Annotated in this window: 53 protein-coding genes, 1 tRNA gene, 1 other RNA gene and 7 pseudogenes; 33 read left to right on the top strand and 29 right to left on the bottom strand. The window is 70.9% G+C overall.

The window, feature by feature from the left end; translation table 11 throughout:
- Positions 1–98 precede the first annotated feature (98 nt).
- Complete coding sequence (locus AC3ET4_RS18210; RefSeq protein WP_431950565.1) at positions 99–2,120, top strand: hypothetical protein; 2,022 nt, start codon at positions 99–101, stop codon at positions 2,118–2,120.
- Positions 2,121–2,248: 128 nt separating this feature from the next.
- Here the strand turns inward: AC3ET4_RS18210 and AC3ET4_RS18205 are convergent, their stop codons facing one another.
- Both AC3ET4_RS18205 and AC3ET4_RS18200 read right to left on the bottom strand, forming a co-directional pair.
- A complete protein-coding gene (locus AC3ET4_RS18205; RefSeq protein WP_431950563.1) occupies positions 2,249–3,823 on the bottom strand; it encodes an alpha/beta hydrolase in 1,575 nt (524 codons plus the stop codon).
- Positions 3,824–4,028: 205 nt separating this feature from the next.
- Entirely contained in the window at positions 4,029–4,493 is a 465-nt protein-coding gene (locus AC3ET4_RS18200) for a GNAT family N-acetyltransferase (RefSeq protein ID WP_431950561.1), read from the bottom strand.
- A gap of 379 nt (positions 4,494–4,872) precedes the next feature.
- Here AC3ET4_RS18200 and AC3ET4_RS18195 point away from each other — a divergent pair, with 379 nt between their 5' ends.
- On the top strand, positions 4,873–6,663 hold the full coding sequence (locus AC3ET4_RS18195) for a S9 family peptidase (protein WP_431950559.1): 1,791 nt from the start codon (positions 4,873–4,875) through the stop codon (positions 6,661–6,663).
- Here AC3ET4_RS18195 and AC3ET4_RS18190 read toward each other — a convergent pair.
- The 9 genes from AC3ET4_RS18190 to ffs form a co-directional block, all read right to left on the bottom strand.
- Positions 6,619–7,473 (bottom strand): SURF1 family protein, encoded by an 855-nt coding sequence (locus AC3ET4_RS18190; protein ID WP_431950557.1) that lies wholly within the window; start codon positions 7,471–7,473, stop codon positions 6,619–6,621. The two genes, AC3ET4_RS18195 and AC3ET4_RS18190, sit on opposite strands and share 45 nt — an antisense overlap.
- A 48-nt stretch (positions 7,474–7,521) precedes the next feature.
- Complete coding sequence (locus AC3ET4_RS18185) at positions 7,522–8,544, bottom strand: hypothetical protein (RefSeq protein WP_431950555.1); 1,023 nt, start codon at positions 8,542–8,544, stop codon at positions 7,522–7,524.
- Positions 8,541–9,203, bottom strand: a complete 663-nt coding sequence (locus AC3ET4_RS18180) for a SigE family RNA polymerase sigma factor (protein ID WP_431950553.1) — start codon at positions 9,201–9,203, stop codon at positions 8,541–8,543. The genes AC3ET4_RS18185 and AC3ET4_RS18180 overlap by 4 nt, the downstream gene beginning before the upstream one ends.
- Positions 9,204–9,494: 291 nt before the next feature.
- Complete coding sequence (locus tag AC3ET4_RS18175; RefSeq protein ID WP_431950551.1) at positions 9,495–10,769, bottom strand: aspartate kinase; 1,275 nt, start codon at positions 10,767–10,769, stop codon at positions 9,495–9,497.
- A gap of 259 nt (positions 10,770–11,028) precedes the next feature.
- The gene (locus AC3ET4_RS18170; RefSeq protein WP_431950549.1) at positions 11,029–11,676 is read right to left on the bottom strand and encodes a DUF5063 domain-containing protein; all 648 of its coding nucleotides are present in this window, start codon (positions 11,674–11,676) and stop codon (positions 11,029–11,031) included.
- Entirely contained in the window at positions 11,669–12,268 is a 600-nt protein-coding gene (gene recR, locus AC3ET4_RS18165) for a recombination mediator RecR (RefSeq protein WP_431950547.1), read from the bottom strand. Before recR ends, AC3ET4_RS18170 begins: the two co-directional genes overlap by 8 nt.
- Before the next feature lie 27 nt (positions 12,269–12,295).
- The gene (locus tag AC3ET4_RS18160) at positions 12,296–12,628 is read right to left on the bottom strand and encodes a YbaB/EbfC family nucleoid-associated protein (RefSeq protein WP_431950545.1); all 333 of its coding nucleotides are present in this window, start codon (positions 12,626–12,628) and stop codon (positions 12,296–12,298) included.
- A gap of 156 nt (positions 12,629–12,784) precedes the next feature.
- Positions 12,785–14,995: a DNA polymerase III subunit gamma and tau gene (locus AC3ET4_RS18155; protein WP_431950543.1), complete on the bottom strand. Its 2,211-nt coding sequence runs from the start codon at positions 14,993–14,995 to the stop codon at positions 12,785–12,787.
- Positions 14,996–15,117: 122 nt separating this feature from the next.
- An RNA gene (gene ffs / locus AC3ET4_RS18150) (signal recognition particle sRNA small type) lies at positions 15,118–15,214 on the bottom strand.
- Between the two features lie 73 nt (positions 15,215–15,287).
- Between ffs and AC3ET4_RS18145 the strand changes: the two genes are divergently transcribed.
- Positions 15,288–15,375, top strand: a tRNA-Ser gene (locus AC3ET4_RS18145).
- A 232-nt stretch (positions 15,376–15,607) separates the two neighbouring features.
- Here AC3ET4_RS18145 and AC3ET4_RS18140 read toward each other — a convergent pair.
- Together AC3ET4_RS18140 and AC3ET4_RS18135 are read right to left on the bottom strand one after the other, a co-directional pair.
- Complete coding sequence (locus tag AC3ET4_RS18140; RefSeq protein WP_431950541.1) at positions 15,608–16,939, bottom strand: helicase-associated domain-containing protein; 1,332 nt, start codon at positions 16,937–16,939, stop codon at positions 15,608–15,610.
- 38 nt (positions 16,940–16,977) lie between these two features.
- The gene (locus tag AC3ET4_RS18135; RefSeq protein ID WP_431950539.1) at positions 16,978–17,700 is read right to left on the bottom strand and encodes a hypothetical protein; all 723 of its coding nucleotides are present in this window, start codon (positions 17,698–17,700) and stop codon (positions 16,978–16,980) included.
- Between the two features lie 113 nt (positions 17,701–17,813).
- Between AC3ET4_RS18135 and AC3ET4_RS18130 the strand changes: the two genes are divergently transcribed.
- Positions 17,814–18,092, top strand: coding sequence for a hypothetical protein (locus AC3ET4_RS18130; protein ID WP_431950537.1), 279 nt, complete (start codon positions 17,814–17,816; stop codon positions 18,090–18,092).
- A 327-nt stretch (positions 18,093–18,419) separates the two neighbouring features.
- A complete protein-coding gene (locus tag AC3ET4_RS18125) occupies positions 18,420–18,824 on the top strand; it encodes a plasmid pRiA4b ORF-3 family protein (protein ID WP_431950567.1) in 405 nt (134 codons plus the stop codon).
- Positions 18,825–18,963: 139 nt separating this feature from the next.
- Here the strand turns inward: AC3ET4_RS18125 and AC3ET4_RS18120 are convergent, their stop codons facing one another.
- The 3 genes and pseudogenes from AC3ET4_RS18120 to AC3ET4_RS18110 form a co-directional block, all read right to left on the bottom strand.
- On the bottom strand, positions 18,964–19,377 hold the full coding sequence (locus tag AC3ET4_RS18120) for a DNA-binding protein (protein ID WP_431950535.1): 414 nt from the start codon (positions 19,375–19,377) through the stop codon (positions 18,964–18,966).
- Positions 19,359–19,643 (bottom strand): hypothetical protein, encoded by a 285-nt coding sequence (locus AC3ET4_RS18115; protein ID WP_030973973.1) that lies wholly within the window; start codon positions 19,641–19,643, stop codon positions 19,359–19,361. The genes AC3ET4_RS18120 and AC3ET4_RS18115 overlap by 19 nt, the downstream gene beginning before the upstream one ends.
- A gap of 334 nt (positions 19,644–19,977) precedes the next feature.
- Positions 19,978–20,198: pseudogene (locus tag AC3ET4_RS18110) on the bottom strand (site-specific integrase); the annotation flags it as partial.
- Positions 20,199–20,297: 99 nt separating this feature from the next.
- Here AC3ET4_RS18110 and AC3ET4_RS18105 point away from each other — a divergent pair.
- Positions 20,298–20,870 carry a GNAT family N-acetyltransferase gene (locus tag AC3ET4_RS18105; RefSeq protein ID WP_431950532.1) on the top strand — a complete coding sequence of 191 codons (573 nt, stop codon included), beginning with the start codon at positions 20,298–20,300 and terminating at the stop codon, positions 20,868–20,870.
- Positions 20,871–21,193: 323 nt separating this feature from the next.
- On the opposite strand, the gene AC3ET4_RS18100 is transcribed toward AC3ET4_RS18105, so the two are convergent.
- On the bottom strand, positions 21,194–21,838 hold the full coding sequence (locus AC3ET4_RS18100; RefSeq protein WP_431950530.1) for a peroxiredoxin-like family protein: 645 nt from the start codon (positions 21,836–21,838) through the stop codon (positions 21,194–21,196).
- 68 nt (positions 21,839–21,906) lie between these two features.
- Between AC3ET4_RS18100 and AC3ET4_RS18095 the strand changes: the two genes are divergently transcribed.
- From AC3ET4_RS18095 to AC3ET4_RS18085, 3 genes and pseudogenes are all read left to right on the top strand, one after another.
- Entirely contained in the window at positions 21,907–22,536 is a 630-nt protein-coding gene (locus AC3ET4_RS18095; protein WP_431950528.1) for a TetR/AcrR family transcriptional regulator, read from the top strand.
- A 134-nt stretch (positions 22,537–22,670) separates the two neighbouring features.
- A pseudogene (locus AC3ET4_RS18090) lies at positions 22,671–22,853 on the top strand (PIN domain-containing protein); the annotation flags it as partial.
- Positions 22,854–22,888: 35 nt separating this feature from the next.
- Positions 22,889–23,332 (top strand): cytidine deaminase, encoded by a 444-nt coding sequence (locus tag AC3ET4_RS18085; protein WP_431950526.1) that lies wholly within the window; start codon positions 22,889–22,891, stop codon positions 23,330–23,332.
- Positions 23,333–23,362: 30 nt separating this feature from the next.
- On the opposite strand, the pseudogene AC3ET4_RS18080 reads toward AC3ET4_RS18085, so the two are convergent.
- Both AC3ET4_RS18080 and AC3ET4_RS18075 read right to left on the bottom strand, forming a co-directional pair.
- Positions 23,363–23,684, bottom strand: a pseudogene (locus AC3ET4_RS18080) (DNA-binding protein); the annotation flags it as partial.
- The gene (locus AC3ET4_RS18075) at positions 23,666–23,950 is read right to left on the bottom strand and encodes a hypothetical protein (protein ID WP_431950524.1); all 285 of its coding nucleotides are present in this window, start codon (positions 23,948–23,950) and stop codon (positions 23,666–23,668) included. The pseudogene AC3ET4_RS18080 and the gene AC3ET4_RS18075, both read right to left, overlap by 19 nt.
- A gap of 70 nt (positions 23,951–24,020) precedes the next feature.
- On the opposite strand from AC3ET4_RS18075, the gene AC3ET4_RS18070 reads away from it, so the two are divergent.
- Together AC3ET4_RS18070 and AC3ET4_RS18065 are read left to right on the top strand one after the other, a co-directional pair.
- Positions 24,021–24,554 (top strand): SigE family RNA polymerase sigma factor, encoded by a 534-nt coding sequence (locus AC3ET4_RS18070; protein WP_431950523.1) that lies wholly within the window; start codon positions 24,021–24,023, stop codon positions 24,552–24,554.
- A gap of 21 nt (positions 24,555–24,575) precedes the next feature.
- The gene (locus AC3ET4_RS18065; protein WP_431950521.1) at positions 24,576–25,442 is read left to right on the top strand and encodes a hypothetical protein; all 867 of its coding nucleotides are present in this window, start codon (positions 24,576–24,578) and stop codon (positions 25,440–25,442) included.
- 86 nt (positions 25,443–25,528) lie between these two features.
- Here the strand turns inward: AC3ET4_RS18065 and AC3ET4_RS18060 are convergent.
- Positions 25,529–26,378: pseudogene (locus AC3ET4_RS18060) on the bottom strand (alpha/beta fold hydrolase).
- A 197-nt stretch (positions 26,379–26,575) separates the two neighbouring features.
- Here AC3ET4_RS18060 and AC3ET4_RS18055 point away from each other — a divergent pair.
- The 4 genes from AC3ET4_RS18055 to AC3ET4_RS18040 all read left to right on the top strand — a co-directional run bounded on the left by AC3ET4_RS18055 (position 26,576) and on the right by AC3ET4_RS18040 (position 29,097).
- A complete protein-coding gene (locus tag AC3ET4_RS18055) occupies positions 26,576–27,076 on the top strand; it encodes a MarR family winged helix-turn-helix transcriptional regulator (RefSeq protein WP_431950519.1) in 501 nt (166 codons plus the stop codon).
- Between the two features lie 137 nt (positions 27,077–27,213).
- Positions 27,214–27,765, top strand: coding sequence for a SigE family RNA polymerase sigma factor (locus AC3ET4_RS18050; RefSeq protein WP_431950517.1), 552 nt, complete (start codon positions 27,214–27,216; stop codon positions 27,763–27,765).
- A complete protein-coding gene (locus AC3ET4_RS18045; protein WP_431950515.1) occupies positions 27,758–28,351 on the top strand; it encodes a hypothetical protein in 594 nt (197 codons plus the stop codon). Before AC3ET4_RS18050 ends, AC3ET4_RS18045 begins: the two co-directional genes overlap by 8 nt.
- A 74-nt stretch (positions 28,352–28,425) precedes the next feature.
- Positions 28,426–29,097: a hypothetical protein gene (locus AC3ET4_RS18040; protein WP_431950513.1), complete on the top strand. Its 672-nt coding sequence runs from the start codon at positions 28,426–28,428 to the stop codon at positions 29,095–29,097.
- Between the two features lie 82 nt (positions 29,098–29,179).
- Here AC3ET4_RS18040 and fmdA read toward each other — a convergent pair whose 3' ends face one another.
- The 3 genes from fmdA to AC3ET4_RS18025 all read right to left on the bottom strand — a co-directional run bounded on the left by fmdA (position 29,180) and on the right by AC3ET4_RS18025 (position 31,577).
- Positions 29,180–30,427, bottom strand: coding sequence for a formamidase (fmdA, locus tag AC3ET4_RS18035; protein WP_431950511.1), 1,248 nt, complete (start codon positions 30,425–30,427; stop codon positions 29,180–29,182).
- A gap of 79 nt (positions 30,428–30,506) precedes the next feature.
- On the bottom strand, positions 30,507–31,148 hold the full coding sequence (locus AC3ET4_RS18030; protein WP_431950509.1) for an AmiS/UreI family transporter: 642 nt from the start codon (positions 31,146–31,148) through the stop codon (positions 30,507–30,509).
- Between the two features lie 132 nt (positions 31,149–31,280).
- A complete protein-coding gene (locus AC3ET4_RS18025; RefSeq protein WP_431950507.1) occupies positions 31,281–31,577 on the bottom strand; it encodes an FmdB family zinc ribbon protein in 297 nt (98 codons plus the stop codon).
- Positions 31,578–32,280: 703 nt separating this feature from the next.
- Here AC3ET4_RS18025 and AC3ET4_RS18020 point away from each other — a divergent pair.
- Together AC3ET4_RS18020 and AC3ET4_RS18015 are read left to right on the top strand one after the other, a co-directional pair.
- Positions 32,281–32,712 carry a hypothetical protein gene (locus AC3ET4_RS18020; RefSeq protein WP_431950505.1) on the top strand — a complete coding sequence of 144 codons (432 nt, stop codon included), beginning with the start codon at positions 32,281–32,283 and terminating at the stop codon, positions 32,710–32,712.
- Between the two features lie 233 nt (positions 32,713–32,945).
- A pseudogene (locus AC3ET4_RS18015) lies at positions 32,946–33,152 on the top strand (hypothetical protein); the annotation flags it as partial.
- A gap of 398 nt (positions 33,153–33,550) precedes the next feature.
- On the opposite strand, the gene AC3ET4_RS18010 reads toward AC3ET4_RS18015, so the two are convergent.
- Complete coding sequence (locus AC3ET4_RS18010) at positions 33,551–34,846, bottom strand: ferritin-like domain-containing protein (protein WP_431950503.1); 1,296 nt, start codon at positions 34,844–34,846, stop codon at positions 33,551–33,553.
- Positions 34,847–35,148: 302 nt separating this feature from the next.
- Here AC3ET4_RS18010 and AC3ET4_RS18005 point away from each other — a divergent pair, with 302 nt between their 5' ends.
- Both AC3ET4_RS18005 and AC3ET4_RS18000 read left to right on the top strand, forming a co-directional pair.
- Positions 35,149–35,706: a cysteine hydrolase family protein gene (locus AC3ET4_RS18005; protein ID WP_431950501.1), complete on the top strand. Its 558-nt coding sequence runs from the start codon at positions 35,149–35,151 to the stop codon at positions 35,704–35,706.
- A gap of 98 nt (positions 35,707–35,804) precedes the next feature.
- The gene (locus AC3ET4_RS18000) at positions 35,805–37,256 is read left to right on the top strand and encodes an amidase (RefSeq protein WP_431950499.1); all 1,452 of its coding nucleotides are present in this window, start codon (positions 35,805–35,807) and stop codon (positions 37,254–37,256) included.
- 54 nt (positions 37,257–37,310) lie between these two features.
- Here the strand turns inward: AC3ET4_RS18000 and AC3ET4_RS17995 are convergent, their stop codons facing one another.
- The 3 genes from AC3ET4_RS17995 to AC3ET4_RS17985 all read right to left on the bottom strand — a co-directional run bounded on the left by AC3ET4_RS17995 (position 37,311) and on the right by AC3ET4_RS17985 (position 41,949).
- Positions 37,311–38,558: a serine hydrolase domain-containing protein gene (locus tag AC3ET4_RS17995; protein WP_431950497.1), complete on the bottom strand. Its 1,248-nt coding sequence runs from the start codon at positions 38,556–38,558 to the stop codon at positions 37,311–37,313.
- Between the two features lie 612 nt (positions 38,559–39,170).
- Positions 39,171–41,393 (bottom strand): family 2 encapsulin nanocompartment cargo protein terpene cyclase, encoded by a 2,223-nt coding sequence (locus tag AC3ET4_RS17990; RefSeq protein WP_431950495.1) that lies wholly within the window; start codon positions 41,391–41,393, stop codon positions 39,171–39,173.
- Positions 41,394–41,523: 130 nt separating this feature from the next.
- The gene (locus AC3ET4_RS17985) at positions 41,524–41,949 is read right to left on the bottom strand and encodes a DUF7144 family membrane protein (protein ID WP_431950493.1); all 426 of its coding nucleotides are present in this window, start codon (positions 41,947–41,949) and stop codon (positions 41,524–41,526) included.
- A gap of 140 nt (positions 41,950–42,089) precedes the next feature.
- Between AC3ET4_RS17985 and AC3ET4_RS17980 the strand changes: the two are divergent.
- The 9 genes and pseudogenes from AC3ET4_RS17980 to AC3ET4_RS17940 form a co-directional block, all read left to right on the top strand.
- Positions 42,090–42,218: pseudogene (locus AC3ET4_RS17980) on the top strand (HhH-GPD-type base excision DNA repair protein); the annotation flags it as partial.
- Positions 42,219–42,310: 92 nt separating this feature from the next.
- Complete coding sequence (locus AC3ET4_RS17975) at positions 42,311–43,831, top strand: recombinase family protein (protein ID WP_431950491.1); 1,521 nt, start codon at positions 42,311–42,313, stop codon at positions 43,829–43,831.
- A gap of 78 nt (positions 43,832–43,909) precedes the next feature.
- Complete coding sequence (locus AC3ET4_RS17970) at positions 43,910–44,425, top strand: hypothetical protein (RefSeq protein ID WP_431950489.1); 516 nt, start codon at positions 43,910–43,912, stop codon at positions 44,423–44,425.
- 529 nt (positions 44,426–44,954) lie between these two features.
- Complete coding sequence (locus AC3ET4_RS17965; protein ID WP_431950487.1) at positions 44,955–45,530, top strand: hypothetical protein; 576 nt, start codon at positions 44,955–44,957, stop codon at positions 45,528–45,530.
- Positions 45,531–45,659: 129 nt separating this feature from the next.
- Positions 45,660–45,878: a hypothetical protein gene (locus tag AC3ET4_RS17960; protein WP_431950485.1), complete on the top strand. Its 219-nt coding sequence runs from the start codon at positions 45,660–45,662 to the stop codon at positions 45,876–45,878.
- On the top strand, positions 45,875–46,309 hold the full coding sequence (locus AC3ET4_RS17955) for a hypothetical protein (RefSeq protein ID WP_431950483.1): 435 nt from the start codon (positions 45,875–45,877) through the stop codon (positions 46,307–46,309). The genes AC3ET4_RS17960 and AC3ET4_RS17955 overlap by 4 nt, the downstream gene beginning before the upstream one ends.
- Before the next feature lie 33 nt (positions 46,310–46,342).
- Complete coding sequence (locus AC3ET4_RS17950) at positions 46,343–47,185, top strand: phage major capsid protein (RefSeq protein ID WP_431950481.1); 843 nt, start codon at positions 46,343–46,345, stop codon at positions 47,183–47,185.
- 65 nt (positions 47,186–47,250) lie between these two features.
- Entirely contained in the window at positions 47,251–47,823 is a 573-nt protein-coding gene (locus tag AC3ET4_RS17945) for a hypothetical protein (protein WP_431950479.1), read from the top strand.
- Complete coding sequence (locus AC3ET4_RS17940) at positions 47,820–48,152, top strand: phage head closure protein (protein WP_431950477.1); 333 nt, start codon at positions 47,820–47,822, stop codon at positions 48,150–48,152. The genes AC3ET4_RS17945 and AC3ET4_RS17940 overlap by 4 nt, the downstream gene beginning before the upstream one ends.
- Before the next feature lie 498 nt (positions 48,153–48,650).
- Here AC3ET4_RS17940 and AC3ET4_RS17935 read toward each other — a convergent pair whose 3' ends face one another.
- A complete protein-coding gene (locus AC3ET4_RS17935) occupies positions 48,651–49,211 on the bottom strand; it encodes a hypothetical protein (protein ID WP_431950475.1) in 561 nt (186 codons plus the stop codon).
- A 149-nt stretch (positions 49,212–49,360) separates the two neighbouring features.
- On the opposite strand from AC3ET4_RS17935, the gene AC3ET4_RS17930 reads away from it, so the two are divergent.
- Positions 49,361–49,738 (top strand): hypothetical protein, encoded by a 378-nt coding sequence (locus AC3ET4_RS17930; protein WP_431950473.1) that lies wholly within the window; start codon positions 49,361–49,363, stop codon positions 49,736–49,738.
- 312 nt (positions 49,739–50,050) lie between these two features.
- Here AC3ET4_RS17930 and AC3ET4_RS17925 read toward each other — a convergent pair whose 3' ends face one another.
- A complete protein-coding gene (locus AC3ET4_RS17925) occupies positions 50,051–50,503 on the bottom strand; it encodes a hypothetical protein (RefSeq protein WP_431950471.1) in 453 nt (150 codons plus the stop codon).
- A gap of 442 nt (positions 50,504–50,945) precedes the next feature.
- On the opposite strand from AC3ET4_RS17925, the gene AC3ET4_RS17920 reads away from it, so the two are divergent.
- From AC3ET4_RS17920 to AC3ET4_RS17905, 4 genes and pseudogenes are all read left to right on the top strand, one after another.
- Positions 50,946–51,203 (top strand): GntR family transcriptional regulator, encoded by a 258-nt coding sequence (locus AC3ET4_RS17920; protein ID WP_431950469.1) that lies wholly within the window; start codon positions 50,946–50,948, stop codon positions 51,201–51,203.
- 39 nt (positions 51,204–51,242) lie between these two features.
- Positions 51,243–51,728 (top strand): annotated as a pseudogene (locus AC3ET4_RS17915) (HhH-GPD-type base excision DNA repair protein); the annotation flags it as partial.
- A gap of 82 nt (positions 51,729–51,810) precedes the next feature.
- Positions 51,811–52,068: a hypothetical protein gene (locus AC3ET4_RS17910; RefSeq protein WP_431950467.1), complete on the top strand. Its 258-nt coding sequence runs from the start codon at positions 51,811–51,813 to the stop codon at positions 52,066–52,068.
- A 26-nt stretch (positions 52,069–52,094) separates the two neighbouring features.
- Positions 52,095–52,712 carry a YceI family protein gene (locus tag AC3ET4_RS17905; protein WP_431950465.1) on the top strand — a complete coding sequence of 206 codons (618 nt, stop codon included), beginning with the start codon at positions 52,095–52,097 and terminating at the stop codon, positions 52,710–52,712.
- The last annotated feature ends 55 nt before the right edge of the window (positions 52,713–52,767 follow it).

Here is a 52,767-nt window from a genome sequence, read left to right as displayed (position 1 = left end):
CTAGGATGCGCGCGGCCGTTGAGCAGGACACGGGTGGGACCGATCGGTCGGATGGCTCGACGGCGCCTATGGTTCACGAATCCTTGGGGGGTTCCCACGTGAGACCTTCGACGCGCCGCAGCTTCGCGGCACTCACCTCGGCCGCCTCGGTCGCGGTCGGCGCACTCGTCGCCGCCACGCCGTCGGCACAGGCCATGCCCGTCAGCGCCAAGGGGGGTCAGATCGCGCTGTACGACGGCAGGAGCGGGGTCGTGACGGTCAACCCCGACGGCACCGGGCGGCGTTCGGTGCCCGGCATCACGAACAACGGGGTCACGCCCAACTGGGCACCCGACGGCAGCCGGGTGGTGGCCGGATCGGCCGGCAGTGTCATCAGCGGCCGTGTCACCGGCCCCACCTCCCCGATCGTCATGGGGCCCGGGAACAACCTCGCCTCGGTCTTCTCGGCAGACGGCGGCTCCATCATCACCAGCACGTACACGACCGACGGACTCTACGTCGGTCCGTCGGACGGCTCCTACTCTCCTGAGCCCCTGTTCAGCGGTGACCTGAAGGGTGCCGGGGACTGCGACGGCAGCCCGACAGTCAGTCCCTACGGCCCGATCGCGTTCATCCGGACCTCGTCGTGCGGCAACTCGGCCGGCCCGGACGTCTGGACGTACGACCCGGTCGCCCACAAGGTCGCGAAAACGATCAAGTCCGCCTCCTACCCGGCGTTCTCCGCCGACGGCAGCCGGCTGGCCTTCTCCCGCGTTGTCAACGGGTTCCGGCAGCTGTTCGTCGCCGCGGCCGACGGCACCGGCGCCCAGCAGGTCACCACCGACGAGGCCGACCACCGAGGCGCGTCGTGGGACCCGGAAGGCGGGCGGATCGCGTACGACTCGGTGGACCCGTCCACCGGTGTCACGACGGCGCGGATCCTGACCCTCTCCGACGGGAGCATCGCCACCATCCCCGGGGGCGGCATCCACCCCGCGTGGCAGCCGCTGCGCACCAACAGCATCGACCGGGTCTACGCGGACGGCGCGGTCGGCGACGATGGCGCCGCTTCCCGCTGGACGTTCGACGCCATCGGGAAGCCCCACGTGAACGGCCTGCTCGCGCAGCGGTCCGCGGTGCTGGTCAACAAGAACGTCTCCACCTACGCCGCCCCCGCGGTCTCGCTCGCCGCCAACAAACAGGGCGCGGTCCTGATGACGTCACCCGGTTCGCTCGACGCGGCGGCGGCCACCGAGCTGAAGCGCTCCCTGTACAAGGGCGGCACCGTCTACCTGGAGGGCGGCACCAACCTGATCTCCGACAAGGTGGCCCAGCAGGTGACCAAGCTCGGCTTCAAGGTGCTCAGGCTCGGCGGGAACGACCTCGCCTCGGTCACCGCACGGGTCGCCGGCCAGATCACCACGAAGCCGACGTGGGTGTTCGTCGCCGACGGCAACCAGTACCGGGACCCGATCGCCGCCTCGACGGCCGCGGGTTCGCTGGGCTACCACGGCCTCGGTGTGGTGCTGGTGACCAAGGGGACCACGGTCCCCGCCGCCACCCTGAAGTACCTCGACGCCCTGGACCCGAACAGGACCAATCTGGTCTCGGTCGGGACCAACGCGAGGAAGGCGCTGGAGAACGCGCCGCTGAAGAAGATCTGGAGCTTCTGGGACGTCAGCGGTTCCACCAACGAGGCCACCGCGGTCAACCTGGCGGAGTTCTGGTGGGCGGCGCCGTACTCGGCCTCGGTCGAGAGCCGGTGGAACTGGCAGACGGCCGTCGTCGGCGGTGCCGCCACGGCCACGTACGGGCCCATGCTGTGGAGCGAGGTGAGTTCGCTCTCGGCACCGACCGCGGCCTACCTCACCAAGGAGTCCGCGAGCATCCAGAACGTGCAGACCTTCGGCGGCTACAAGAACTACTCGGTGGCCAACCGGACGGCCATCGGCAACGCCATCGCGGCAAGCAACTCCTGGATCACCACCGTGTGGGCGGCGGCAGGCACCCCACCGGTGGCCGCGTCACCGAAGAATCTGCGGAAGGCTGCCGGGACGGTCGCTCCGGTCACCCGGCCGGCGCTGTCCGAGGCTGGTCCCGGGCGGCACCTCCCGCCGCCCAACGCCCGCACCGGGCGCTAGTCCGGCACAGGCCGCCGGCCTGCGAAACGCCCGGCCGGGGTTTCCCGGCCGGGCGTTTCGCGTCCGTGGTGGCGTGTGGGGCGGGGATGCCCTGCAGGACGGCCGGGGACGTGCGCGGGGGTGCGCGTTCAGCCGCACACCGTGCCCGTAGCGGGCAGTTCGCCATGGGCGAGGTAGCCGTCGACGGCTTCGTCGATGCAGAGGCTGCCGCGGTGGTAGGCGGTGTGGCCGTCGCCGTCGTAAGTCAGGAGGCGGCCGGAGTCGAGTTGGCGGGCGAGGGACCGGGCCCAGGCGTGCGGGGTCGCGGGGTCGCGGGTGGTGCCGACCACGAGGATCGGGGCCGCGCCGGGGGCGGCGATGGGGCGGGGCTTCTGCGTCGGCGGGACGGGCCAGTGGGTGCAGAGCACCAGGAACGGCGCCAGGGCGTTGCCGAACTGGGGTGAGGCGCGCAGGAAGGCGGGCAGGGCTGCCTGCGCCTCGGCCGCGGAGAAGCGGGCGCCGAGGGTGGCGCTGAGGCAGTTGACGGCGAGGAGGGCGTCCACGGCGTTGCCGGAGTCGTCGTTCGTGCCGGCGAACTGCTGCAACTCCGTGGTGTCGCCGGCCAGGGCCTGGCGCAGCATGGTGCGCAGTTCCGCCCAGGAGGCCTCGCGCAGGGCCGTGATGACCGCGGTGAGGAGGTCGTCGCCGGTGACGGCGATGTCCTTGCCCTGGCGCAGCGGACCGGCGTCCAGCCTGTCCACCAGGCCGTCGAGGACGCGTCCGGCCTCCGCGACGGAGTGGCCGACCGGGCAGTCGGAGCGGGCCGCGCAGTCGGCGGCGAAGGACTCCCAGGCGACCTGGTAGCCGGCGGTGCTGTCCAGGTTCTCCCGGTAGCCGTCGAGGGCGGGATCGATGGCGCCGTCGAGCGCCATGCGGCCGACCCGTTCGGGGAAGAGCTCGGCGTAGGTCGCGCCCAGGTAGGTGCCGTAGGAGTAGCCGAGGTAATGCAGACGCTCGTCGCCGAGGAGGGCGCGCACGACGTCCATGTCGCGGGCCGCGTCGGGCGTGCCGAGGTGGGGCAGCAGTCCACCGGCCCGCTTCTCGCAGGCGGCGGAGATCTCCTCGAAGGCCTCGGAGGAGTCGGCGATCGCCTCCGCGTCACCGGAGACCCGCAGACCGGGGCCCATGGGGACGGCCGGGGTGTCGGTGCCGCAGTCGAGGGGGGTGCTGTACCCGACGCCGCGCGGGTCGACGGCGACCAGGTCGTACGCGGAGCGCATGGCCGGCGAGAACGTGCCGGCGGCGGCGACCAGGTAGTCGACGGCGGAGTCGCCGGGGCCGCCCGGGTTGATCTGGAGGGAGCCGACGCGAGAGGCGGCGTCGCCGGTGGCCCGCAGACGGGCGGCGGTGAGGGTGATGTCGCCCGCCTCCGGGCGGTCGTAGTCCCGGGGCACCGTGACGGTGGCGCACCGGAACCCCGGCACGTCCTGGCAGGACTGCCAGTGCAGGCGCTGCTGGTAGTAGCGCCGCAGCTCGGGCGGCACGCCCGCGGCGGGGCGCGCGGGCCGGACGGCCTCGGGCGCGGGACGCGGAGGGACGGCGGTGGCACAGGCCGCGGTCAGCAGCAGCCCGCAGGCGCTCAGCACCGCGAGCCGGCCGCGCGGCCTGCGCCGGGGTATCCCGTCGGTGTCGTCGGTGTCGTCGGTGTCCAGGACAGCGATCATCGCCACGCCTTCCTCGTGCGCCCGTACGACGGCCCCCGGACGCGTGCGCCCGGGCCGGCCGGGGCGGTCATGGTCCGGTCGTGTCGCGGAGCGCTCCGACGCGCCCCCCGCGGCTCCGCAGCGTCACCACCCCATCACACCTCGCGCATGGCGGCGGCCCGGGTGGGCCGGACGTGTGAACTCGGGGGCGCCGGCCGGGAGCCGTTCAGCGGGGTGCGTAGGCGATGCGCTCGAAGGGCCAGGCGCGGGCGAGCCAGTCGCCGACGACGCGGTGGAGTTCGGCGTCCAGGGCGGCGTGGCGGGCGCTGACCCAGGAGCGGACGTCGATCGTGCCGGATTCGGCGCGGGAGCCGTAGACGTACACGCAGCCGATGACCTCGCCGTCGGGCACGGACAGGACGGTGTAGGTGAAGCCGGTGCGCCGCTCGAAGTCCTCCGCGTGGCGGCGCAGGTCCTCGAGGTTGGCCTCGGGGGTCATGCCCCCCGGCGGCGGCCAGGAGCTGCCCTCGAAACCGGGGGTGGCACGGATGTGGTCGATGCTGGTGGTCCAGGCGACGTGGTCGGCGGCGTTGTGCTGCGGGCCGAGGGGTTCCAGGCGGAAGCGGTCGGTGGCGGGCGGGTCCGGGACGGCGAAGTCGGCCGGGACGAGGGGATGTTCGGCGGCGGTCATGGCGCGAGGGTAGCGGCTGCGGGCGCCACCGGGGCCGTCGCGCCTGCGGCATCACCACGTCATGGCGGTGCGTCGTCGCGGCTGTCCCGGCGTGGCGGTATCGGAGTGCGGGCAGGGCCGGTTCCGGTGAACGGCGCCGGTCGGAGCGGGCGTCCTGCCCGACCCGTCCCGGGCGGGACGCGCGCCATGTCCCGGACGGCGGCCCGAGTCGGACGCGTTCCGGACGACGCCGGAGCCCCGCACGAGGAAGGTTCCGGGGCGCCCCGCGGTCACCGGTCGGCCCGCGGCAGGGGCGGCGCGGACCGCCGATCCGAACGGCGGCGCAGCGGGTGACGACGGCCACGGTCCACCGCGGCGCGCGATCGGGTTTGATGGTGGCATGAGTGACGTCACGGCTGGGATGCCTGATTGGGAGAAGCGCTTCCGGGCGCCACGCGTCGGACTGCCGGAGTGGGCGGAGGACGCCCCCCACCGCAGCCTGTTCGTGTCGAATGCGACGGGTACGTACGAGCTCTACGCGTGGGATCGGACGACCGGGTCGCAGCGGCAGGTCACCGACCGGCCGAACGGCACGTCGGACGGGACGCTGACGCCGGACGGCGCGTGGGTGTGGTGGTTCGCGGACACCGACGGGGACGAGTTCGGGGTCTGGATGCGGCAGCCCTTCGAGGGCGGCCCGGACGAGCCGGCGGCGCCCGGCCTCGCGCCCTCGTACCCCGCGGGGCTGGCGCTGGGCCGGGGCGGGCTGGCGGTGGTCGGCCGCTCCACCGACGAGGAGGGCACGACGATCCACGTCGTGCGTCCCGGGGCGGAGCCGGTGGAGATCTACCGGCACGAGGAGTCGGGCGGCGTCGGCGCGCTGTCCGAGGACGGCACGCTGGTCGTCGTCGAGCACACCGAGCACGGTGACGCGATGCACTCGGCGCTGCGCGTGCTCACCACGGACGGCACGCCGGTCGCCGAGCTGGACGACAGCGAGGGCGGCACGAAGGAACTGGGCCTGGAGTGCCTGGGGTTCGCCCCGGTGCCGGGGGACGCCCGGCTGCTGGTGGCGCACCAGCGGCGCGGCCGCTGGGAGCCGATGGTCTGGGACGTCACGGCGGGCACGCAGACCCCGCTGGCGATCGACCTGCCCGGTGACGTCGCGGCGGAGTGGTACCCGGACGGTTCGGCGCTGCTGGTGGTGCACTCCTACCGCGCGCGCAGCGAGATCTACCGCTACGGACTGGCGGACGGGGAGCTGACCCGGCTGGACACCCCGGCGGGTTCGGTGAGCGGGGCGACGGCCCGTCCCGACGGCACCGTGGAGTTCCTGTGGTCCTCGGCGGCGGCGCCCTCGGAGGTGCGGTCGACGACCGGCGCGGTGGTGCTGGAGGCGCCGGGCGAGCGGGCGCCGGGTTCGCTGCCGGTGGAGGACGTGTGGGTGGACGGGCCCGGCGGGCCGGTGCACGCGCTCGTCCAGCGACCCGCGCAGGGCGAGGGCCCGTATCCGACGGTGTTCGAGATCCACGGCGGGCCCACCTGGCACGACTCCGACGCCTTCGCGGCCGGCCCCGCGGCCTGGCTCGACCACGGCTACGCGGTGGTCCGCGTCAACTACCGCGGTTCCACGGGATACGGCCGGGAGTGGACGGACGCGCTCAAGCACCGCGTCGGCCTGATCGAGCTGGAGGACATCGAGGCGGTCCGGGCGTGGGCGGTGGAGTCGGGCTTCGCCGACCCGGCCCGGCTGGTGCTGTCCGGCGGCTCCTGGGGCGGCTTCCTGACGCTGCTGGGTCTCGGCACCCGGCCCGAGCTGTGGACGGTGGGCCTGGCGGCGGTGCCGGTCGCGGACTACGTGACGGCGTACGAGGACGAGATGGAGGCGCTGAAGGCGCTGGACCGCACCCTGTTCGGCGGCTCCCCCGCGGAGGTCCCGGACCGCTACGAGGCGTCCTCGCCGATCACGTACGTGGCGCGGGTCAAGGCCCCGGTCTACATCTCGGCGGGGCTCAACGACCCGCGCTGCCCGATCCGGCAGATCGACAACTACGTCGAACGGCTGGCGGGCCTGGGCAAGGTGCACGAGGTCTACCGCTACGACGCCGGGCACGGCTCGCTCGTCGTCGACGAGCGGATCAAGCAGCTACGACTGGAGCTGGACTTCGTCCGCCGCCACCTCGGCGGCTGACGGCCCGGCCGGCCCCTCCTGCGCGACGAGGCCGAGCTCGGCGTCCCGCCGGGCCTCGGCCTCCCGCCGGACGAGCCGGAACCACATGAAGACCACGAAGCCCGCGAAGACGAACCACTCGCCGGTGTAGCCGAGGTTCTGGAAGGCCTTGAGGTCCAGGCCGGTGCCGCTCGGCGCGACCGGAGGGACGGCCCGCAGGGGGGCGTCGACGCCCTCGGTCTGGGTGATCCACGCGCCGTACACCTGGTACGGGACGAGGTTGACCAGGGACGCGGCACTGATGATCCCCAGCTGCCCCGCGGGAAGGCCGCCGCGGCCGATCGCACCGTCGGTGTCGGCGCTCTCGGGAGCCTGCAGGGCCCCGGTGACGGTGACCTCGCCGGCGGGCGGTTCGGGGACGTCGGCCGCCGATGCGCGGTCCGCGTCGCCGGGCAGCCAGCCGCGGACGACGGGCAGGACGGCCCCGCCGTCGCCGGTGCGCAGTGGGGTGAGCACGTAGTAGCCGGTGCGTCCGTCGAGCTCGCGACCGGGGACGAGGAACTGGTGCGCGGGGTCGTAGCGGCCGGTGGCCGCCACCGTGCGGCCGGCCGTCTCGGTGGTGACCGCGGAGGTCGCCCGCGGCAGCAGGCGCTCCAGCGGCACCGCGTCACGGGCGGCGGTCGCGGGCATGTCCTGGGCGGCCCGATGGCTGTCGACGCGGGCCTCGAACCGGCTCAGCTGCCAGCTGCCCATGAGCGTGCAGACGACCACGGCGCACACCGTGAAGAGGTGCCCGCCCAGCCAGCGGGGGGACAGCAGGAACCGGTACACGCCGTCAACGGTACGGGGCCTGCGGCCGTGGTCGTGAACCGCCCCCCGCTACGGCGCGCTGAGGACGCCGGTCGTGTACACCGTCCCGGCGCATGCGCCGTCGATCGTCGTGCTGGCGACCGGCGCCCCGGCCTCGGGGGTGTGGCTCAGCACGACGGACGCGGGAGCGCTCGGGGGCGGCTGCTCCACGTCCGCGGGCGGCGTGGAGGTGTCCCCGGTCGGGCTGCCGGTGGGGGTCTCGGTGGCCGGCGGCGTGGACGGGGGCGTACAGCCGTCGGCTGCCGGGACCCAGGTGAACTCGACGCGGTAGCTCTGTCCCGGCCCGAGGACCAGCGGCGTCGCGGAGGAGTCGGGCAGCGAGGTGCCGTCGCCTGGCGTGTGGCTGACGACGCTGATGCGTGCGGGGTCGGCGGCGCCCTGAGCGGCAGCGGTCACCGAACCACTGCCGCCGACGGTGCACGGGCCCTGGGAGACGTTGTCCACCTGGAAGAAGCCGCTGACGTGGCCCGAGCCGTCGGCGGGTCCGGCGTGACCGGACGCGCCGCCGAGGTCGCCCGCGGTGCATGCCGGGGCGGCGGCCGTGCGGGACCGCGAGGGGTCGGCGTGGTGCGGGGCCCCGGAGGTGGCCCGGACGGGAGGACTGCCGGTGTGCGTGGGCTTCGTGCCGGGACGTTCCCCGTTCTCGGTCGGGCTGGGTGTGCCCGCCCGGGTGGCGGGACTGCTCGGCTCGCCGCCGTCGGCGCCGCCGGTGTTCTGGGCGCTGGAGGCGTTGGTGGTCCCGGTGCCGGACGCACCGGACAGATCCGCCGCGTGGAGGGCCGCGGGGACCGCGACCATCGCCAGCAGACACGCGGCCGCCGAACCGACCAGCAGCTGCCGGCGGTGCGCCCGCCGGGCGGGAACCGCGCGGCGCAGGTGGTCCAGCGCCTCGTGGCCGGGCTGGATGCCGCTGACCGCGTCCCGCATGAGCCGGCGCAGTGCCAGCTCGTCGGGGCTCAGCCCCTCCTCGGGCGCGCCGCCGTGGATGTCGTTCTCAGGTTCCATGCCGCCGGGGGGGTTGGGGGTGATCATGCCGGGGCCTCCATCGCGACGCGGAGCGCCGCGAGGCCGCGCGAGCCGTAGGCCTTGACCGAGCCTATGGAAATGGCGAGGGTCTCGGCCACTTGGGCTTCGGTCATGTCGGCGAAGTAGCGCAGGACGAGCACCTCTCGCTGCCGCCGCTGCAGCTTGCGCAGGGCCGCCTTCAACTCGTCCCGTTCCAGCGCCTCGTAGGCGCCTTCCTCGGCGCTCGCCATGTCGGGCATGGGCTTGGACAGCAGCCGCATGCCCATGATGCGGCGGCGGAGCGCGGAACGGGAGAGGTTGACGACCGTCTGCCGGAGGTAGGCGAGGGTCTTCTCGGGCTCGCGGACCCGCTTGCGGGCCGAGTGGACGCGGATGAAGGCCTCCTGGACGACGTCCTCGCAGGACGCGGTGTCGTCCAGCAGGAGCGCCGCGAGACCGAGCAGCGAGCGGTAGTGGGCCCGGTAGGTCTCGGTGAGGTGGTCGACGGTCGTCCCGACTGACATCGCGGCGTCAGTGTCGCCGCGGTCCGAAGGCGCCTGCACCACAGGCCAGGGGGCGATCACCGGAATGCCGCCGACCGTGCCCGAGGGCCGGCGGACCAGCGGGCGCGCCGCAGCGCCGCCCCGCCCCAGGAGGGGTGCTTCGATGCCGAGTGCCTCTGCCACGACTGTTGGACACGCGTCCCCCCGTCAGGGTTGTACGCCCGAGGCACCGCATTCGGCGGTGCAGCAGCTATGCCCATGCGTACCAACTCTTCCCCAATGCCCCTATCGCTGGCGCCGTTGCGCCGCGCCCGGCCTGCAGCACAAAGTAGGGCAGTGCACTGACACACAAGGACGCTCCCTGCGCGCCGCGTGGTTGCGGCACACAGGGAGCTGAAATTCTCTGGCGTCTACAGGCATCCGATCAAGCGGTACGGACCACCGATTTTGATCACTTGACCGGTACGACGGGGTTCAGCGGCCGGTTCCTCCGTAGACGACCGCTTCGTCGTTCTCGCTGTCGAGACCGAACGCGGAGTGCACCGCTCGCACGGCCTCGTTGACGTCCTCGGCGCGGGTGACGACCGAGATGCGGATCTCGGAGGTCGAGATCAGCTCGATGTTGACCCCCGCGTTGGACAGTGCCTCGAAGAACTGCGCCGTGACGCCCGGGTTGGTCTTCATGCCGGCGCCCACCAGCGAGATCTTGGCGATCTGGTCGTCGTAGCGGAGCGTCTCGAAGCCGATGCCGCCCTGGACGCGCTGCAGCGCCTCGATCGCCTTCGGGCCGTCGGCCTTGGGGAGGGTGAAGGAGATGTCGGTCAGGCCGGTGGCCGCGGCCGACACGTTCTGCACCACCATGTCGATGTTGATCTCGGCGTCCGCGATCGCCCGGAAGATCACGGCGGCCTCGCCCGGCTTGTCGGGCACACCGACGACCGTCACCTTGGCCTCGGATGTGTCGTGCGCGACACCGGAGATGATCGCGTGCTCCATGCCCTTCTGGTCCTCTCGGGGCTCATTGCTGACCCAGGTGCCCTGGAGGCCGGAGAACGACGACCGGACGTGGATCGGGATGTTGTAACGGCGGGCGTACTCCACGCAGCGGTGGAGCAGCACCTTGGAGCCGGAGCTGGCGAGCTCCAGCATGTCCTCGGACGAGATCCAGTCGATCTTGCGCGCCTTCTTCACCACGCGCGGGTCGGCGGTGAACACGCCGTCGACGTCGGTGTAGATCTCGCACACCTCGGCGTCCAGGGCCGCCGCCAGCGCCACCGCGGTGGTGTCGGAGCCGCCCCGGCCCAGCGTCGTGATGTCCTTGCTGTCCTGGGAAACGCCCTGGAAGCCGGCCACGATCGCGATGTTGCCCTGGTCGAGCGCGGTGCGGATGCGCCCCGGCGTGACATCGATGATGCGCGCCTTGTTGTGGACGGAGTCGGTGATGACACCCGCCTGGCTGCCGGTGAACGACTGCGCCTCGTGGCCGAGGTTCTTGATCGCCATCGCCAGCAGGGCCATGGAGATCCGCTCTCCGGCGGTCAGCAGCATGTCGAACTCACGGCCGGTCGGCATCGGGGATACCTGCTCGGCGAGCTCGATCAACTCGTCCGTCGTGTCACCCATCGCCGAGACCACGACGACGACCTGGTGGCCGCTCTTCTTGGCGTCGACGATCCGCTTGGCAACGCGCTTGATGCCTTCGGCATCCGCTACGGAGGAGCCGCCGTACTTCTGCACGACAAGGCCCACGTGCGCTCCTAATGTCCGGTACTGCGTTCGGCACAGTCTAACGAGCAGGCCGGGACGAACCCCTCAATATCATATGGTGAGACGCTGGGCCCACTCCGTGAACCTCTCCCCCAGGACGCGCCGAGATATGCACGCCCCGAGGCATACACGTTGCCCCGAGACAAGGCCCCCATGGGCGGCCCATGGCGGCCCCGAGGCATAGACGCGCCGAGATACGCGCGTCGCCCGTGCGCTCCGTCCTCGAGCCGGGTCCTTCCGATCAGCGGGAGGGGCGCAGCCCCAGGGGCCTCGCGATCTCGGCGGCCATCACCCGGCCGGCCTCGGCGGCGAGGCGCTCCTCGTCGTCCGCGCCGTGGTCGGTGTCCAGACCGTTCAGCGCGTCCAGCGGGCTGTCCAGCCTCACGTGCGCGACAAGGGACTGCAGGGCACGCAGCGAGGCCGAGGCGGTCGGACCCCAGTTGGACAAGTAGGAGAACTGCCACCACCACAGCGCCTCGCTGACCCTGCCCTCCCGGAAGTGCGCCAGGCCGTGCGCGAGGTCCGTCACCACGTCCGCGAGGTCGTCGGAGATCCGGCAGGCCACCGGGGTGCTGTGCGGCACGTAGGGGTCGAAGACCTCGGAGTAGACGTCGATCGGCTCCAGCAGCACCGCGAGCCGCTGGCGCAGTTCGTCGGCGTCGGGCTCCGGGCCGATGTCGGGCTCGTAGCGCTCCTCCGGGACGATGTCCTCGTGCGCCCCGAGACGCCCACCGGCCAGCAGCAGCTGGGAGACCTCCAGCAGCAGGTAGGGCACCGCGCTGTCGGGGTCGTCGCCCTTGGCGACCTCCCGCACCGACAGGATGAAGCTCTCGATCTGGTCCGCGATCGAGGACGCGAAGTCGTCGCGGTCCAGGGCGTTGTCAGACATCAAGCAGCCGCCTTCCTTCAAAGGCCCGCCCGAGCGTGACCTCGTCGGCGTATTCCAGGTCGCCGCCGACCGGCAGGCCGCTGGCGAGACGGGTGACCTTCAGTCCCATCGGTTTGACCATGCGTGCGAGATACGTGGCCGTCGCCTCGCCCTCGAGGTTGGGGTCGGTGGCCAGGATCAGCTCGGTGACGGCGCCGTCCGCGAGCCGCGCCAGCAGCTCCCGTATGCGCAGGTCGTCCGGGCCGACCCCCTCGATCGGGCTGATCGCGCCGCCGAGCACGTGGTAGCGGCCGCGGAACTCGCGGGTCCGCTCGATCGCCACCACGTCCTTCGGCTCCTCGACCACGCAGATGACGGCCGGGTCGCGGCGCGGATCACGGCAGACCCGGCACTGGTCGGCCTCGGCGACATTGCCGCAGACCGCGCAGAACCGGACCTTCGCCTTCACCTCGCTGAGAGCGTGCGCGAGCCGTCGGACGTCGGCGGGATCGGCCTGCAGGATGTGGAAGGCGATCCGCTGCGCGCTCTTGGGACCCACGCCGGGCAGCCTGCCCAGCTCGTCGATCAGGTCCTGAACCACGCCCTCGTACACGCTGTGCCCTCTTCGTCGCCCGGGTAACTAGAAAGGAAGGCCGGGGATGCCCCCGAGCCCCTGGGCGAGCGGGCCGAGCTTGTTCTGCTGCAGCTCCTGCGCGCTCGCGGTGGCGTTCTGCACGGCGGCGAGGACCAGGTCGGCCAGCGTCTCCGTGTCTTCAGGATCGACCGCCTTGGGGTCGATGACCAGACCCCGCAGCTCGCCGGATCCGGTCACGGTCGCCTTCACCAGGCCACCGCCGGCCGTACCCTCGATCTCGGTCTCGGCAAGCTCCTGCTGGGCCGCCGCGAGGTCCTGCTGCATCTTCTGTGCCTGCTTGAGCAGCTGCTGCATGTTCGCCTGACCACCGGGGATCACGGTCTCGCTCCTGCCTCACGACGTCGGTTGTGCGGGTAGAGCGAGCCTACGTGCTCAGGCGCCGACTCGCGCTACCCGTACGAGGGAACGAGCGGGGCGCGTCGCCCGTTCCACTCCGGCCGTGCCGTTTCCGCGCGCGCAACAGCGCAAAGGCGCCTACTGGTTGGCGATCTCCTCGATCACGGTGGCGCCGAGCTCGCGCACGATGAGGTCGTGGCCGCTGAGCGCCGTCTCGTCCAGGTCCGGGTCGTCGTCCTCGGGCATGTCGTACTCGACGGGCGGGGGCTCGTCGGCGACCGGCGGATACGCGGACGCCGCCGGCGCGGCGCCCACCGCGGCTCGGGCCGCGGACGCCGCTGGCGCGGACGGCGGCGCGGGGGACGGCTCCGGGCTCTGGGACTGCTGCTGCGGCTGCTGCGGGGGCTGCTGCTGCTGGTACGGCTGCTGCGCGGACGGCACCGGAGAGGCGGGGCCTGGCCGGGGCCCGGCGGGCCCGCCGGCCGGGCCCATCGGCCCCGCGCCGCCCCCGATGCCACCGCCGGGGCCGCCGCCCGGGCTGACGATCGCCTCGATGCGCCACTGGACGCCGAGGGCCTCGCTGATCGCCTGCTTGAGGACCTCTTCGTGGCCGCGGTTGGCGAAGCTGTCGCGGGCCCCGGGGTTGTCGAAGCCGATTTGCAGCGTCGACCCGTCGAAGCCCACGAGCCGGGCGTTCTGGTCGAGCAGTATCCAGGTCACCTTCCGCAGCCGCTTGACCGCCTCGAGGACGGTCGGCCACATCTGGTGGACGCGGGAGGCGTCGCCGATGGGCTGCGCGCCGGATGCAGGCGCGGCGGCCGGCGCCGGGGCCTGTGCCTGAGGCTGGGGCTGTGCCTGTGCCTGTGCCTGTGGGGACGGCGCCGACGCCGCGGTGGGCCAGGCGCCGGGGCGCTGCCCGCCGCCGGGGGCGGCGGCGGTCGGCCAGGCGCCGGGACGCTGGCCAGTGGAGGGCTGCACGGGCGGGGCGGCGGGCGCGGGCTCCGCGACTGCCGCTGCCGGGGCGGGAGCCGGGGCGGCTGCGGGCGCCGGCGCGGGGACGGCTTCGGCGGGCCGGGTCGGGCCGCCCATCGCTGCCCGGGCCGCGGCAGGGCCGCCGCCGGGCGGGAGCGGCTCCCCGAACTCCACGACGGGAGCGGCCGCGCCGCCCGCGGGCGGTGCGAAACCACCGGCGGACGCACGGCGTTCCAGCCGGTCCAGGCGGGCCTGCAGCGACCGCTCGTCGTCGTAGGCCGCGGGGAGCAGCACGCGGGCGCAGATCAACTCCAGCTGCAGGCGCGGCGAGGTCGCCCCGCGCATCTCCGTGAGCCCGGTGTTGACCAGGTCCGCGGCGCGGCTGAGCTCGGCCGCCCCGAACACCCCGGCCTGGGCCCGCATGCGCTCCACGACGTCGGCCGGGGCGTCGATCAGGCCCTTCTCCACCGCGTCCGGCACGGCCGCGAGGATCACCAGGTCCCGCAGCCGCTCCAGCAGGTCGGCCACGAAGCGCCGCGGGTCGTGCCCGCCCTCGATGACGCGGTCCACGACCTCGAACGCCGCCGCGCCGTCCCCGGAGGCGAAGGCGTCCACGACGTCGTCCAGCAGCGCGCCGTCGGTGTAGCCGAGGAGCGAGGTCGCCATGGCGTACGTCACACCTGCCTCGCCCGCGCCGGCGAGCAACTGGTCCATCACCGACATCGAGTCACGCACCGACCCGGCACCGGCCCGGACCACCAGCGGATACACCCCGGCCTCGACGGGGATCGCCTCGCGCTCGCAGACCTCCGCCAGGTAGTCGCGCAGCGTGCCGGGCGGGACCAGGCGGAACGGGTAGTGGTGGGTCCGCGACCGGATGGTGCCGATGACCTTCTCGGGCTCGGTGGTCGCGAAGATGAACTTCAGGTGCTCCGGGGGCTCTTCGACCACCTTCAGCAGGGCGTTGAAGCCCGCCGAGGTGACCATGTGCGCCTCGTCGATGATGTAGATCTTGTAGCGGCTGCTGGCCGGCCCGAAGAATGCCTTCTCCCGCAGGTCGCGGGCGTCGTCCACACCACCGTGCGACGCCGCGTCGATCTCGATCACGTCGATCGACCCGGGGCCGTTGCGGGCCAGGTCGCGGCACGACTGGCACTCCCCGCACGGCGTCGGCGTCGGGCCCTTCTCGCAGTTCAGGCAGCGCGCCAGGATGCGGGCGCTGGTCGTCTTGCCGCAGCCGCGCGGCCCGCTGAACAGGTACGCGTGATTGACCCGGTTGTTCCGCAGTGCCTGCTGCAGCGGGTCCGTGACGTGCTCCTGCCCGATGACCTCGGCGAAGGTCTCGGGACGATAGCGGCGGTACAGAGCGAGGGACACGCCTACGACGATATCGGCCCCCACCGACACCCGGGCCCCGCGGATGTGACGGACCCCACAGCCGGGGTGCCCGCCGACCGCCCACGCCCGGGTTCTCGCAGGTCAGCGGGGAGTAGAAGGCAGCAAAAGACCCCTCACGCACCCGCCAGAGCCCACCTACCCTTGCTGCCTTCCGGCCCTGGGGGGGTTCAGCGAGATAGCGCCACGTGAGGGGCTGGGACCCAGCGTACCCGATCGGATCACCCGGGAACGAGTTCGCGAGCACTCCCTCCGGTCTAGTAATGTTTGCCGCGGAGGATTCGCCTAGAGGCCTAGGGCGCACGCTTGGAAAGCGTGTTGGGGGCAACCCCTCACGAGTTCGAATCTCGTATCCTCCGCCAGTGCCTCACCGGGCACGTTGTCGAAGGGCCCCACTGTTCGCAGTGGGGCCCTTCGACGTTCGTGGTCTCAGTTGACACTCCGGCCTTGGTCTCAGTCTCGGTCTCATTCATTTCCGACATTCAAGACATTTCACCATGCGGCGAGCGCGCCCTCTGCCGATAATCAGCGGTCACGCAACGACGTGCGCCCCGGCCTCGGCCAGAGGGGCCCCGAAGCGGCTCTCTCGTGCCATCAGGCCAGCGGGTAGCCCAGGGCCAGGGCGGCCTTCCGGAACGCCGGCAGACGATCGGGGGAGACCGCAAGGTGGCGCTCGCCGATTCGGGTACACAGCACGCGCAGGCGGCGGTCGCTGATGATGAGGGCTGCCAGTGTCTCGTCCGCGCACTCGATGAGATGGGTCTGTCCTGCATCGCGGAGTCGGCCGGTGCGACGGCCAGTGTCATCGAGCAGGGTGGTGACGGTCTGGGGCACGGGGTGCGAGGCGGCCTGGTCCAGGTAGCCACGGAGCTCGTCGAGGGTGTGCCCGCGGTCGAGGGCGTGCAGAAGAGAAGCGGTGGTGAGCGTCCAGACCCGGTCGGCTTTCCGGTCGGAGAAGGCGTCCAAGAGGAGTGTGTCGGCGGAGGGCAGCCCGTCGAGGGCGACGATGTCGAAGTTCGCCAGGACGGTGACCCTGCCCGTCGGGACGGCCGAGGCGGGGACCTGGGCAGGGGCGTAGTCGCCCGTGAGGCCGACGGCGTGGGCGCCCAGGGGATTGAGGCGGAGTGCGGACAGGCCGTCGTAGCGGCTGAGGTGGTCGAGGTAGTCGCCACCCCAGTTGTCCCGGTAGTCATCGCGGGCGCCCGCCGGGGGGACGTACTCGATGTCGATGAGGCCGAGCGTGGCGGCGTACTCGAAGAGCACTGCCAGGGTGTACCGACCCTGGAGGAGGGACCAGCCGTGGTGGCCGTCGTAGCCGAGGCTGCCGTATTGCGGATCCTCCAGGTACAGCTTCCACAGGGCGCGTTCACTGCGGTGGACGACTGGATCCAGACCGGCCGCGCGCATGTCTGTGAACAGGCCGTCGATGGATATCCACTCGCCCGGGGTGAGGCCGGCCAGTGCTTGGCCGACGAGCTTGCGGCGCGGTTTAACGGCGGTCAGGACGTTCGCCGAGCGCTGGCCCTTGATCTCCTCGACGCGGGAGAACTCGTCCAGGAGGCTGCTGTTCAGCCAGCGTTGCCACAGCTGAGGAAGGGTCAGGTGCGGTGGCCGGGTCAGCGCGGCCCGTCCGCACGTGGTCAGCACGAGCCGACCGCCGGTGAGCTGGGCGAGGCCGCCCGCCTGGAGCAGCATCGGCCAGGCGAAGGCCGCGATGGCCTCGTCCGGATAGAAGTCGCTGCCGTCCAGGACGTCGGCGACCGCCGAGACGGTGGCCGTGCTGGGGCGGCGGGTCTTTTCGCTGCACCGCAGCTTCTGCGTCATACACAGGCGCAGCACCGTCAGCAGGTTGACCTGCGCCTCGTGCTCGGTGCGCCGGACCCGTGGAGCGCCGGTGGGCTCCTGTTGCTGGTCGACCGGTATCACTGCTCGTCTTTCCGCTTCGTACCGCTCGCGTCCCGTTCCTACAGATGAGCAACGTAGTCGTAGTTGCCCGGACCGCAGGTGCGCTCGAGGATCTGGACCACCTTGCGCAGGTTGTCGTAGGGGCCGGAGAAGTAGAGCGGCTTGCCGTCCCTGCCGAAGCCGATGACGGGCCGGTCGCCGGGCGGGACACCCAGGTGCACTGCTGCGTCGGCGAAGCCGCCCGCGGGCTCGAAGCCAAGACCGCGGGCGTAGGCGACCGCATCGTGCACGATCGTCTGCGCCTGCTCTACGCCGATCGGCAGCGGCCGATGATCGAAGGCCGAGTAGTACATCGGTACGTAGGTGGTCAGGGATCCGGACCCCATCACCTCGGGGTCGGTGACGTTCTTGACTCCCAGGCAGTAGACGTCCACCAGGAACCCGGTGACGGTCACCCTGCTGGCACGTTCCTGGCGGGCCAGGAGAATCTGGGCGAAGCCGCCCGTGCCCGGGTCGGGCTCCTGGCCGAGGGGGTCGGCCGCCGCCCAGTCCGGGGCTTTGGCCATGTCCAGTCCCGCGCTCCAGCCCGCGTTGACCCAGCAGCCCACCACCGGCCGCTTATCCGGCGCGATGTTCGCCAGTGCCGCCTCGGCGACCCGTCTGACCAGCGCGGTCGCCTGGGCCGGGCGTAGCCCCAGCGCCTTCGCGATCTGCTTCGGCGCGCTGCCGCGTTCCCTCATCTCCTGGACCCGGGCCAGCAGTTCCTCGTCGCGCGTTGTCACCGTCATAGTCTGCCACTTCCGTGTCGCCCCCATGCGAAGCACAGGGTGCGCCGGCGGTGCTGCCATCCTGGGTTCGGGTGAGTCGGGACACGAACCGGAACGGGCAGGTCAACATGGGTGAGACAGTGGGCGGGACCGTCGAGCAGGTGCGAGCGCTGGTCGGTTGGGTCGGCACGGGCCGCAAGCTGACCCAGACCGGCCGTGTGACGCTTGCCGACGCGCGAGCACTGGTGGAGGTTCTGGACACCGGCGACCGGATGGACCCGGTGATCGGAGACCGTACGTTCAAGACGAAATCCAGCGAGGAGCTGTACCACCTCACACTGCTGGTCGAGTGGGCGAAGGCGGCACGACTGCTGCGGACCGCGGGCGGGCGCCTGCTCTGCCGGTGAAGAAGAACGCCAGGCTGCTGGACCGCCCCGACGAGCTGCGTGGCGCGCTGTTCGCAGCGCTGCCGCACATCGGCCCGGCCGTGACGGTCTCCGGCTGGCTGGAATCCCTGCTCTCGCACGAGTACGACCGGGGTCTGCGGGCGTTGCTGCAGCGGCTGTACGCGACCACCGCCCCGGTGCCACTCAGTGACCTGCACGAGGTGGTGTGGCAGGCGGTCAGCCCGCTGTACGTGCTCGACGACCTGTCTCCCGACCGTCTGGGGCATCTGCGCACCGCCAACGACCACGACATCCAACGGGTCCTGAAGGCCCTGGTCTCCCTGGGCGCTGCCCATCTCAGGCGTCCAGTACGGCCGCCCCGACGGCGAACTCGGATTCCGCGACGAGCGCACCGCCATACTGGCCGCCCTACTCAAACCGGGCGCCCATTTCGTGTACACGTACGACTTCGGGGACTCCTGGGAGCACCTCATCACCGTGGAGCAGGTCCAGACAGCCTCAGCCGGGCTTCACTATCCGTACTGCGTGGACGGTGCCGGGGCGTGCCCGCCCGAGGACTGCGGCGGCGCCCCCGGCTACAGCGATCTCAAAGTGATCCTCGCCGACCCGGCGCATAAGGAACACCACGCCATGCTGGTGTGGCTCGGTCTTCGGTCCGCCACGGAATTCGCCCCGGACCGTTTCGCGCCGGACGAGGCCAACGCGCGGCTGCTGCGCCTCACGGCACCATGAAGGACGAGCCGTCCGGCCACGCCACCGTTCACGGCCCTGGGCCCTACCGACTGGTCCACCGACCCCGCTACGCCGCGCTGAGACAAGACGTACGGGCCGACCTCGCATCCCGACGTTCAGGTCCTGGGCGGGGCGTCGACTACACGGCGACGAGGCGCACTCTGTCACCGCAAAGCTTCGCCATGTCGTCAATGTCCGAGGTGAGCATGGCGACGGGGCGGCGCTGCCGCAGCGCCATCTCGGCCACGGCGGCGTCGATGGCGTATGTGTGACCATGAAGCCCAGCATTGATCAGCATGGCTGAGGCCGCCTTGGCCTCCTCGTCACCGATGTGCACGATCCGCACGCCGGACAGGACCCAGGCTAGCCGCGCCTTGTCGGTCCGGCGATGCACCTCTTCGATGATGGTGAGTGCGCTGACGACCACCTCCATGCCCCGCTTGCGGGCTTCGGCGATGAGGGCGACGACGGGCTCGTGATCACTGACGAACTTCGACAGGCCCTCGCAGTCGACAACGAGGGTGCCTTCGTGGCTCAGCTTGCGGCGGGCCACTGCCCCTCCTCGGCGAACACCTCGTCGAAGACCCGGCGTGCCCGCTCCTGCTCGTGCTCGGAAATCGGCCCCTGACGGCGTTCGTAGTCGGCCAGGTACTCATCCAGGATCTGACCGCGCAGCTCGCGCTCCACCGCTTCGGTGATGAACGCGGAGAACTCACGCTTGCCGACCCGTCGGCGGATCGCCTCCGCCGTCCCCTCGGGGAGGGAGAGGCTGACCCTGGTGGCCGGCCCTTCGCCGACGCTGTAGGGAATCTCGCTCATGGGACCAACATTATCAAACAAGTAGGAATTCGGTCGGGGTGCAGCACCCGTAGAACGACGCGAGCCGCCCACCCGTCACCTCGTGGTCTCGGTTCTGGTCTCATTCACCTACGTTCAGCTGTGTCCGGACGCCGCTGAACAGTCCGCTCCACGGCTGGTCAGGACACCCACGACCACCTCCGAACCCACGGACGACCATTTGGAAAGCGTGTTGGGGGCAACCCCTCACGAGTTCGAATCTCGTATCCTCCGCCAGTGCCTCACCGGGCACGTTGTCGAAGGGCCCCACCGGTCGCGGTGGGGCCCTTCGACGTTCTCCGTCTCAGTTTCCGTCTCAGTTGGTATCCGGTGCGCTCCACAGCGCGTCGCCGACCTGGCGAGCCACGTTCTTCAGCACGGGTCCGGTCACGTGTATGTACCGCGAGCGCATCCGGGCCGAGCCTCCGGCTCCCAGCCCATCATCGCGTCCACGACGACATCGGGAACGCCGAGCAGAAGGAGGACCGTCGCCGCGGTGTGGCGAGCGTCGTGCAGTCGGCCGTCCCGTACTCCCGATGCCCCTCTCCGCCGCAGGTCAGGACGCCCCCGTCCCTCCCCGAACCCCCAGAACAATCGGATGGTCAGGGTGGAGCGTGACGCGGCAGCATGCTCCGCATGACCTTGCCCACCCCCGAGCTGCACACCGCCCGCCTGCGACTGCGGCCGTTCACCGACGCCGACGCGGCGCCGCTCTACATGCTGCACAGCAGCGCCCACGTGCTGCGTTACTGGGACTCCCCGCCGTGGACTGAGCCGGCTCGCGCCCAGCGCTTCATCGCGACCAGCCGGACGATCGAGGAGGAAGGCACAGGAGCGCGGGTGGCCGTCGACCGCGCCTCCGACGGCGCGTTCATCGGCTGGTGCGGCCTGACCAGATGGAACCCGGACTTCCGCAGCGCGTCCCTGGGCTACGTCTTCGACGCCGCCGCGTGGGGCCACGGCTACGCCACGGAGACCGCGCACGCAGTCCTGCGGTGGGCGTTCGACACCCTGGACCTGAACCGCGTCCAGGCCGAGGCCGACACCCGCAACGCGGCTTCCGCCCGGGTCCTGGAGAAGCTCGGTTTCGTCCGCGAAGGCACCCTCCGCGAGGACTGCGTCGTCAACGGCGATGTCTCCGACTCCTGGGTCTTCGGCCTCCTCCGCCGCGAGTGGCAGCCGACGGCCACGCCGACAGCCGGCCGCTAGGACCGAGACCTCGCCCTTCGGTGCGCACCCAACCCGAAGCCGACCATCCGCACCGCCGGAGCATCCAGCAGCTCGTAGGGGCCACTTGGAGCGGCGCCATTCCCATCGACGCGCACCGGCGCTGTCGCTTCTCGTGACCATCGAACACGCCGGGGCCCGGGTGCCTCCCGAAGCACTGCACAACTGCTGTCGAAACCGGTGAACAAAGCCAGCGCGGGACATCGTGGGCTTCGCCTGCCGTTGGACCGACTTCGCCTCGAGCAGTGGACCTGCCTTGCGCCCGCGCGGCTCGGTGCAGCCGTGTCCGCTTCGGCCGCAGACGGCTACTCCTGGACTTCTGGCGCCGAGGGAGGATTTCGATCACCGAGGGAGCCGGGATGCGCAGGCGGCGTATGTTGGACACGGGCTGCCAGTTCCAGTAGTTCGTCGACCGACCACTGGTCGTAGGCGTGCTCGCCGTACTTGCACGCGAGGACCTGGCCGTCGTGCGCGATGAGGAAGTCGGCGGGAAGACCGAGCCGGCCGCCGATCGGGCTGCTGGAGGGCAGGTGCTCCCGCCCGCGGACAACCTTCCACGCGCCGGACACGACCGCCCAGACGATCGCCCCCCAGACTCGCGGGCTCAGCAGCGCGCGGGGCGACCGTTCCACGCCGAACTCGGTGTACAGCCGCTTGGCCGGGTCGGCGACGACCGGGAACGGGAGGTCGGTGGTGTGGCGTAACAGTTCCTCGGCGGGCGAGTGGAAGACCACGACCTCACGTACACCGGCGGCCTCTATCTCCCGGTGTCGCCGTACCACCGACCGCAGATGCAGGTTGCAGACCGGGCATCCGGCGAAGCGCCGAAACTGAAGGTGGATCAGCCGGTCGGGGTCGGGAACGGCGACCTGCTCGCTGCCGGCAACCGCGTTGAGACGGCGTTCCTTCACGAGGGAGCCGGGCTCCATCGGTTTGCGGGAATTGGCCATGGACACTCCCCATAGGCGTATGGTGTACACCTACCAGCGTAGGCGTCTACCGTACGCTGTCAACCGTTATGCCACGCCCACGTTCACTCACCGCGCATCAGCTCGCCTCGGCCGCGCTCACCGTCATCGACCGCGACGGACTCGCCGGGCTGTCGATGCGCGCCGTCGCCCAACAGCTCGGCATGAGCACGATGGGGCTGTACCGATACGTCAGCGATCGCGAGGAACTCGAAAGACTCACCGTCGAACTGGTACTGAGCGCCGTGGACGTCGAGCCGCCGAATCCCGACGCGTCCTGGCGCGAGCGGGTCGAGATCATGGCGCGACGCCTACGAGACGCCGTAGGCGCCCATCCAGCGGTCGTCCCTCTCGCCATCGCCCACCGGCAGCACTCTCTTGGGGTGCTGCGCTGGTCGGAGACCGTGCTGGCAGTCCTCACCGAGGCAGGCATCACGGGTGAACGGCGGGTCGTCGCTCTACGCGGCCTGCTCAGCTACGTCATCGGAGCGATCCAGTTGGAACATCTCGGAGCCCTGTCCGGCCCAGGCACGATCACCATCACCCAGCTGCCGCCCACCGAGTTCCCGCACATGATCGAGACCGCCCGGCACGCCCAGCACGTCAGCGCCGACCATGAATTCCTCGGGGGCCTCGCCCTACTGCTCCGCGGCCTCGAGGCGTCACCGGACACCCCATAACCCCTACGGCCTCATGGAAGAGATCTGCGAGTCGCTGCCCCGCCTCGGCGGCCGCGTCATGCCGAGGCTCGCCGATGCGCAGGCCCTGGGCGTGCGCCGAGAGGGAACGGTCGACACCGCTCTGCGCGAGCCCGGCCTGGCAAGTCCAGGAAGCCTGACCAGACGAGATCGGCACCACAGCGCAGGGGCGGTCGACCCGGTGGTAGCCGCCGCCGAACTCCAGGGCCTCGCGCTCTCGCACCGACCGCGACTTCGAGTGCATCGCCGCCGTCACCGGGCAAGCCCTCCAGTGGTACGGGCCCGACGCCGGCACGTGACCTTCACGGCCTCGGTCCGTGCCACACTCCGGCGCATGAAACTCGATCAGACGCTTGTGGACGCGGCCGTGGAACTCATGGATCGGCGCTGGCCCACCGGCGAACCCGGCGGGGCCGCCGCTGTACGGCTCGCCGACGGCGGCATCCTGACGAGCGTCGGGCTGGACAACATGCACGGTTCCGTTGCGCTCTGCCAGGAGACCGGGGCATTCATCCAGGCCTACACCCAGAACCGGACCGTCACCGCCTCCGTCTGCGTCTGCCGCGATGTGGAACGCGGCAGGATCCTGATCCTGCCTCCCTGCGGCGTCTGCCAGGAACGGCTCGCGCTGTGGGGACCGTCCGTGGAGGTAGCCGTCCCACGGGCTGACGACCCGACCCGGTGGGAGGCGCGCTCCCTCGAGGAAGTGCACCCCTACTACTGGGGGCGGCAGTTCGCCGACGGGCAGTGGCCTTCCCTGGCCCAGCACACCGAGTGATCGCGGCCTGCGGGTCTTCGGCGTCGGCTGCACAGCAACGAGACGCACTGTGTCTCCGCAGAGCTTCGCCATGTCGTCGACGTCCGAGGTGAGCATGACGACCGGGCGGCGCTGCCGCAGCGCCATCTCAGCCACTACGGCCTCAATGGCGTATGTGTGACCGTGAAGCCCGGCATTGATCGGCATGGCTGAGGCGGTCTTGGCCTCGTCGTCGCCGATGTGCACGATCCGCACGCCGGACAGGACCCGGGCGAGCCGCGCCTTGTCGGTCCGACGGTGCACCGCCGAACTTCGACAGGCCCTCGCAGTCGAGAACGAGGGTGCCTTCGTGGCTCAGCTTGCGTCCGGCCACTGCCCCTCCTCGGCGAACACCTCGTCGAAGACTCGGCGTGCCCGCTCCTGCTCCTGCTCGGAGATCGCCCCCTGGCGGCGCTCGTAGTCGGCCAGGTACTCGTCCAGGATCTGACCGCGCAACTCGCGCTCCACCGCTGCGGTGATGAACGCGGAGAACTCACGCTTGCCGACCCGCCGGCCAGCGTCCCGCTCTTGAGCGCCCCTGCCCCTCCCCCGAGCCCCCTCCGCGGCACCGCGAGGCAGCACGGTGGAATCAGGCTTCAACCTCCGGCGCGCGGGGGCGCTCTGAACACGGGTGACGGATGGGCCCGTACGGGCCCCGAGAGGAGACCAGATGCCGGAGAACCGCCGGGGCCCGGGTGCGGTGGGGGGTCCGCGGGCGCCGGAGAGCTTCGAGGACTTCGCCCGGGCGAGTCAGAAGCGGCTGTACCGGACCGCGTACCTGCTGTGCGGGGACGCCGACACGGCCCGGGACCTGACGCAGACCACCTTGGCCAAGCTGTTCCAGCACTGGCGGAGGGCGAGTGCCGCCGACCACATCGACGCGTACGCCAGGACCGTGCTGACCCGCACCTACCTGGCGGAGCGGAAGCGGCGGCTGCGGGATCTGCTGGCCCACTCGCGCCCCGGACCCGGACCCGCGCCGGACCACGCAGACCTGCGGGTGACGCTTCTGTCAGCACTCGCCGGACTGCCGCACAGGGCCCGCGCCATGGTCGTGCTGCGGTACTGGGAGGACCAGAGCGTCGAATCCGTCGCCGCGCTGCTGAAGTGCAGCGAGTCCACCGTCAAGAGCCAGTGCTCACGCTCCCTGGCGAGACTGCGCGCCCAGTTGGGCGAGGCCCACATCTACGCCACGGGAAGCTGAGGAACCAGCGTGGGAGACAACATGCCTGAGGAAGAGCACGGGAGCGCCCTGCTGGTCAGGGACGCCATGGAGCACGCGGTGGCGGACCTTCCGCCGGTGCTCGACCTGGTGCCGGCCGCCGTGGTCCAGGGCCGGCGCCGCGCGGCACGGGCGCGGGTGGCCGTCACCGTCGCGGTCGCCTGCGCGGTCGGGGCCGCGGCGTTCGGCTTTCTTGCGCTGCCGGGCGGAGGCGGCGGAGGCGGGACCGTACTTCCCGCCGCGAGCACCACCCCGGCTCCGCGCGTGTCCGAGGAGCCGGCGCCGTACCGGACGCCGGTCCACCTGGAGCCCAGCAATGACACGGAGGAGTCGATGGCCGACCTCCCGTCGGCCGAGCGGAAGCGGCAGGAGCGGTTCCAGCAGCAGGTGGCCGTTCTCCTGGACGAACTCCTGCCGGACGCGGTCGGCCTGGTGCGCCCTGTCGACTTGAACGTGAGCCGCTACCAGGGCGAGACGAAGGACGGGAGATCGTTCACGATCACTCTGTCCGTACGGCCCTCCGCCGGCGAGGGCTCCGGGCCGACCGGTCCCGGCTCCTCCTGCCCGAAGGCCCCGGGTGCCCTCAAGGGCGGAACCTGCGCGGCGGGCACGCTGCCGGGCGGCATCAAGGCGGTGGCCGTCCGTCTGTTCACCGGAGGGCCGCAGACCACGTACACCCAGGTCCGCTTCGTCCTCGGCCGCAGCGATGTCGCGCTCGCCCTCTACCCGGACGACAAGGCCAAGGTCTCGGCGCCGGTCGACGAGAAGGAGCTGCTCGCGGCGGTCGGTGATCCGCGCTTCCTCGACCTGGTGCGGTACGCGGACGCCTACCCGATGCAGAAGAAGCGGAACACCGTCGCCGGCGGCTGAACGGCGCGGCGTATGGCGCGAGGCCCGACCGGGACGCGGTCGGGCCTTCGTCGTCAACTGACCGGCTGAGCGCCGTGCCCGGGGGGTCAGCGGACGGTGGAGCGGGCAGCCTGCTCGATGATGCGGGTCACCGCATCGGGGCGGGAGACCGAGACGGCGTGGGAGGCCTTGATCTCGACGGTGTGGGCGTGTGCCCGCTCGGCCATGAAGCGCTGCGCGGCCAGGGTGATGTTCTTGTCCTGGGTGGTGACGAGGTCCCAGGAGGGGATGGTGTGCCACGCGGCGTTCACGGCCTTCTCGTCGAAGGCGGAGGCCGCCAGGGGACGCTGGGTGGCGGCCATCTGCTCGGCGACGGTCTTCGGCACGTCGGCCGCGAACTGGGCGCGGAACTTGTCGGCCTTGATGTACAGGTCGGTGCCGGTGCCGCCGCCGGGGAGCGGGAAGGACACGGGGTTGAGGGTCTCGCCCAGGGTGCCGCCGGGGAACTTGTCGGAGAGCTGCCCGAGGCTCTCACCCTTGTCCGGGGCGAAGGCCGCTATGTAGACGAGCGCCTTGACGTTCGGGGAGTCGGCGGCGGCCTCGCTGATCACCGAGCCGCCGTAGGAGTGGCCGACGAGCACGACCGGGCCCTGCACGCTCTCCAGGAAGCTGTGGATGTACGCGGAGTCGCTCGCAAGTCCGCGCAGCGGATTGGCCGGGGCGACGACGGGATAGCCCGCGTGCTTCAGACGGGTCACCACGCCGTTTCCAGCTCGAGGAGTCCGCGAAGGCGCCGTGCACCAGGACGACCGTGGGCTTCTTCTCCTGCGGGCGGTGCGTCGCCTTGGCGGCGCTTGCCGGGGCCGTCGCCGTCAGCGCGAGGGCCACGGCGCCTGCGGCGGCGCCCAGGACGGCGACGTTCTTGCGGGTGGGGCGGAAGACGGTCTTGAGGTTCACGGTGACTCCTTGGCGGACTGCGCCCGGCGGCGTGCCGGACCTGTGGTCGGTCCGGGGCGTCCCGCTCCGGCCGATGACGAAAACCTAGCGTCCATTTAAGTTGTGCACAAGTCAATCGTACACGAGTCCATGGCTCACGCGGTTGGTGGGACAATGGCCACCGGAGACCGACCGACGACCAAGGAAGGGAGAGGATCGTGCACGACGACACCCGCGCACCCGGCGCCGGCGACCAAGCGGAGCCCTCGCCGCTGCTGGACGACCACTTCTGCTTCACGCTGTACGCGGCCTCGCGCGCGGTCACCGGCGTCTACCGGCCCCTGCTGGACGCCGTCGGCCTGACCTACCCCCAGTACCTGGTCATGGTCGTGCTCTGGGAGCACCGCACCGTGACCGTCAAGGACCTGGTGGCCGCGCTGCACCTGGACTACGGGACGCTCACTCCGCTGATCAAGCGCCTTGAGGGGCGCGGCCTGCTCGAACGACGGCGCCGGGTGGACGACGAGCGCGTCGTCGAGGTGGCGCTGACACCGGAGGGGACCGCGCTGCGGGAGCAGATCCGCACGGTGCCCCTCGCGATCTGGGACGCCATGGGGCTGACCCAGGAAGAGGTCGCCACCGCCCAGGACCTGCTGCGCCGGCTGACGGCCAACGTGGACCGCCACACCGCGGGCGCCGAGCCCGCCGCGAGGGCGTAGCCCGGCCCGAGGGAACCGGGCCCGCCGCGACGCCGTGGGGCCACCGCTTGAGCATGGTCGCCTCAGGCAACACAATGGACCCGCGGCATCGACCATGTGTGCGCCGGGGCACACAGGCGTCCGGCGGGGGATGAGGAATGCGGCTGCCCGAGGAGCCTTCTGGGCGCGCGACGGGGGAGCGTGAGTTCGACGCGTTCTACAGTGCGAGCGTCGGCCGCCTCGTCGGACAGCTGTACGCGATGACGGGCGACCTCGCGGAGTCTCAGGACGTGGTGCAGGAGGCCTTCGCCCGGGCCTGGGAGCACCGTGCCGACATCGATCTGGACGGCGCGCCCGAGGCCTGGGTGCGCACCGTGGCGTGGCGTCTGGCCGTCAGCCGGTGGCGACGCGTGCGCACCGCCCTCGCACTGGCCCGCCGGGAGGGACCGCCCCCGGTCGTCCCACCGCCGGAGCCGCACCACGTGGTGCTGGTCGAGGCGCTGCGGCGTCTCCCGGAGGCCCAGCGGCGCGCCGTGGTCCTGCACCATCTGTGCGATCTGCCGGTGGACCAGGTCGCGGCCGAGACCGGCACGCCGGTCGGCACCGTCAAGGTGCACCTCAGCCGTGGGCGGGCGACGCTCGCACGGCTGCTGGCGCACACGGAACCGGAGCCCGGAGCGGGCCGACTTCCGGAGGGCAGACATGGCTGACGGGACCGAGCTGGGCAGGCTCCTCACCGAACTCGCCGAGTCAGGCCGAAGCAGGGCCGTGCCGGTGGCCGCGCACCGGGTGCGGGCCCGCGGCGACCAGCGCCGCCGCCGCGCCCGCACGGTACGGGTGTGCGCCGTGGCGGTGCTCGGCTGCGCGCTGCTGGGAGGCGGGATCGCCCTGGCCAGGACCACCACCCGGGTGCCGGAGCCGGCGGCGGTCACCTCGCCGCCCGCCGCGTTCGTCCCCCCGGCTCCCGCGCCGGGCGAGGAGTACGCCGGCGAACTGGGCTACGTCCACGACGCGGTGGTCCAGGGCGACATGGTGCGCGTCACCGTGCTGCAGCTCCGGGCGGTCGCCGGCGGAGCGCCGCAGCCCACCGGCGTGGTGCACACGCTGACCTTGCCGCGCACCACGCTGGTCGAGACCCGCCGCCTCTCCGGCGGGCGCCCCGCGGACCGGGAACTCGGCCAGCTGGTCGGCCGACTGGCCGGCGGGCCGCGGTGGACCTTCCAGATCGACTACGACGATGACGGGCGGGTGGCGTCCCTGCGGGAGGCCGGGTCGCGGCGGGAGGCTGTTACCTGACCATGACATCTTCGGTGTAACCCGCTTGTGGTCGTGGGGCGTAGAGCCTGTGCACCTCCTACCCGACCGACCCGATGGGACCCACCGTGCTCGTCTCGCCTTCCCCGCGCCGCCGCGCCGCCGCCCGGCTCACCGCCCTCGCCCTCACCGCCCTCGTCCTCGGCGCCTGTTCCGGCGCGGGGGTGGACGACGGGGACACCGGCCGTGCCGGCGCGGCCGCCCCGGCCTCCTCCCCCGCCACGTCGCCGGCCTCCACCCCGCCCTCAAGCGCCCCCTCGGCGTCCCCCTCGGCGAGCCGCTCCGGCGCGTCCTCCCCCTCGCACCCCGCCGGAATCCCGGCACCGGACGGCCCGTCGGCCGTCCCGTCGGCCCCGCCGTCGCCGCGGACCCCCACCCACTGGGCCGGCAGCAAGCAGTTCGTACTGCTCGAGAACGTCTGGGGCAAGGACGGACGCACCTACCTCTCGGCGCGCTCCGCCCGCAAGGAACCCCTCACGGGACCCTACGAGGGGTGGGACATCATCCCTGGCAAGGGCCCCTACACGACGGTCCGCCTGGCACCGGACTGCCGCATCCTGCTCTCGGTCCCGCTGGGCGACGATTCCATTCCCCACACCTACTCCCAGTCGCAGTTCATCAGCCGGTGGTGGGCCCAATCCGCCTCGGTCCGGACCTGGGTGGGCTTCGACCTCAGCTTCGACGCCGACGGCGAGGTGGTCAGGATCCAGTCGCTCTACCGATCCTGATCCCGCGCCGCGCGACCGCCCGCGGCTCCCGTCCGGTGAGGACGGGAGCCGCGGGCGCGATGCGGTCGGACAGGTGGGGAGGTCAGGAGGTCAGCGCCGCCTGGCCGCGGTCCGCCCGCGTCGGTCCGGAGGCCGACGGCCGCACGTCGAAGTCGAACATGGCGGTCGGCAGGTACAGGGAGCAGCACGCGTTCGGGATGTCGACGATGCCGCTGATGCGTCCCTCGATGGGGGCCGAGCCGAGCAGCAGGTAGGCCTGCTCGCCGCTGTAGCCGAACCTCTTGAGGTACTCGACGGCGTTGAGGCACGCGCGGCGGTAGGCGAGCGTCGCGTCGAGGTAGTAGTTGGTGTCGGTGTCGTGGTCCACGGAGATCCCGATGAAGGTGAGGAAGTCCGAGTAGCGCGGTTCGACGTTGCCGGGCATGAACACCGGGTTGGTGGAGATGCCGTACGTCTCCATGCCGCCCTTGATCAGGTCGACGTGGAAGTCGATGAACCCGCCCATCTCGATGGCGCCGCAGAACGTGATCTCCCCGTCGCCCTGGCTGAAGTGCAGGTCGCCGCCGGAGAGCTTGGCGTCCTTCACGTGGACCGGGAAGAAGACCCGGGAACCGCGCGTGAAGTTCTTGATGTCGTGGTTGCCCCCGTTCTCACGGGCCGGCACCGTGCGCGCGCCCTCCGCGGCGATGCGCGAGGCGAGGTCCCCGGTGGCCGTGCCGGCGAGCGCGTTGGCAGAGTCCGGGGGTGTGGCCAGCGGCGGGACGCGACCGGGGTCCGTGTCGATGAGCGCCTTCTCGCGGGCGTTCCACCGGGCCAGCAGTTCGGCGGAGGGCGCTGTCCCGAACAGTCCCGGGTGGGTGATGCCGGTGAAGCGGATCCCGGGCAGGTGCCGGGAGACCGCCTGCTGGCCGTGGAAGTCCCACACCGCCTTGTAGGCGTCGGGGAAGTAGTCGGTGAGGAAGCCACCGCCGTTGGCCTTGGCGAAGATGCCCGTGTAGCCCCATCCCTGGCCGGGGGCGTCCCCGACCTGCTGGGGCACCGGGCCGAGGTCGAGGATGTCGACGACGAGCAGGTCGCCGGGCTCGGCCCCCTCCACACCGATCGGCCCGCTGAGCATGTGGGGGACGGTGAGGTCGATGTCGCGGACGTCGTTGGCGGAGTCGTTGTTGCCGATCTGGCAGTCGGTCCAGTCCCGGCACTCCACGCGGAACTCGGCTCCCGGCTTCACCATGGCGACGACGGGTATGTCAGGGTGCCACCGGTTGTGACCTGGGGTGTCCTGATCGCGCATCGACTTGGTCTGGTCCACGCTGAAAACTACGTCGGGCATGACAGCCTCTCTTTTCTGATCCGGTCAGGACGGTGGTCCCGCACCTCGGGCACTTCCGGGCAGCCGGCACGTCCGGCGCCTAACGCGGCGAGCCGGACGCCGCGGCGGCCACCGCTTCGGCCCGGGCCCGTTCCCGCGCCCCCCTCGTCAGCGGCCACAACGCCGCGAACACGACCACGCCGAAGACGCCCAGGGCTATGGCGATCTCCGTGTCGTGCTTCCAGTAGCCGGACAGCAGCAGCGCCGCGGGGATCACACCCGTGACCCAGCCCTCGATCGCCGTCACCCAGCCCGTATAGATGGTGTGCTCCGCTTTCTTGAGACCGAGCACCACGAAGAACAAAGCCCAGAGGAACGCCCAGTACAGCCAGATGACACCGAACGCGTTGTCCTTGAAGAGATGGAAATTGACGAACGAGTAGCCGAGGGCGGCAATCGCCACGAACAGCGAGTACCAACCGACGCCGACGTTGTCGATGCCCGCGAGGAGGACGATCCCCACATAGAGGTAGGTGAATCCGAAGAGGTAAAGCCCGGATGCCGCCAGGATCTTGTCCTGATCCCCGCCGGCCGTGAAGATGAGGTACGTCGGGGTCAGCACCTGGAGCGCACCCACGAAGAGGTTGAACACCGCCGCCGACTTGGGATCGACCTTCCCCAGCAGCAGCAGGCCGTTCATGAACAGCACAGCACCGACGAAGAGCAGTCCCACGTTCGCCACGGGGACGCACCTCCTAAGTCCGCAAGGGGACCGGCCGCACCGGACGCCCGGTTCCCGCGGCGGCGGGAACGGCGTCCGCGCTCCGGCGCAGACCCCCTGAACAGCTATGACTCCCCGATCGCCACCCTCGGTTCAGGGCTTGGGCAGCCGAGACAGCGCCGGATGCGGCCGCGGCGCCGGGCTCTCGCGCGGCGGCAGGGCAGACACGACGTCCGGCATCTCACGGGACTTCTCCTCCCGTTCACGGGAGACGGCGAGCGCGTGCGGGGTGACGGCGAAGGAAGGCGAGGAGAACACCCGCCGGGACTCGCCCGCACACAGGGGGCAGTCGTGGGTGGCGGGCGCCGAGCCTATCGCCAGCCTGACGTCGAAAGGCCCGCAGTCGCTGCAAAGGTATTCGTAGGTCGCCATGAAGTTGCCTCCGGTCATCGGCGCACCCAGGTCAACCTCGACGTCTGCACACACCCCGTTGAGCGCACGCCGGGGGACAAATCCCTATTTCAAGGAGACGCCACCGCAAGACAGTTGTCAAGGTCGGCAGAAGGCGCCCCGGGTGTTTCGGAAGGGAGTTGCCGAGTTCCCTTTCCGGCACTCCGGGAAACACCGGATCACATGAAAAGGTCGCGCGGATAGGCGGGCCGGCGTCGCGGGTCGACGGCTCTCGCCCGGCGGCGTTGTCGTCGGTCGCCGCAGCTCCGCTGCGTCTCCCTTCTCCGCCTTGCCGGACTCGGCCCTCGACCCGCTCCTTGCTCCACCCCGCCTATCCGTGCGACCTCTCAGCCAGCTCTCTCCCTCGCGCCGTCGCCGCTTGTACCCCGCACCGGCCGCGAACGCATGTCGGGGCGCCCGGGACGCGCCGCGGGCAGGCCGCGCAGGGAATCCGCCTCGTGACCGGCGTGCGCCAGACCCACGGACCGCGTCACGGGTGAGCACCATGGGGTGCATGTTGCGGATGATATGACCGCTGTGAGGGGGTTCACTGCAGTTTTCCTGGACGGATACCACTCGCGGCTTTAGCGTTCATGTGCATCGGCCTTTCCGTGAATGCAGTGGCGACGGCGCCGCGCTCCATCGGACGGCACACAACGTTTCGCCGGGACGAGGCGAACACCGGAGAGGTGAAGAAGTGAGCATGGACGCCGTGTGGGTCCGTGGCGTGAACGGCCTTCAGATGCACCACGTCACCGACCTCCAGGACGCAGTCAGGTTCCTGGGCAACGCAGCCATGGCCCTGCGGGCCGCCCACGTGCGGACCGGTGCCGAGCGGTACGAGGGCCTCGCCGCCGAGCTCAAGTCCCTGGTGACCCGGGTACGGGAGCTGGAGGACGAGGCGCGGTCCGCGATGCGCGAGCTGCACGCGACCGACCCGGAGCGGTTCGTCCGCTGTCGCGAGGGCCACGAGCCCTGGCCCGGGGAGATCGAAGCCGGCTTCATCCCCCGCCACACGTGCCGCGACGAGTGCCTCTACCACGACCGCGGGGTGCTCGAAGCGATCACCCAGTGCACCTGCGGCCAACCGCCCTGCCAGGCCTGCCAGATCGGCGGCGAGCCCGTCCTGGCCTGATCCGCCGCGCTTCGCGACCGCCTTCCGGGCGGCCAGCTGGGCCCCGGCCTCCGACGAGGCCGGGGCCCCGGTCGTGCGGGAAGGTGGTCCGCGCACTGCCGGCGCCGGCCAGAAAACCGGTGGGCCGGGACAGCGACGGCCCGTACGGTGAGCGGCCGGGCGGCCGCGGAACGACGGACGTACGGGGGGAAGGCCGCGGGAACGCCGAGCACGAGGAAAGGGAGGACGGGCGGATGCCAACGGAGACGACGACGCTCTGGCGCCCCACCGGGCCGGAGGAACTGGCCCTGGTCGAGGCGGCGGACTGGCGGGAGTGGCCGCCGCGCCTGCCCGAACAGCCGATCTTCTACCCGGTGCTCGACGAGGACTACGCCATCCGCATCGCCCGTGACTGGAACGTCCCCGCCTCCGGCGTCGGATATGTGACCCGCTTCCAGGTAAGAGGTCGCGCGGATAGGCGGGGTGGAGAAAGGATCGAGTCGAGGGCCGAGTTTGGCAAGGCGGAGAAGGGAGACGCAGCGGAGCTGCGGCGACCGACGACAACGCCGCCAGGCGAGAGCCATCGACCCGCGACGCCGGCCCGCCTATCCGCGCGGCCTCCAAGGGCCGCCTTCGCGGCCCGCTACCCGGTGCGCCAGGCGGGCGGCCGGACGATCCTCGAACTGTGGGTGCCGGCGGAGGAACTGCCGGAGTTCAACCGGCACATCGTGGGACGGATCGAGGTCGTCCACGAGTTCCGGGGCGCGGACGCGTAGCGGCGGCGGTCCCCGACGGGCTCCGGCCCGAGGGCTTGTCGCCCGACCGCACCGGGCTGGGGCGGCCGGGGGGCGGGCGCCTTCTACGGACGGCGTCCGGGAGGACCGGTGATCGGGACGGCGGGCGGCTGGGCCCCCGCCGGGGCGAGCGGACGGAACTGGGGGCCGTAGGTGTGGCGCCCGTCGCCGAGCGGGATCTCCATGAGGGCGAGCGCGGGCTCCTCCAGGTGCCCCATCGTCCTGACCGCGCGGTTGAGCGCACCGTGGTCCCCGGACGACCAGGCGGCCTCCAGGTCGCGCAGCAGTCCGCCGTAGGCCGTGTCGAAGCGGCGCAGCAGAGCCGCGGCCTCGCGGGGCGGGTGGGGCCAGCCTCCCCGGGGGACGACGCCCATGGGGTGGACCTCCGGGAACGGGATGGGCGGGCCGCTGAACTCCCACTGGCCGTCGGTCTCCCGCAGGGTGCGGCCGTGGTAGATCTCGGCGAAGGCGTAGTAGTGGGCCAGGTCGCGGTTGGCCCCGGTGGCCTCGCCGACCGGCGCCGCGGGGGAACTCGCGCTGCCCTCGCCCTGCTCCTTGATGATCTCGATCGCGGCGACGACGTCGTCCAGGGTCCGCATCGGCCGCAGCTCGTCGGGCCCGATGCGCTGACCCAGCTGACCGCGGACGCTGAGCTCGGGGCGGTGCTCGAGGAAGGCGGCGACGACGCCGTTGTAGAAGTCCCCGATGGTCGGCGGCCCCGTGGACGGCTCGGGGCGCGGGGACTCGGGGGTCTCGATCGCCATGAGGACGTCCCGTACGTACGGGCGGGTCAGCCCCGACAGGGACACCGTCAGCTCGCTGCGCACGCCGCCGGGCAGGTGGCAGGGGTAGTCCGGGGTGACGGAGGCGATCCGCGGCCGGCCGCCCACGGCGACCAGCATGTTGCAGGCCAGCCCCATGTGGAACATCTCGTCGGTGACGATGCCGCGCAACAGGCGCGCGACGGTGGCGGACCGGTCCCGTACCGACCACCAGGCGCACAGGTAGGGCGGGATGGTGGCGAGTTCCAGCTCCACGGCCACCTGCAGCGCCTGCCGCAGCCACGGCGTGCCCCGGGAGGGCGGGGGAACGGCCAGCAGCCGGGCGACCATGCCTCGGGCTGCCGCTGCCGCGGCGCCGGGGGCGGCCGCCGGCGCGGCGGTGGCCGCTGCGGCCACGGTGGCCGGGACCGCCGCCGGTGACGACGGGGCGAGCGGGGCCGCGTGGGCGGTGGTGCCGAGGACTGCGGGGGTCACGGCGGCCAGCGCCGCCGACCTGACGAAGCCCCGGCGGTCGAGGGCCGCCGGCGGGGTCACGGCGCTCCCGCGCCCGCTGTCCTGGTCGTCCACCTGTTCCGTCACCCAGGTCTCCGTCCCCGAGAAGATTGGCGCGGGACACGGCACCGGGCAGACCCGCGAGGCTGGCGAAGCTACCAGCCCGGTCCGGCGCCCCGGGGTCGCGACGCCGCCGCGCCGAGCCATGCCGCCCGTGCGGCGCAACGAGGCCCGACACGGCCCGCCGCCCGTCACCACCACCGGCCACGGCCCGGCGCCACCGACCGCCGGACGCCCGCGCCGTCTGCGGCGCGGGCTCCGCCGGGCGCGCCCTTCGCGGGCATACGCTGCCCGGCGGCCCCCCACCACCCACCCGAGGACGTCCAGGTATGCGCGACACCGGCGGCACCACCGCGCTCGTCGTCATCGACATGATCAACACCTATGACCACGAGGACGCCGAGCTGCTGCTCCCCTCGGTGCGCCAGGCGCTGCCCGGGGTGCGGCGGCTGATCTCCCGGGCCCGGGCGGAGGGCGTGGACGTCATCTACGTCAACGACAACTTCGGCCGCTGGCGTTCGCATCACGACGAGATCCTCGGCATCGCCCTCGACGGCCCGCACGCCGACCTGGTGGACCCGGTGCGCCCCGACGCGGACTCGCTGTTCGTCGTGAAGGCCCGGCACTCGATCTTCTTCCAGACCCCGCTCGAATACCTGCTGGGGCAACTGGGCGTGGACCGCCTGGTGCTGTGCGGGCAGGTCACCGAGCAGTGCGTGCTCTACTCGGCGCTGGACGCGCACATCCGCCACCTGCCCACCGTCGTCGCGCCGGACGCGGTCGCGCACATCCACCAGGACCTCGCCGACGCCGCGCTGCGGATGATGGAGCGCAACATGGGCACCCTCGTCGCGCCCTCGACCGGGATCGCACTGCGCCGCGGCTGAGCACGGTACGCCGCGTGCGGAGCGGGCGGCCGCCGCCCCACCGGCGAAAACCCCGTGGTGGCGGCCGGGCGGCGCGTGCCACGCTGGCCGCGGAACGAGTGCACGGGGCACGCGAACGGGCGCGGGAGGGTGGAACGCTGGAGCTCCACGAGTACGCGGAGCGGGACGCGACGGGACTGCGGGCGCTGATCCGCGCCGGGGAGGTGACCGCGGGCGAGGTGGAGACCGTCGCCCGCAGGGCCCTGGAGGTGGCGGACGCCGAGCTCAACGCGCTGACGCTGCCGTTGTTCGACCCCGCGCCCGCGCACCGGCCGGACGGACCCTTCGCAGGCGTGCCGTTCGTGATCAAGGACGGCGGGCCGTTCGCGCGGGGTGTGCCCTTCACCCTCGGCAGCCGGGCCCTTCGCGCAGCGGTCGCGGAGGCCGACCACGATCTGATGGCCCGGTTCCGGGGCGCCGGGCTGGTGGCGCTCGCCCAGAGCACGGCGCCGGAGTTCGGCCTGAGCTTCGCCACCGAGCCGGTGCGGTACGGCCCGACGCGCAACCCCTGGGACACGGCGCGCGGGGTGGGCGGGTCGAGCGGCGGCTCCGCAGCGCTGGTCGCCGCGGGGGCGGTGCCGGTGGCGCACGCCAACGACGCGGGCGGTTCGATCCGCGTCCCGGCGTCCTGCTGCGGGCTGGTGGGGCTCAAGCCGAGCCGGGGGCGCACCCCGTGCGGGCCGCCCGCGGGCGAGGCGGCGTTCGGACTCCAGGTGGAGTTCGCCGTGACCAGGACGGTCCGGGACGCCGCGGCGCTGCTGGACGCCGTGAGCGGGACCTCCTACGGCGAGAAGCACGTCCTCCCGGCGCCCCCGGTGCCGTTCGCGCACGCCGCGCGCTCCGACCCCGGCCGGCTGCGCGTCGCCCTGACCACCGCGGCGTGGTCGGGAACGCCCGTGGACCGACAGGTCGCAGGCGTCACCGTCGACGCGGGCAAGGTGCTGGAGTGGATCGGGCACCGTGTCACCGAGGACACACCGCGCCTGGACGCCGACGACCTCGTGGAGGCGGCCGCGCTGGCCGCGTTCGCCGCGGGTGGTGCGCTGCTGCGGGCGGCGCCGCGTATGGACCGCTCGCTGCTGGAGGCGGTGTCGCGGGCGGTGCTCGCCGAGACCCAGGCGTGCACCGCACTGGAGCTGATGGCGGCGACCGAGGCGCAGCACCGCGTGACCCGCGAGGTGGGCCGCTTCCTCACCGCCTACGACCTGCTCGTCACGCCGACGCTCGGGGCGCTCCCCGCCCCGCACGGCACCCTCGGCTACGACGACCCCCGGCACACGGTGCGCTCCTGGCTGGGCGAGCTGTTCGCGTACGGGCCGTTCACGGCGGCCTTCAACGTCTCGGGGCACCCCGCGGTCAGCCTGCCGCTCGGCCAGAGCCGCGAGGGGCTGCCGATCGGTGTGCAACTGGTCGCCGCACAGGGCCGCGAGGACCTGCTGCTGGGCGTGGCCGCGCAGCTGGAACAGGCCGTCCCGTGGCGGGACCGCCGGCCGCCGTTCCTGGTGGGCTGACCGCCGCGGCGGGGGCGCTGACGGAGCGCACGGCGCGGACGGCGCGGACGGCGCTCAGCTGCTGCTCGGGCTGGTGCCCGTGCCGCTGGCGGGCGGGAACGCGTAGACGTGGTCCGGAGTGACGATCTTGGTGATCGCCTCGGCGAACAGGCTGCTGGGCTCGCTGCCGCCCACGGCGGTGTCGCTGTTGAGCAGCACGACCATGGTCGCCTTGGCGTCGGGCAGATACACGGCGGTGCTCTGGTAGCCGGGCAGCGAGCCGTTGTGGCCGATCCAGCCGTGGTTGTCGAAGAGGCCCAGGCCGTAGCCGATGCCCGCGTACGCGGTGGGGCGGAAGGTCGTGCGCTGCGCCTGGGTCGCCTTGTCGAGCAGTGTGCCCTCGGCCACGATGCGGGCCCACGCGCGCAGGTCCTGCTGGTCGGAGACCATGGCGCCGGCGGCCCAGGCCCAGGAAGGGTTCCAGTCGGTGGCGTCGGCCTCCTTGCCGTCCTCGGTCTGCCGCGTGTAGCCGCGGGCGTGGGGGCTGGGGAAGGCACGTCCCGCGGGGAGGACGGTGTGCTTCAGCCCTGCCCGGTCGAGCACGTCGCGCTGCAGGTACTCGCCGAACGGCCGGCCGCTCGCCTTCTCGACCACCAGGCCCAGCAGCACCGTGTTGGTGTTGGAGTACTGGAAGCGGGAGCCCGGGGCGGACGGCGAGGGGTGCTGGAAGGCGTAGGCGAGCAGTTCCGCGGGGACGAACTCCCGCTCGGGGTCGGCCTTGAGGGCCTTCTGGAAGTTCGGGTCGTCGGTGTAGTTGTAGAGCCCGCTGCGCATCTCGGCGAGCTGCCGCAAGGTGATGCCGTCGCCGCCGGGCACGCCGTCCACATACCGGGAGACGGGGTCGTCGAGCCCGGCCTTCTTCTGGTCGACGAGGGTGAGCAGCGCCGTCACGGTGAAGGTCTTGGTCTCGCTCCCGACCCTCATGTAGAGGCCGGGCTCCATGCGCGCCTTCGACTTCCGGTCGGCCACGCCGAGGGCGCGTACGTAGGAGCCCTTGCCCTCGGCCCACAGCCCGACACTGACGCCGGGCACCCCGGTCCTGCGCAGGGTGTCGTCCAGAGCGTTGTCGAGCCTCCTGACGATCTCGCCGGAGAGCGCCGGGAAGTCGCCGTCGGCGCCCGGAGAACCACTGGGCGAGGCCTGCACGGGCGAGGCCTGCACGGGAGAGGCCTGCGCGCGCGGCGAGGCCGGCGCGGACGCCGCCGTCCTCGTGCCCTCGGCGGACCGGGTGGTGTCCGCGGGCCCGCCGCACGCCAGAGCCATGGGGAGCACGGTGGCGGCGTAGGCCGCCGCGACGGCCCTCCGCACAGCGCTGCGGAGCCTGGGCGGGCGGGCGCACGGGTGCATCATTTCTCGGTGCCTTTCGGCCGTGGGGACGGTGCTGGGCGAGAGCACGCCTTGCGCGAACATAAGCCGACCGCCCCGACCCGGCGAGCGGACGCGCGCGCCGCGCGGCCGGGCGGGTGACGACAGCCCGCGACAGGTGACGGGGGCTGCCGCAAGGGGTTCTGACGGTGGGTCGGCTCGCCGGCCGGGTGGAGGAGAACCCAGGCGGCGCACGCGCACCCGACGGCCGCCGTACAGAGGTCTCGGGCGAGCGTCCACGGCCCCGCTCCGTACGCCCGCGCGGCGAGGACGGGGGATGACGCGACGCCGCGGGCCGGGTCGCGGAACCGCACGACCCGGCCCGCGGCGCCCACCGGCCGCGCGCCGTCGACGGCGACCGCGCTCGCGCCGTGCCCGGCGATTCCGCGGCCTGTGGCCGGAGGTGAACCCCGGGCGCCCGGGCGGGCGGGACGGCCCCGCAACGCGACCGCGGGGGGCGGCACGGAACCCGGCGCCCCGCCCCCGCGCCGGACCCCCGTCCGCGCCGCGTCAGCGCGCGGCCAGAACCGCCAGCCGTGCCGCCGACGTGCCGAGCCCGGTCGGGCCCGTGGGCAGCCGGAGTCCCCCCACCGGGCGGCGCAGTTCCGCCTCGTCGTAGCGGTGGCAGCCGCGGTGCCAGACCAGGATGCCCGCGAGCCAGTTCTGCAACTCGCGCACATAGCCGTCCAGCACCGCCCGCGCCTCCACGCCGAGGGAGAAGTCCTCGTACAGCACGGGGAGTTCGTTCTCGGCCACATGCTGGAACTGCCGCATCCGCCCGGTCATCAGGTCGTGGACGACGGCGAGCGAGGTCCGCTCGTCGCAGTCGAAGAAGTTCTGCACGACCAGCAGGGCGTTGTGGATCTCGCCCTCGTACTCGACCTCCTTCTGGTACGAGAAGACGTCGTTCAGCAGGCAGGCGTAGTCGGCGGCGGAGTTCTCCAGCGACCGCATCGGCCCGCTGCGGTAGACCTCCTCGGGCACCTGCCGGCCGTGGCCCAGCCGGCACAGGCTCATCGTGAGGTCCGAGCCGAAGGTGTGGCGGCGCATCTCCAGGTAGTCGACCGGGTCGGGGACGCGGTTCTGCGCCTGGTTGGCGAGCTCCCACAGCCAGCTGGCCGTCATGTTCTCCACGGCGGTGCGGAAGCGGCGGCGCGCCTGCTCCTCCATCGGCCCGGCCGTCCGCGCCCACAGGTCGGCAAGGCTCCGTTCGAGGGCGGTGGCCGGGGCCGGGGCGGCGGAACCGTCGACCGGCATGAAGGCCGACAGCCGCTCGTTGGCCGCGTGGGCGCCGGCCAGGTCGCGGGTGCGTCCGTACACCGCGGGGAAGTAGTCGTCGGCGTAGGTGCCCCAGGTGAGCCAGCCCGAGGTGAGGTCGAGCCCCTCGGGGGTCGCGTCCGGGTGGATGCCGGCGGCGCACAGCGGGAAGTCGAAGGCGACCAGCTTGTGCTCGTCCCACACGTGCGAGTGCGGGACCCCGGGCTGGGGCAGCAGCATGCCCATCCGGTGCGCCCACTCGACGACATGGCGCCGGGCGGCGTCCAGGTGCGGGCTGAGCGCGGCCGGGAAGGGCATGAGGAAGTCGGGCAGCGGCGTGGGCCCGGTGCGCCGCGGCACATGGGTGAAGGAGCGGAAGCGGGCGGCCTCGGCGCGGCCGGTGGTCCGCACGGTGCCCGCGGACACGCCGAGCCCGCCGGGCAGCGCGAACGGCGACCACCCGTTGCCGGAAGCGCCGCCCGTCCCCCCGCCGTTCATGTAGCGGCTGGAGCGCATGTGCCACTCGTGGCCGCCGGACTGCCAGTCCTGCAGGCCCTTGACGTACGCCAGCACCCGCGCGCGCTCCCCCGGGTCGAGCGCGTGCTCGGCGAAGAGCGGCGGCAGCTCGGTGAGCGCGGTGTTCTCGAACTGCTGCAGCCGGGAGGTCAGCAGGTCGTTGACCGACTCGGCCGCCTCCTGCGTCGTGCAGCCGAGGAAGGTCTCCAGAACCAGCACACCGTTGCTGAGTTCTCCCTCCTCCTCGGTCTCGCGCTGGTACGAGAAGAGGTCGTTGCGCAGGTGCACCCCGTCGGAGAAGGCGTCCCGCAGCACCAGCAGCGGCCGCGCCCCGGCGACGGCGGCCGGCACCTCGGCCCCGGCGGCGTACTCCACGAGCCCCGCCGACCAGGGGGCGCCGCCCACCTTGCGGCGCATCTCGATGTACTCCACCGGGTTGGGCACCCGGCCCGCGTTGATGTTGGACAGCTCCCACAGGGACTCGCCCAGCAGGTGCTCGGTGCTCTCGGCGAAGCGCCTGCGCCAGTCCATGGACATCGCCGGGACCGTGCGCGTCCACAGGTCGGCGAGGCCGGCCTCCACCGGGTTCCGCGGCTCGGGCATGCCCTGCGCCAGGTCCATCGGCATGAAGGCCGGGAGCCGGTCCAAGTAGGCCTTGCCGCCCTCGCGGTCCTGCGTGCGCTTGAACGCCTCCAGGAAGTGGTCGTCGAAGAAGAAGACCCACACGTACCAGTCCGTCACCAGGGAGAGTGCCGGCTCGGAGCAGTCCGGGTGCGTGTACGCGCACAGCAGCGCGTAGTCGTGCGAGTCGAGGTCGTCGGTGTCCCAGATGCCCGAGCCTTCGAGCATCCCCATGTCCCGTGCCCAGCTGCGCGAGTGTTCCCGGGCCTGCTCCACGTGGGGGTTCAGTCGCGCCGGGTACGGCAGGTAGAAGTCGGGCAGTTCAAATGGCTGCGTCACTCATTCAGCGCTACCCGGGCCCGGGGGCGCTATCCGGCATGGCGGGCAACCCATACGAACGGGTGAAAACGCTCCCGGGAACCGCCGGGACCGGCCCCTGTCCCGGGCCGGTCCCCGTCGTCCCCGGGCCTCACTCGCGCCCCGGGTGCTCCCCCCAGCTGCGGCACAGGGCCCAGATGACGAAGACGTCGATGGCGATGACGATGACCGCCCACACCGGGATGTACGGCAGCCACACGAAGTTCACGATGATGTTGAACGCCGCGAGGGCGACACCGACCACCCGGGCCCAGTCGGGGGCGTTCTGCAGCAGCGCGGCGCCGACCACGATGACCAGCACGCCGAGCACGAGGTGGATCCACCCCCACGCCGTCAGGTTGAACTTGAAGACGTAGTCGCCGAGCCCGACCCAGATGTCGTCCTGGGCGATGGCCGAGATGCCCTCGAAGATCATCACGACGCCGGAGACCAGGAGCAGCACCCCGGCGAAGGTGGTACCGCCCGCGGCCAGCCCCGAGTGCGGGCGCTCCATGCGCCACTGCGTCTGCTGGGTCATGAGATGGCTCCTGTCCCTCGCCGCCCGGGCGCGCTGCCCGGACACTCCACACGGTCCGCCCGGCCGGCGGGTACGGCCATCCGCGCTGCGCCGTCCGGGTGAGCCGCGCGGCGGCGCCCGACAGGCGCGATGATCGGGGCATGGCAACGACACTCCACCTGGCCCAGCAGCCCGAGGCCGACGCCCTGCTGACGCGCAGCCCGCTGGCGGCCCTGGTCGGCATGCTGCTCGACCAGCAGATCCCGATGGAATGGGCCTTCGCGGGTCCAACACCCTAGGATCTGCCGGAACTGGGGCCGTTTCCCCTGGTCAGAGGGGTTGTGGCCTCATGGCTGAGCCTTCGACACGCTCTCGGATAGACGTGAGCACACAAGAAGTAGACCTGCTGTTGCGCAAGTCCAAGGTTGTCCGCGAGGGCGAACACGCGCTGAGCATCCGAGCCCAGGAAGAGCGCGGCCGGCGCTGGGCAGCCACCAACGGCTACACGGTGCGCAAGGTGTGGAGAGAGAACCTCAGCGCGTACACGGACACCGTGCGCCCCGTCTATGACGCCGCTATGTCGGCGCTGCAAGACGGCGAGGTACCCGCGCTGTGGGTGTACGCGATGGACCGACTCAGCAGGCGCGGCGCGGGCGCAGTGATGCCCATTCTTGACGCCGGTCGACGTATCGTTTTCGACTACGAAGAACTCGACTCCAGCCGTCCGCGCGACCGCCGCTACATCGTCATGCGCGCCGAGGACGCGAAGGAATTCAGCGACCGGCTAGCGCACAACGTGCGGACGACCAAAGAGCGACAGCGCAACGAAGGTCGGTGGCTGGGCAAGGCTCCGTACGGGCTGCGCGCCGATAAGGGGACGCGACGGCTGAGCCCCGACAATGAACCGCGCGTCTGCCTGGTGGGTACCCGCGCTGAGGTGACCCCATGGGACACGGTGTGCCGGATCTTCAGCGCGATAGCGGATGGTCAGTCCGGCCGTGCCCTTGCCCGCGCGCTCAACGCTGAGGGCATCCCCGGTCCCGTGGGTGCACCGTGGCGCTGCGACTCGATCCGCGCTGTTGTCGTCCACCCTGTCTATGAAGGCTGGCTGACCACGAGCGGACCAAAGAAAGACCCGGTGCCGTACACGGTGGACGGGAAGCGCGTCCGCTGCGCTGATGTGGAGCTGATCCCGCCAGACCTTGCCGAGCGTGCGCGCCGTGTGCTCAGCGGGCATCAGATGGTCGACAGCACGCCGCGCCCTGGTCGTGCCGCTCATTGGCTCACGGGCGGTGTTCTGCGGTGCGACGGCTGCGGGTCCGCGCTGACCGCAAACAGCAACTCCTACCGCTGCAACCTGCATGAAGCGGGCGCGCCATGCCCTGCCCCCGTGTCGGTGAAGCGCAGTTCGATTGAGCGGTACGTAGCGGAAGCGTGGGCTGCGAGGCTGAACGCATCCGACCCGGAAGACCCGCTGCTGCCGGTCATCGCGGAGCGGTACGCGGCTCTTACGCGCCCTGGTGAGACAGCGGAGCTGCGGGACGCCATGGCAGCGTTGAAGGCGGCTGAGGCGGCGCTAGAGAAGTTCCATGAGGACGACCGGGCAGGTTTCTACGCGGGCCGCTCACAGCGCTTTCGCCTGCCAGCGAAGCAGGAAGCCGAAGCGCGCCTAGACGCCGCGGAAGAGCGCGTAGCGGCGCTGGGTACTCGCGCGGTTGACATCTCGCTGTTTGTGAGCGGTGACGCGGAGCGCGTGTGGGACAGCGCGGATTGGGCGTTGAAGCGTGACCTGCTGTTGCTGGCGGTCGACCGGATCACAGTGAAGCAGGGGCGGCGCGGCGTGTACTTCGACGGGCGGCAGCGCGTGCACATCACGTGGGCCGCGCAGGACGACGACAACTAAGCACACACAGCAGCGGCCCCGGCAGCATCTTGGCGGATCAACCGGGGCCGCTGTCCTCAGCAAAGAGGCAGATCAAGCATGTCACAGAGCATTTGCGGAGCGCGTCGACCCGGCTACGAACTGCGCGCACCTGTCGGGCGCATGTCCATCCCGTGCGCGTTGGGCGCTGGACACGAATGCGCGCATGCGAACGCGTTCGGCGACCGTTGGACGAACATTTCGGCGCACATTTCGGATGCACAGCGCGGGGACGCCAGCGCGATCGTGGCCGTGTTGGACGCGATGGAACCGCTCATCTCGCTGTACGCCGGCGGGGACGAGCTGCGACGCGCACGAGCTCGCACAGCGCTGTCTGAGGCACTGCCCGCGTACGCGGCAGGGGACTTCACCACCTTCGCGCGGCACGTCGTTGAAGGGGCGCTAGCGGACGACGCGCACGGGTGGGCAGAGGAGTACGGGGCGCTGTCGCTGCGCTGGGAAGGGCTGCGGGCACGACTGCGCACAGACGACACCTTGCACATTCGGGAGCAGCTTCGGCGCGTGGATGCGCTCATGGCTGCGCTGGTGGGTGACGTGGCCGCGCTGAGTCGCTGAGACAGCGGGAGGGCCGCCCGGTTCACGCTGGGCGGCCTTTTCCATACCCAACACCCGTCACGGAAAGTGTTCGGCCATCACAAGCTGTGACAAGCGTGAAGCCTGCCAGCAGTCAGCGGCAGACCAGCGCGGGCACTCCTACACCAGCAGCGAAAGGGGCGCGGCCTCTGACCTGCCCTTATGTAGTGAGTGTAATTTTTACTACACAACAACATTCCTATAGGCGCTCTATAGAGCGAAGTAAAACGCAGTTCACATCTGCATTCCTGCACACGCTCCCCGCTGCCGGGCTTTCCACTCTCCCACTATATGTAGGACAGTTTCTGTCACCGCGGAGTCGCCACGTGGCCTAGCGCCCCGGTCCGCTTCCTGTTCTAACGCCGCGCGTCGTTAGGTGCTGCCCGTGGGCCGCACGTTGAACGCGCCACTAACCCCCGTCGGGTTGAGTGCTCTATGCCGGTGGCGACCGGGCGTAGACCACTCCCCGACGGGGGTTTTTGTATTGGTCGCCAACCAAAGGACTTCCCCCGTGACTGCCGAGTACAAAGCCGCTCATGCCCGCGTCCGCGCTGAGTACGGTCCTGCACACCTCTATTGTTGTTTGTGGTGTGGCGGTAAGGCCGATGAGTGGGCGCACGCCTACAGCGACCAGGACGCGCTCACTGACAGCGCTGGACTCGTGTACTCCAACGATCCGAAGCATTACGGCCCGCTCTGTTCGCGCGACCACCGTGCGTTCGACGGGATGAAGCGTCGCGGTGCGGACGTCTACGAGTTTATGTGGCGGTACTTCCGCGCAACGGCGCGCCTTTCAAAGGCAGAAAAACGCGCGATGGCGGCGGATCGACGCGCTTACCGCAAGCTGTACGCCACTGCGGCACCGAAGGTTCCTCGCGCATTGCGCGCTGAACGCGATTTCCAGCGAGCGAACGTGCGCGCAGTCGAGCGTGACGACCAACTGACGCCAGCGGAGCGCGATGCGCAACTGGTCGCGCAGATGGAATGCGCGGGATGGACGCGTGCGCGTATCGAGCGCGCGACGCGCAACACAGCGAGCAAAGAGCGCGCACGACGCATGATGCGCGCAACTGCTGACGCCGTGTAGCACACACAAACCGCAGGGGAGCGGCATTTCCGCTGCTCTCCTCCCAGGGGTTGAGCCGGCGTGGCAGTCCTGTGCCAACTGCCCGCCGGCTCCTCCGCATAGCGCACACAACAACGACAGGTGAACAGCATGGATGACAGGATCACAAACACGACGTTGCGCTTCCGCGTAAACGAAGCCACGTTCGCAGCCGCCACGGTGATGCTCGCAGACAACGAGTACGAACCCGCGGCTGTGTCTGCGCTCGCCGAACTTGTACACGCTGCTGCCGACTACGGGCGCATGTGCATTGAAGCTTCGCGCCACGTAGGCGAGATGCGCACGCGTCGCCCGGAGGTGAGCGCGTGAGCAACCAGGCTTCTGAGGCTATGGCGGACGCGCCGGAGTCCACGCCGGATGCGGCACTGGGCGACGCCGGCAAAAGGGCACTGGCCGCCCTTCGTTCCGAAGTCAAGGAACTCAAGGCCAAATTGAAGGCTATGGAGCCCAACAGCGAAGGCGCGCGCGATGCCGCCCCCGCGGAGGATTCCACGTCAGAGAACACGAGCGACTCGGTTCCTGGCGCTGACAACGATGCGAGCGCGACGCCCGTTGACACGTCACAGCCGAAGGCACCGCAATTCGCGGGGCCTGTCCACGAAGGCGACTCCCACAACCTTACCGGCATGCGCCGACAGCTTGGGAATGACGACCTTCGTGGGATGTCTCCCGCAGCGATTGAGGCCGCGCGTAAGGCCGGCCAGTTGCGGGATTTGCTCAGCGGCCGGGCTTGGAACTAGCCGCTGTCTCTCTGACGAAAGGAGTGCCTAACCATGGCACTGACCAACTTCATTCCGGCCGTTTACGCTGCGGCCACTCTCACCGCGCTTGACACCACGCTAGCGTATGGCTCGCTGGGCGTGATTAATCGTGAATATGAGGGGACCGTCTCCGAGTACGGCGGCAGCGTCGTCATCAACACGGTGGCCGATCCCACCATTGAGGACTACGTCCCGTACACGAACATGACCGGCGGGAACGCTGCTTCGACGCAGCAGACTATGCCTGTCGACCAGCGGAAGGCGTGGTCGCTCGACATCGACGACGTCGACTCCGCTCAGGCTCGCGACGACGCTGACTTCATCGGCAAGGTGTCGAACCGTGCGGCTCACCTGCTGGCGAAGAGCGCGGACGCGTACATTGCCGCTCAGATGGCCGCCGCGGTGACCCCCGGTACTGAGGTGACTCTCACCGACCCCGCCGACGCGTTCGACCTGCTGGTTGACATGCGAACCGCGCTGAGCGAAGCCGATGTCCCGGTTGATGGCCGTTGGGTCGTGGTCACACCCAAGCTGCACAGCATGCTCCTCAAGGACACGCGCTTTGTGCAGGGCTCCAGCGGTGCCGACGTGACGCGCTCCAGTGGCGTTGTGGGGCAGGCTGCGGGCTTCGCCGTGCTAGAGAGTTCGCAGGCTCCGGACGGTCCGGGTACCGGCGCTGGAAAGCTCATCATCGCTGGTCACGCGCTGGCCACTACCTACGCTGACCAGATCAGCAAGGTGGAGGCGCTGCGCCACCCCGACCGCTTCACCGACCGGCTCCGCGGGCTGCACGTCTACGGCGCGAAGGTCATCCGTCCGACTGCGCTCGTTGCTCGTGACGTAATCGGCGCGTGATCGCTGGGGGGTCGCTACCGTAACGGTGGCGGCCCCCTTCGTGCTTTCCAGAAAGGAGCGGGCGCGTGGTGCTGCCCAACCTTGCCACTGCCGCCGATTTGGCCGCCCGTGGCGTTGTGGTCGACTCAGCGGAAGAGCCGGTAGCGGAAGCCCTGCTGGGGATCGCTTCGGCCGTTGTACGCGAGGCTGCCGGCTCGCCGATCATCGAGACCACGAGCACGGTCACGCTGCCGGGCAACGGCGGGACACGTCTTGTGCTGCCTGGTCTGCCTACAACGGCCGTTGTCGCGCTGGCAGTGAACGACGTGCCCGTATCGGATTGGACGCTGCGTACCGGCGCTGTGGTGCGTGACGCGGGCTTTGCACGGGGCGCAGAGATCAGCGTGACCTATACGCACGGCCTGCCCGCTGTGCCCGCTGACATCGTGGACCTGGTGTGCCGTATGGCCGCTCGTGGGCTCAGCGCGTACCGGTCCGGCGACCCGGCGGCCAAGCCTGTGATTCAGGAGCGCATAGGCGATTACTCCGTCACCTATGGATACGACGTGTCGTACTCCGACATGGAGCTGCCGAAGTACCTGCGCGCTCGTCTCGCTGCCCGCTTCGGCGCTTCCGTCGCTGGGGTGACGTCGCGGTGAGTCGTGTTAGCCGGCTGCTGAACGGCTCCGCGGAGGTGTGGAGGTACACGCGCACAGCGGACGGTATGGGGGGCTGGATGGAGGCGTGGGCGCGTGTCGCTACGGTGCGCGCCCGGTTCTCCCAGCCGTCCGCCACGGAACGAACGGTGGCAGCGCAGAGCGGCAGCGAGCTATCCCACGTCGTGTTCCTGCCGGCGGCTGCTGACGTGCTGCGCGGGGACGAGTTGCGGCAGGACGGGCGCGTGTTCGACGTGACCGCGACCTATGAGCCGAGCGTGCCGGGCACGTACCTGCGGGCGGACTGTGTGGTGAGGCAGGCAGCGGGATGAAGCTAAGGGGGTGGGCACCCGCGATTTGAAAACCACCCCCCGGGGGGCTGCTGACAGCGGCGACACCCTGACCCCCATGCGCGGTGCGGTGCTGTGCGGTGCTGCACAGGCTCAACCCACTCACCGTGAGGAGTCTGTGCAACCTGCGCGCCCAGCGGACAGACGAGCTGCGAGAAGACGAACGTGCGTTCGAAGGCTGCGTGCCATGGGTGCCCAGCGTGCCGGCCACCTGCCCGACGTGCGTGCGTACCGTGCGCTGGTCTGCTGGGCGTCGCTCGGTCGCTCGTGATCGTTCGGACCGTCACGCTGGGTACCCCACCCCCACCCGTAGGACCCCCTAGGCCCCGGACCTACAGAACGCGGGGGAGGGCGCTGCCTGGTTTGCCCGGTTCAAAGACCCGTCTGTGACGTGCGACACACGCACGCACTGTGACCAGCCGGCGGAGGTGATCGGCCATGGCGCGAGGCGGAGCACATGCCCGCAGTGGGCCAGCAGTGCTAGCGCCTGCCCAGGCTGCCGTCGTCGTCCAACGCTGCTTGCGCCCGAAGCAGAAAGGTGTCTATCGCTCGGTTCACCTTCCTGGCTAGTGACACTACACCTCTACGCCGCATCCGCTGAAATAGTTTTTCATCGATTGCCGCATTTGCTTGTGGCGCAAAGTGGACGAATAGCCGAATGCTGATTGCCAGATGATTGCCGAGACGCTCAATCCTTATGGCATCCTTGCTTACTCGCCGCGGGCCAGCCAGCGCTACGTCCATCGCACTCCTTTTTAGCTCCGCCGCCGCTTCGCTTATCGAATCAGCCGCTTCGTCCTCAAGATCGTCGGGAATTAGTCCGGGGATGGTGTACGGCGAGGATTCGCTACGGAACGCGGAGGCTACGGATATGAACTCCTTGTAGGCCGCGAGGCGGGGTTCTCGCCTTTCTCTGCGATGCTCAGCGCGAACAGCGATGCGCGCCCCTTCCCTCTGTGCCCAGCCTGTTGCCAGCGCTGCGCCAACCGTCGCGACCGAACCTGCAAGTGCCCCCAGTACGGCGGCTGTTCCGGCGTCCATGCCAGGTATGGTGCCTCAGTGGACGGTCAGCACGGGGGCGGATTGACCTAGCTAGTCGGAGACCGCCAGTACCGCTGAGCCCTTCGACTGACAACTGAAGAGCGCCCCCGGCAGACTGTCAGCGAGCACCAGCGTGAAGGGGCGGGAGCATGGCGACGTACAGCGTGAGGGACATCAAGGGCATCACGAGTGAAGTGGCCACGTGCGACAAGTGCGGTCGTGTGCTCGAACAGGCAGTCATTGTTGGCCCCCTCTACGTGGGCCCGGACTGCGCTGCGAAGCTCGTCCAGAAAAGCAGGAGCGTCGTCTCTGCTGCGGCCGATGCGGCCGAAGTCAGGCGGCAACGTGACCTAAGCGCCGCTAAGCAGCGGGAGGCGGACCGTCAGGCTTACGAACGACGCAAACTCGATTGGTTCCAGACTAACTATGGAGCCGACAACTTGGACACAGCGGTGGAAAAGAGCGGCAAGGATTGGGAAGTGGTGTTTGGCGAGTGGTGGGCTTGGGAGAACTCTGGCCACAGCTAATGACCCGTTAGACCACCACACGAGTGAGCCCCGCACTGACCTGCCTGCATGGTGGTCTGTGCGGGGCTCTGTCGCGTTCAGCCTGTCTACCGCCACCTACTCGCGGACCCACAGCGCGGACACTCACACGGCGGCCACCGATGCGAATACAGCGGCGGCAAGTTCTCGTTGCTGGCCACGTCAACGGGCTCCGACCACGTCTCCCCGCTGTCCGTGCTCGTGCGCATCCGGAGCAGCGTGCGCGGGCCAGCGGCAGCGTCCGTAGCGAGCATTTCGGCGTACAGGCGCGCAAGCGGTGCGTACTGCCATTCGTCACTCAGCATCGTGCCCGCCCCCCGGAAGGCGCATGCCCCGTGACTGGGCGACGCGGAGCGTGTCCGACAGTGCCTCGCTGAGGCGCATGACGACGAAGCGCGACTGTTCCGGCGTTAAGGGCTCGTCGTCCGCGAGCATGAGGCGCGCGTGAGTCAGCAGCTCCGCCGCTGTGTTGAGCTGCACAGCCTCTATGCGGTCAGCGATGCGGGCAATCGCACCTCCCGCTGACACGTACGCGGGCTTACCGCCCCATGGCAGGAGACGCCGCGTCATGTCGCGCGCTGGCTCGGCGTCGATGATCGGCAGGTAGCCGGACCACGTGTCGCGGAAGATGTTTTGGTGGTGCCCTTCGTGGTCGGCGGGTAGGGCACAGCGGAGGTAGCCGCGTCCGGTGCCGCCGTGCTCGTATCCGGGCCGGTGCTGGTCGCAAGTCTTTACCGCCGTGCTCATGCCGCAGCCCCCGGCATGTCCTGCCCCAGCGCTGCCAACGCGAGCGCCCGTCGCCGTTCCCGTTGCCGGCGCGCTTCCTCCGCGCGTTCATGGTGGACGAGATACAGCGGCACTAGCGGCAGGTCGTCAGACTCGATCACCGCCGCCGGACGCGGGGAACGGTGGTTGGGCAGCGCGCTGGGTGCTGTGCGCTGGGCTGGCACGGGCGCTACGGCCCGACGTCGACCACGGGCAGGAAAGAGCCACGCGAGCAGCGCAGCGATAAGGTTCGACATAGCCGAAGCTCCATCTTCGGTAAGCCCCGGTACGGACGTAGCCGCGTCCTGCCGGGGCGCTTTGTTTCTCGGGTAAACGAGCGTAGCGCGTAGTAGGTAGTGGTGGGTAGTGGTTGGTGGTGGTGCTGGGTAATGCGTGGTGGCGGGTAGCGGCTTACGGTCGACGCGTGGACAGGATCAACCCCGACTCCCCCGATTACGTGTACGAGCAACTTGCGGCGATTCTTGAACGCAAGATCCGCACTGGTCAGTACGCGCCCGGTTCGCGCCTGCCGGGTGAGCTAGCCATGACGCATGACTTCGGAGTCGGTCCGGGCACGGTTCGGCGCGCGCTGAGCATCTTGCGGGACGCTGGTCTGGTGGTCACCCGTCCGGCGCGCGGCACCTTCGTGGCCGATCCGCTGCCGCCGGCTGAGACGTTGTAACGGCTGGTCAGACACAGATACCAGGGTGTAGGGTCCACTTTCTCGGGGCCCTGGACCATCGCGCAGCGCATGGGCCAGGACGACCTCGACGCCGGCGAGATCGCCGCGTACGACCCCGAGGCCTTCTCCGATCTGCTCTCGCGCAAGCCCGCCGTCCACCGCTACCCGGGGTCGATGGCCAAGCGGGTGCAGCAGCTGTGCCAGTACCTCGTGGAGCACTACGACGGCGACGCCGAAGCGGTCTGGCGCGATGCCGCCGACGGCCGCGAGCTGCTGGCCAGGCTCAACGAGCTGCCCGGTTTCGGGAAGCAGAAGGCGCAGATCTTTCTGGCCCTGCTGGGCAAGCAGCTCGGCGTGACGCCCGAGGGCTGGCGCGAAGCGGCGGGCCCCTACGGGGAGCAGGGCTCCCACCGGTCGGTCGCCGACATCACCGGCCCGAAGTCGCTGGAGAAGGTGCGGGCCTTCAAGCAGGAGCAGAAGCGGGCCGCCAAGGAGGCGAAGGCCGCGAAGGGGTCCTCAGCCTAACCTAAGCCGCCCGGGTGGTCTTCCGCCGCCCGGGCGGCCCTGCTCCCCTGACGCCCATACGTCGGATAGTCAGATTTGCGGCGTGATGTCCGAGACTCCGCTGCTCTTCGCCGTGGGCGTGTTCCTGGCCGCCCTCGGCCTGCTCATCGCGCTGTTCAGCCCGGAGCTGGCGCACCGCATCGACGCGCTCGTCGCACACTGCGCCGCCGCGATCCGCTGCCGACGGCCCCGCGGTCGGGACCTCCGGCGCTTCATCCCCGTCCCTCGAAAGTGGGCCGCGCCACAAGACTCCTTGAAGGTTCAAGGGAATGCCGCTATAGTGAAGGAGGTTGAATCGTAAACCAAATCGTCCCCGAGGAGTTCACCATGGGCCTGTTCAGCCGCAAGAGCGACACCACCGAGACCGCCGCGACCACCGCCGTCGCCGCCACGCCGTCCGCCGACCTGACGCACCTGACCGGCGAGTACACCATCGACCCGACCCACAGCGAGATCGGCTTCGCCGTGCGCCACGCGATGGTCACCACCGTGCGCGGCCAGTTCGCGGAGTACGAGGGCGTGCTGCGGCTGGACGGCAGCAAGCCCGCCAACTCCTCTGCCGAGGTCACCATCAAGGTCGCCAGCATCGACACCAACCAGGCCCAGCGCGACGAGCACCTGCGCACCGGTGACTTCTTCGACGCCGCCACCTACCCCGAGATCAGCTTCCGGAGCACCTCCGCCGAGCAGGTCGACGACGAGACCTACCGCATGCACGGTGACCTCGCGATCAAGGGCACCACCCGGCAGGTCTCCATCGACTTCACCTACAACGGCTCCGCCACCGACCCCTACGGCAACCTGCGCGTCGGTTTCGAGGGCTCCACGACCGTCAACCGCGGCGACTGGGGCCTCACCTACAACGCGGCTCTCGAGGGCGGCGGTGTCCTGATCAGCGACAAGGTCAAGCTGACTTTCGACATCTCCGCGATCAAGGCGGCCTGAAACCGCTGACGTCGGCTGTCCCCGGCCGCGATGGACGGCGCGGCAGAGGGCGGAT

The sequence above is a fragment of the Actinacidiphila sp. bgisy167 genome (assembly GCF_057707665.1).
This window is presented reverse-complemented; position numbering and strand designations above follow the sequence as displayed.

Excerpts from the sequence above, each read along its gene's own strand:
- AC3ET4_RS18065 (WP_431950521.1), top strand. The coding sequence starts at position 24,576 with ATGCCTGAGGAAGAGCACGGGAGCGCCCTGCTGGTCAGGGACGCCATG.
- fmdA (WP_431950511.1), bottom strand. The coding sequence starts at position 30,427 with ATGCCCGACGTAGTTTTCAGCGTGGACCAGACCAAGTCGATGCGCGAT.
- AC3ET4_RS18085 (WP_431950526.1), top strand. The coding sequence starts at position 22,889 with ATGAAACTCGATCAGACGCTTGTGGACGCGGCCGTGGAACTCATGGAT.
- AC3ET4_RS17970 (WP_431950489.1), top strand. The coding sequence starts at position 43,910 with ATGTCACAGAGCATTTGCGGAGCGCGTCGACCCGGCTACGAACTGCGC.
- AC3ET4_RS17905 (WP_431950465.1), top strand. The coding sequence starts at position 52,095 with ATGGGCCTGTTCAGCCGCAAGAGCGACACCACCGAGACCGCCGCGACC.
- AC3ET4_RS17925 (WP_431950471.1), bottom strand. The coding sequence starts at position 50,503 with ATGAGCACGGCGGTAAAGACTTGCGACCAGCACCGGCCCGGATACGAG.
- AC3ET4_RS18130 (WP_431950537.1), top strand. The coding sequence starts at position 17,814 with ATGGGTGAGACAGTGGGCGGGACCGTCGAGCAGGTGCGAGCGCTGGTC.
- AC3ET4_RS18005 (WP_431950501.1), top strand. The coding sequence starts at position 35,149 with ATGCGCGACACCGGCGGCACCACCGCGCTCGTCGTCATCGACATGATC.
- AC3ET4_RS18185 (WP_431950555.1), bottom strand. The coding sequence starts at position 8,544 with ATGATCACCCCCAACCCCCCCGGCGGCATGGAACCTGAGAACGACATC.
- AC3ET4_RS18025 (WP_431950507.1), bottom strand. The coding sequence starts at position 31,577 with ATGACCGGAGGCAACTTCATGGCGACCTACGAATACCTTTGCAGCGAC.
- AC3ET4_RS17950 (WP_431950481.1), top strand. The coding sequence starts at position 46,343 with ATGGCACTGACCAACTTCATTCCGGCCGTTTACGCTGCGGCCACTCTC.
- AC3ET4_RS18020 (WP_431950505.1), top strand. The coding sequence starts at position 32,281 with ATGGACGCCGTGTGGGTCCGTGGCGTGAACGGCCTTCAGATGCACCAC.
- AC3ET4_RS18070 (WP_431950523.1), top strand. The coding sequence starts at position 24,021 with ATGCCGGAGAACCGCCGGGGCCCGGGTGCGGTGGGGGGTCCGCGGGCG.
- AC3ET4_RS18170 (WP_431950549.1), bottom strand. The coding sequence starts at position 11,676 with ATGTCTGACAACGCCCTGGACCGCGACGACTTCGCGTCCTCGATCGCG.
- AC3ET4_RS17960 (WP_431950485.1), top strand. The coding sequence starts at position 45,660 with ATGGATGACAGGATCACAAACACGACGTTGCGCTTCCGCGTAAACGAA.
- AC3ET4_RS17985 (WP_431950493.1), bottom strand. The coding sequence starts at position 41,949 with ATGACCCAGCAGACGCAGTGGCGCATGGAGCGCCCGCACTCGGGGCTG.
- AC3ET4_RS18115 (WP_030973973.1), bottom strand. The coding sequence starts at position 19,643 with ATGAGCGAGATTCCCTACAGCGTCGGCGAAGGGCCGGCCACCAGGGTC.
- AC3ET4_RS17935 (WP_431950475.1), bottom strand. The coding sequence starts at position 49,211 with ATGGACGCCGGAACAGCCGCCGTACTGGGGGCACTTGCAGGTTCGGTC.
- AC3ET4_RS18105 (WP_431950532.1), top strand. The coding sequence starts at position 20,298 with ATGACCTTGCCCACCCCCGAGCTGCACACCGCCCGCCTGCGACTGCGG.
- AC3ET4_RS18050 (WP_431950517.1), top strand. The coding sequence starts at position 27,214 with ATGCGGCTGCCCGAGGAGCCTTCTGGGCGCGCGACGGGGGAGCGTGAG.
- AC3ET4_RS18200 (WP_431950561.1), bottom strand. The coding sequence starts at position 4,493 with ATGACCGCCGCCGAACATCCCCTCGTCCCGGCCGACTTCGCCGTCCCG.
- AC3ET4_RS18095 (WP_431950528.1), top strand. The coding sequence starts at position 21,907 with ATGCCACGCCCACGTTCACTCACCGCGCATCAGCTCGCCTCGGCCGCG.
- AC3ET4_RS17995 (WP_431950497.1), bottom strand. The coding sequence starts at position 38,558 with ATGGCTCTGGCGTGCGGCGGGCCCGCGGACACCACCCGGTCCGCCGAG.
- AC3ET4_RS18040 (WP_431950513.1), top strand. The coding sequence starts at position 28,426 with ATGGGACCCACCGTGCTCGTCTCGCCTTCCCCGCGCCGCCGCGCCGCC.
- AC3ET4_RS18195 (WP_431950559.1), top strand. The coding sequence starts at position 4,873 with ATGAGTGACGTCACGGCTGGGATGCCTGATTGGGAGAAGCGCTTCCGG.
- AC3ET4_RS18045 (WP_431950515.1), top strand. The coding sequence starts at position 27,758 with ATGGCTGACGGGACCGAGCTGGGCAGGCTCCTCACCGAACTCGCCGAG.
- AC3ET4_RS18100 (WP_431950530.1), bottom strand. The coding sequence starts at position 21,838 with ATGGCCAATTCCCGCAAACCGATGGAGCCCGGCTCCCTCGTGAAGGAA.
- AC3ET4_RS18205 (WP_431950563.1), bottom strand. The coding sequence starts at position 3,823 with ATGATCGCTGTCCTGGACACCGACGACACCGACGACACCGACGGGATA.
- AC3ET4_RS17930 (WP_431950473.1), top strand. The coding sequence starts at position 49,361 with ATGGCGACGTACAGCGTGAGGGACATCAAGGGCATCACGAGTGAAGTG.